This window comes from Paenibacillus sp. 05T425 (genome assembly GCF_056396205.1).
On sequence record NZ_JBFTLA010000007.1, the window covers coordinates 230387 to 288057 of the forward strand.

54 protein-coding genes (2 of these 54 running past the window's edge) are annotated in these 57671 nt (G+C 50.9%); 14 read left to right on the plus strand and 40 right to left on the minus strand.

The window, feature by feature from the left end:
- The 4 genes from ppnP to AC1DF0_RS18285 all read right to left on the minus strand — a co-directional run.
- Nucleotides 1-17, minus strand: the 5' portion of a protein-coding gene (gene ppnP, locus AC1DF0_RS18270) for a pyrimidine/purine nucleoside phosphorylase (protein WP_477574891.1). The gene continues 301 nt to the left of window position 1, outside the view; 17 of the gene's 318 nt are visible here — the first part of the coding sequence; it begins with the start codon at nucleotides 15-17; the stop codon falls past the left edge of the window.
- 51 nt (nucleotides 18-68) lie between these two features.
- Nucleotides 69-2087: a transketolase gene (gene tkt, locus AC1DF0_RS18275; protein ID WP_477574892.1), complete on the minus strand. Its 2019-nt coding sequence runs from the start codon at nucleotides 2085-2087 to the stop codon at nucleotides 69-71.
- A gap of 137 nt (nucleotides 2088-2224) precedes the next feature.
- Nucleotides 2225-3127: a formyltetrahydrofolate deformylase gene (gene purU, locus AC1DF0_RS18280; RefSeq protein ID WP_442048044.1), complete on the minus strand. Its 903-nt coding sequence runs from the start codon at nucleotides 3125-3127 to the stop codon at nucleotides 2225-2227.
- A gap of 38 nt (nucleotides 3128-3165) precedes the next feature.
- Nucleotides 3166-4296, minus strand: coding sequence for a deoxyribonuclease IV (locus AC1DF0_RS18285; RefSeq protein ID WP_442048045.1), 1131 nt, complete (start codon nucleotides 4294-4296; stop codon nucleotides 3166-3168).
- Between the two features lie 101 nt (nucleotides 4297-4397).
- Between AC1DF0_RS18285 and AC1DF0_RS18290 the strand changes: the two genes are divergently transcribed.
- The 3 genes from AC1DF0_RS18290 (at nucleotide 4398) to AC1DF0_RS18300 (ending at nucleotide 6392) form a co-directional block, all read left to right on the plus strand.
- Nucleotides 4398-4835 carry a DUF2621 domain-containing protein gene (locus AC1DF0_RS18290; RefSeq protein ID WP_337102819.1) on the plus strand — a complete coding sequence of 146 codons (438 nt, stop codon included), beginning with the start codon at nucleotides 4398-4400 and terminating at the stop codon, nucleotides 4833-4835.
- Nucleotides 4836-4969: 134 nt separating this feature from the next.
- Nucleotides 4970-5467 (plus strand): hypothetical protein, encoded by a 498-nt coding sequence (locus tag AC1DF0_RS18295; RefSeq protein ID WP_477574893.1) that lies wholly within the window; start codon nucleotides 4970-4972, stop codon nucleotides 5465-5467.
- 13 nt (nucleotides 5468-5480) lie between these two features.
- Complete coding sequence (locus AC1DF0_RS18300; RefSeq protein WP_477574894.1) at nucleotides 5481-6392, plus strand: TIGR01777 family oxidoreductase; 912 nt, start codon at nucleotides 5481-5483, stop codon at nucleotides 6390-6392.
- A 14-nt stretch (nucleotides 6393-6406) separates the two neighbouring features.
- Here AC1DF0_RS18300 and AC1DF0_RS18305 read toward each other — a convergent pair whose 3' ends face one another.
- The 14 genes from AC1DF0_RS18305 to AC1DF0_RS18370 form a co-directional block, all read right to left on the minus strand.
- A complete protein-coding gene (locus tag AC1DF0_RS18305; protein WP_442048048.1) occupies nucleotides 6407-7975 on the minus strand; it encodes a DUF6382 domain-containing protein in 1569 nt (522 codons plus the stop codon).
- 38 nt (nucleotides 7976-8013) lie between these two features.
- Nucleotides 8014-8526, minus strand: coding sequence for an A24 family peptidase (locus tag AC1DF0_RS18310; RefSeq protein ID WP_442048049.1), 513 nt, complete (start codon nucleotides 8524-8526; stop codon nucleotides 8014-8016).
- A gap of 17 nt (nucleotides 8527-8543) precedes the next feature.
- Nucleotides 8544-9518 carry a hypothetical protein gene (locus AC1DF0_RS18315; protein WP_442048050.1) on the minus strand — a complete coding sequence of 325 codons (975 nt, stop codon included), beginning with the start codon at nucleotides 9516-9518 and terminating at the stop codon, nucleotides 8544-8546.
- A complete protein-coding gene (locus AC1DF0_RS18320) occupies nucleotides 9484-11715 on the minus strand; it encodes a TadE/TadG family type IV pilus assembly protein (protein WP_442048051.1) in 2232 nt (743 codons plus the stop codon). Before AC1DF0_RS18320 ends, AC1DF0_RS18315 begins: the two co-directional genes overlap by 35 nt.
- Before the next feature lie 35 nt (nucleotides 11716-11750).
- Nucleotides 11751-12524 (minus strand): TadE/TadG family type IV pilus assembly protein, encoded by a 774-nt coding sequence (locus AC1DF0_RS18325; protein WP_442048052.1) that lies wholly within the window; start codon nucleotides 12522-12524, stop codon nucleotides 11751-11753.
- Nucleotides 12496-12681, minus strand: coding sequence for a Flp1 family type IVb pilin (locus AC1DF0_RS18330; RefSeq protein ID WP_442048053.1), 186 nt, complete (start codon nucleotides 12679-12681; stop codon nucleotides 12496-12498). The genes AC1DF0_RS18325 and AC1DF0_RS18330 overlap by 29 nt, the downstream gene beginning before the upstream one ends.
- A gap of 31 nt (nucleotides 12682-12712) precedes the next feature.
- Nucleotides 12713-13549 carry a type II secretion system F family protein gene (locus AC1DF0_RS18335; RefSeq protein ID WP_477574895.1) on the minus strand — a complete coding sequence of 279 codons (837 nt, stop codon included), beginning with the start codon at nucleotides 13547-13549 and terminating at the stop codon, nucleotides 12713-12715.
- Nucleotides 13550-13615: 66 nt separating this feature from the next.
- On the minus strand, nucleotides 13616-14455 hold the full coding sequence (locus AC1DF0_RS18340) for a type II secretion system F family protein (RefSeq protein ID WP_477574896.1): 840 nt from the start codon (nucleotides 14453-14455) through the stop codon (nucleotides 13616-13618).
- Nucleotides 14456-14457: 2 nt separating this feature from the next.
- Nucleotides 14458-15699, minus strand: a complete 1242-nt coding sequence (locus AC1DF0_RS18345) for a CpaF family protein (RefSeq protein ID WP_477574897.1) — start codon at nucleotides 15697-15699, stop codon at nucleotides 14458-14460.
- Nucleotides 15683-16867 carry a P-loop NTPase family protein gene (locus AC1DF0_RS18350; RefSeq protein WP_477574898.1) on the minus strand — a complete coding sequence of 395 codons (1185 nt, stop codon included), beginning with the start codon at nucleotides 16865-16867 and terminating at the stop codon, nucleotides 15683-15685. The genes AC1DF0_RS18345 and AC1DF0_RS18350 overlap by 17 nt, the downstream gene beginning before the upstream one ends.
- Before the next feature lie 214 nt (nucleotides 16868-17081).
- Nucleotides 17082-17480 (minus strand): nucleoside-diphosphate kinase, encoded by a 399-nt coding sequence (gene ndk, locus AC1DF0_RS18355; RefSeq protein WP_442048058.1) that lies wholly within the window; start codon nucleotides 17478-17480, stop codon nucleotides 17082-17084.
- 32 nt (nucleotides 17481-17512) lie between these two features.
- Nucleotides 17513-18322: a pyruvate, water dikinase regulatory protein gene (locus AC1DF0_RS18360; protein ID WP_442048059.1), complete on the minus strand. Its 810-nt coding sequence runs from the start codon at nucleotides 18320-18322 to the stop codon at nucleotides 17513-17515.
- Complete coding sequence (locus AC1DF0_RS18365) at nucleotides 18319-19002, minus strand: helix-turn-helix transcriptional regulator (protein WP_477574899.1); 684 nt, start codon at nucleotides 19000-19002, stop codon at nucleotides 18319-18321. Before AC1DF0_RS18365 ends, AC1DF0_RS18360 begins: the two co-directional genes overlap by 4 nt.
- A gap of 143 nt (nucleotides 19003-19145) precedes the next feature.
- Nucleotides 19146-20945 (minus strand): M3 family oligoendopeptidase, encoded by a 1800-nt coding sequence (locus tag AC1DF0_RS18370; RefSeq protein WP_477574900.1) that lies wholly within the window; start codon nucleotides 20943-20945, stop codon nucleotides 19146-19148.
- 152 nt (nucleotides 20946-21097) lie between these two features.
- Between AC1DF0_RS18370 and AC1DF0_RS18375 the strand changes: the two genes are divergently transcribed.
- Nucleotides 21098-21265, plus strand: coding sequence for a YycC family protein (locus AC1DF0_RS18375; protein WP_442048062.1), 168 nt, complete (start codon nucleotides 21098-21100; stop codon nucleotides 21263-21265).
- A complete protein-coding gene (locus AC1DF0_RS18380) occupies nucleotides 21265-21504 on the plus strand; it encodes a hypothetical protein (protein ID WP_442048063.1) in 240 nt (79 codons plus the stop codon). Before AC1DF0_RS18375 ends, AC1DF0_RS18380 begins: the two co-directional genes overlap by 1 nt.
- Nucleotides 21505-21570: 66 nt before the next feature.
- On the opposite strand, the gene AC1DF0_RS18385 is transcribed toward AC1DF0_RS18380, so the two are convergent.
- Nucleotides 21571-22299 carry a DUF2225 domain-containing protein gene (locus AC1DF0_RS18385; protein ID WP_442048064.1) on the minus strand — a complete coding sequence of 243 codons (729 nt, stop codon included), beginning with the start codon at nucleotides 22297-22299 and terminating at the stop codon, nucleotides 21571-21573.
- 5 nt (nucleotides 22300-22304) lie between these two features.
- Entirely contained in the window at nucleotides 22305-22694 is a 390-nt protein-coding gene (locus AC1DF0_RS18390) for a globin domain-containing protein (RefSeq protein WP_442048065.1), read from the minus strand.
- A gap of 449 nt (nucleotides 22695-23143) precedes the next feature.
- Here AC1DF0_RS18390 and ylbJ point away from each other — a divergent pair, with 449 nt between their 5' ends.
- Nucleotides 23144-24220 (plus strand): sporulation integral membrane protein YlbJ, encoded by a 1077-nt coding sequence (gene ylbJ, locus AC1DF0_RS18395; RefSeq protein WP_477574901.1) that lies wholly within the window; start codon nucleotides 23144-23146, stop codon nucleotides 24218-24220.
- 95 nt (nucleotides 24221-24315) lie between these two features.
- Nucleotides 24316-25113 (plus strand): NAD kinase, encoded by a 798-nt coding sequence (locus AC1DF0_RS18400; RefSeq protein WP_442048067.1) that lies wholly within the window; start codon nucleotides 24316-24318, stop codon nucleotides 25111-25113.
- 45 nt (nucleotides 25114-25158) lie between these two features.
- Here AC1DF0_RS18400 and AC1DF0_RS18405 read toward each other — a convergent pair whose 3' ends face one another.
- Nucleotides 25159-25884 carry a YutD family protein gene (locus AC1DF0_RS18405; protein ID WP_442048068.1) on the minus strand — a complete coding sequence of 242 codons (726 nt, stop codon included), beginning with the start codon at nucleotides 25882-25884 and terminating at the stop codon, nucleotides 25159-25161.
- A gap of 60 nt (nucleotides 25885-25944) precedes the next feature.
- Nucleotides 25945-26853 (minus strand): lipoyl synthase, encoded by a 909-nt coding sequence (gene lipA / locus AC1DF0_RS18410; RefSeq protein WP_442048069.1) that lies wholly within the window; start codon nucleotides 26851-26853, stop codon nucleotides 25945-25947.
- 109 nt (nucleotides 26854-26962) lie between these two features.
- Between lipA and AC1DF0_RS18415 the strand changes: the two genes are divergently transcribed.
- Complete coding sequence (locus AC1DF0_RS18415) at nucleotides 26963-28045, plus strand: M23 family metallopeptidase (RefSeq protein ID WP_477574961.1); 1083 nt, start codon at nucleotides 26963-26965, stop codon at nucleotides 28043-28045.
- Nucleotides 28046-28113: 68 nt separating this feature from the next.
- Here AC1DF0_RS18415 and yunB read toward each other — a convergent pair whose 3' ends face one another.
- A complete protein-coding gene (yunB, locus tag AC1DF0_RS18420; protein WP_477574902.1) occupies nucleotides 28114-29229 on the minus strand; it encodes a sporulation protein YunB in 1116 nt (371 codons plus the stop codon).
- A gap of 157 nt (nucleotides 29230-29386) precedes the next feature.
- Here yunB and AC1DF0_RS18425 point away from each other — a divergent pair, with 157 nt between their 5' ends.
- The 3 genes from AC1DF0_RS18425 to AC1DF0_RS18435 all read left to right on the plus strand — a co-directional run bounded on the left by AC1DF0_RS18425 (nucleotide 29387) and on the right by AC1DF0_RS18435 (nucleotide 31740).
- Nucleotides 29387-30127, plus strand: coding sequence for an HAD family hydrolase (locus AC1DF0_RS18425; RefSeq protein WP_477574903.1), 741 nt, complete (start codon nucleotides 29387-29389; stop codon nucleotides 30125-30127).
- Between the two features lie 113 nt (nucleotides 30128-30240).
- Complete coding sequence (locus tag AC1DF0_RS18430) at nucleotides 30241-31227, plus strand: phosphotransferase enzyme family protein (RefSeq protein WP_477574904.1); 987 nt, start codon at nucleotides 30241-30243, stop codon at nucleotides 31225-31227.
- Between the two features lie 39 nt (nucleotides 31228-31266).
- Nucleotides 31267-31740, plus strand: coding sequence for a GNAT family N-acetyltransferase (locus AC1DF0_RS18435; RefSeq protein ID WP_442048074.1), 474 nt, complete (start codon nucleotides 31267-31269; stop codon nucleotides 31738-31740).
- Between the two features lie 36 nt (nucleotides 31741-31776).
- Here AC1DF0_RS18435 and AC1DF0_RS18440 read toward each other — a convergent pair whose 3' ends face one another.
- The 4 genes from AC1DF0_RS18440 to AC1DF0_RS18455 all read right to left on the minus strand — a co-directional run bounded on the left by AC1DF0_RS18440 (nucleotide 31777) and on the right by AC1DF0_RS18455 (nucleotide 34488).
- Nucleotides 31777-32511: an alpha/beta fold hydrolase gene (locus tag AC1DF0_RS18440; RefSeq protein ID WP_477574905.1), complete on the minus strand. Its 735-nt coding sequence runs from the start codon at nucleotides 32509-32511 to the stop codon at nucleotides 31777-31779.
- A gap of 16 nt (nucleotides 32512-32527) precedes the next feature.
- On the minus strand, nucleotides 32528-33058 hold the full coding sequence (locus tag AC1DF0_RS18445) for a hypothetical protein (protein ID WP_477574906.1): 531 nt from the start codon (nucleotides 33056-33058) through the stop codon (nucleotides 32528-32530).
- A complete protein-coding gene (locus AC1DF0_RS18450; protein WP_477574907.1) occupies nucleotides 33055-33474 on the minus strand; it encodes a MerR family transcriptional regulator in 420 nt (139 codons plus the stop codon). Before AC1DF0_RS18450 ends, AC1DF0_RS18445 begins: the two co-directional genes overlap by 4 nt.
- Nucleotides 33475-33621: 147 nt before the next feature.
- Complete coding sequence (locus AC1DF0_RS18455) at nucleotides 33622-34488, minus strand: sugar phosphate isomerase/epimerase family protein (RefSeq protein WP_442048078.1); 867 nt, start codon at nucleotides 34486-34488, stop codon at nucleotides 33622-33624.
- 215 nt (nucleotides 34489-34703) lie between these two features.
- Between AC1DF0_RS18455 and AC1DF0_RS18460 the strand changes: the two genes are divergently transcribed.
- A complete protein-coding gene (locus AC1DF0_RS18460; RefSeq protein ID WP_337102784.1) occupies nucleotides 34704-34919 on the plus strand; it encodes a hypothetical protein in 216 nt (71 codons plus the stop codon).
- 49 nt (nucleotides 34920-34968) lie between these two features.
- On the opposite strand, the gene AC1DF0_RS18465 is transcribed toward AC1DF0_RS18460, so the two are convergent.
- From AC1DF0_RS18465 to AC1DF0_RS18485, 5 genes are all read right to left on the minus strand, one after another.
- The gene (locus tag AC1DF0_RS18465) at nucleotides 34969-41622 is read right to left on the minus strand and encodes an S-layer homology domain-containing protein (RefSeq protein ID WP_477574908.1); all 6654 of its coding nucleotides are present in this window, start codon (nucleotides 41620-41622) and stop codon (nucleotides 34969-34971) included.
- Between the two features lie 220 nt (nucleotides 41623-41842).
- Nucleotides 41843-43762 (minus strand): FtsX-like permease family protein, encoded by a 1920-nt coding sequence (locus AC1DF0_RS18470; RefSeq protein ID WP_477574909.1) that lies wholly within the window; start codon nucleotides 43760-43762, stop codon nucleotides 41843-41845.
- Entirely contained in the window at nucleotides 43737-44507 is a 771-nt protein-coding gene (locus tag AC1DF0_RS18475) for an ABC transporter ATP-binding protein (protein WP_477574910.1), read from the minus strand. The genes AC1DF0_RS18470 and AC1DF0_RS18475 overlap by 26 nt, the downstream gene beginning before the upstream one ends.
- A gap of 274 nt (nucleotides 44508-44781) precedes the next feature.
- Nucleotides 44782-45780: a sensor histidine kinase gene (locus AC1DF0_RS18480; protein ID WP_477574911.1), complete on the minus strand. Its 999-nt coding sequence runs from the start codon at nucleotides 45778-45780 to the stop codon at nucleotides 44782-44784.
- Nucleotides 45777-46484, minus strand: a complete 708-nt coding sequence (locus tag AC1DF0_RS18485; protein ID WP_477574912.1) for a response regulator — start codon at nucleotides 46482-46484, stop codon at nucleotides 45777-45779. The genes AC1DF0_RS18480 and AC1DF0_RS18485 overlap by 4 nt, the downstream gene beginning before the upstream one ends.
- A gap of 205 nt (nucleotides 46485-46689) precedes the next feature.
- On the opposite strand from AC1DF0_RS18485, the gene AC1DF0_RS18490 reads away from it, so the two are divergent.
- The gene (locus tag AC1DF0_RS18490) at nucleotides 46690-47658 is read left to right on the plus strand and encodes a hypothetical protein (RefSeq protein ID WP_477574913.1); all 969 of its coding nucleotides are present in this window, start codon (nucleotides 46690-46692) and stop codon (nucleotides 47656-47658) included.
- Nucleotides 47659-47709: 51 nt separating this feature from the next.
- Here AC1DF0_RS18490 and AC1DF0_RS18495 read toward each other — a convergent pair whose 3' ends face one another.
- The 8 genes from AC1DF0_RS18495 to AC1DF0_RS18530 form a co-directional block, all read right to left on the minus strand.
- Nucleotides 47710-49164, minus strand: a complete 1455-nt coding sequence (locus AC1DF0_RS18495) for an ABC transporter substrate-binding protein (protein ID WP_477574914.1) — start codon at nucleotides 49162-49164, stop codon at nucleotides 47710-47712.
- A 118-nt stretch (nucleotides 49165-49282) separates the two neighbouring features.
- Nucleotides 49283-50161, minus strand: a complete 879-nt coding sequence (locus tag AC1DF0_RS18500) for a carbohydrate ABC transporter permease (protein WP_477574915.1) — start codon at nucleotides 50159-50161, stop codon at nucleotides 49283-49285.
- A 2-nt stretch (nucleotides 50162-50163) separates the two neighbouring features.
- A complete protein-coding gene (locus tag AC1DF0_RS18505) occupies nucleotides 50164-51081 on the minus strand; it encodes a carbohydrate ABC transporter permease (protein WP_477574916.1) in 918 nt (305 codons plus the stop codon).
- Nucleotides 51082-51210: 129 nt separating this feature from the next.
- Entirely contained in the window at nucleotides 51211-52551 is a 1341-nt protein-coding gene (locus tag AC1DF0_RS18510; RefSeq protein ID WP_442048088.1) for a response regulator transcription factor, read from the minus strand.
- An 18-nt stretch (nucleotides 52552-52569) separates the two neighbouring features.
- Nucleotides 52570-54384, minus strand: a complete 1815-nt coding sequence (locus AC1DF0_RS18515; RefSeq protein ID WP_477574917.1) for a sensor histidine kinase — start codon at nucleotides 54382-54384, stop codon at nucleotides 52570-52572.
- 210 nt (nucleotides 54385-54594) lie between these two features.
- Nucleotides 54595-55032, minus strand: coding sequence for a GNAT family N-acetyltransferase (locus AC1DF0_RS18520; protein WP_442048109.1), 438 nt, complete (start codon nucleotides 55030-55032; stop codon nucleotides 54595-54597).
- A gap of 322 nt (nucleotides 55033-55354) precedes the next feature.
- The gene (locus tag AC1DF0_RS18525; protein WP_477574962.1) at nucleotides 55355-56515 is read right to left on the minus strand and encodes a Gfo/Idh/MocA family protein; all 1161 of its coding nucleotides are present in this window, start codon (nucleotides 56513-56515) and stop codon (nucleotides 55355-55357) included.
- A 14-nt stretch (nucleotides 56516-56529) separates the two neighbouring features.
- Entirely contained in the window at nucleotides 56530-57285 is a 756-nt protein-coding gene (locus tag AC1DF0_RS18530) for a sugar phosphate isomerase/epimerase family protein (protein ID WP_477574918.1), read from the minus strand.
- 157 nt (nucleotides 57286-57442) lie between these two features.
- On the opposite strand from AC1DF0_RS18530, the gene AC1DF0_RS18535 reads away from it, so the two are divergent.
- Nucleotides 57443-57671: the start of a helix-turn-helix domain-containing protein gene (locus AC1DF0_RS18535; RefSeq protein WP_477574919.1), read on the plus strand. 602 nt of this gene lie beyond the right edge of the window; only the first 229 of its 831 coding nucleotides appear in the window; it begins with the start codon at nucleotides 57443-57445; its stop codon lies off the right edge, out of view.

Below are 57671 nucleotides of genomic sequence, written 5' to 3' on the forward strand. Positions count from 1 at the left end.
TTTTCGAATTGGGACATCGTATTTGTAAGCTCCTTTATCTATCGAATGCTAAAGCGCGGAAGCCGCTATTACAGCAAAGCTTTTACTTTGCTAACGACGTTCTCGACTGTGAAGCCGTACTCTTTGATTACGCGGTCGCCAGGAGCCGATGCGCCGAAACGATCGATCGCAAGGATGTCGCCTTGATCGCCTGTGTAACGCTCCCAACCGAACGGATGAGCCATTTCGATGGCAAGACGCGCTTTAACGTCAGGAAGCAATACCGAGTTTTTGTACTCTTTGGATTGCTTCTCGAACAGATTCCAGCTCGGCATGCTGATAACACGAACTTGAATGCCTTCCTCGGCAAGCGCCTTCTGAGCAGCTACTGCCAGTTGAACCTCGGAACCTGTCGCAAGGATTTGAGCTTGCGGCTTGCCGTTAGCAGCATCGGATACGACATAAGCGCCGCGGCTTACGTTCTCGCGAACGTTGTTAACCGTTCCTTCGAGGATAGGCAAGTTTTGACGAGTCAGTACGAGTGCCACAGGGCCATCCGTGTTTTCCGTTGCATAAGCCCAAGCTGCGGAAGTTTCGTTCGCGTCAGCCGGACGGATAACCGTAAGGTCAGGGATGATACGGATCGAAGCAAGTTGCTCGATCGGCTCATGCGTAGGGCCGTCTTCGCCGACAGCGATACTGTCATGCGTAAGCACGTATACGACAGGAAGCTTCATGATAGCCGCAAGGCGGATAGCCGGACGCAGGTAGTCGGTGAATACGAAGAACGTACCTCCGAATACTTTCAGACCGCTATGAAGCGCAATACCGTTCATGGCTGCAGCCATACCGAATTCACGAACGCCGAAGTAGATGTTGCGGCCGTCGTAGCTGCCTGGCTTGAATTGCGTCAAGCCTTTCAAGTGAGTCATCGTCGAGCTCTCAAGGTCAGCCGAACCGCCAACCAAGTTAGGCACGTTAGCCGCAAGACCGTTCAGCGCGTTGCCGGAAGCGACGCGAGTCGATACTGGCTTGTCTTCAGTCGTGTAGACAGGAAGCGCAGCGTCCCAGCCCTCAGGCAGTTCGCCTGCGATCGCTGTCTCGAATTGAGCAGCAAGCTCAGGGAAAGCTTGTTTGTATGCAGCGAAAGCAGCGTCCCAAGCAGCGTTAGCTTTCTCGCCGTTGGCTTTCACTTCTGCGAAGTGTGCGCGAACTTCGTCAGGCACGTGGAATTGGTGTTCGTCGTTCCAGCCGTAAGCTTGCTTCGTCAGCTTCGTCTCGTCAGCGCCGAGCGGGGAACCGTGAGGACCTGCATGGCCGCCTTTGCCGCCTTTGTTCGGGCTGCCGTAGCCGATAACCGTTTTAACTTCGATCAAAGTCGGCTTGGAAAGATTGGCTTGCGCCTCTGCAACCGCTTTGGACAATGCGCCCAGATCGTTGCCGTCTTCAACGCGAAGAACTTGCCAGCCGTAGCCTTCGAAGCGCTTCTGAACGCTCTCCGAATAGGACAGGTTCAATTCGCCGTCAAGGGAAATATCGTTCGAATCATAGAGAACAACCAATTTGCCAAGACCAAGGTGGCCAGCGAACGATGCTGCTTCATGGGAGATGCCTTCCATCAAGTCGCCGTCGCCGCAAATGGAGTATGTGAAGTGGTTAATTACGTTATGACCTTCTTTATTGTAAGTAGCTGCAAGCTGAGCTTCAGCCATTGCCATACCAACAGCCATTGCGATACCTTGTCCAAGCGGTCCTGTCGTAGCGTCTACGCCAGCTGTGTGGCCATACTCTGGGTGACCTGGAGTCAGCGAGCCCCATTGACGGAAGTTTTGCAGTTCCTCAAGCGGAAGATCGTAGCCGGATAGGTGCAGCAGGCTGTATAGCAGCATCGAGCCGTGTCCAGCGGACAGTACAAAACGATCGCGGTTAACCCAAGTCGGATTGGACGGGTTGTGGTTCATATTTTTGGCAAACAATTGATACCCCATTGGCGCAGCGCCCATCGGCATGCCTGGGTGACCGGATTTCGCTTTCTCAATCGAGTCGATCGCAAGCGTACGGATCGTATCAATCGACAGTTGGTCAATCGATTTTTGTGTAACAGTCATTCCTGTTTCCTCCTAATAGTTGAATCTAATTTGTTATCGTTTCACAACTTACGATGAACGATACGTTCTTAAGCCTATAAACAACTTTGAACATTGTATCACTCTGAATGGCTGTTTTCCATCCTAAATTGATCGGACTAGTTGAATACAACCGTTTTGTTCTGATGGACAATGACACGGTCTTCGATATGCCACTTCACGGCGCGGGCAAGTACGACACGCTCAATCGTGCGGCCGATACGCTTAAGCTCATTCACGTTATCGCGATGACTTACGCGCTCGACGTCCTGCTCGATGATCGGTCCGCCGTCCAGCTCTTCCGTTACATAATGAGCGGTTGCGCCGATCAGCTTAACGCCGCGCGTATAAGCCTGTGCGTACGGCTTGCCGCCGACGAATGCAGGCAGGAACGAGTGGTGAATATTAATAATACGGTTCGGGAATTGTTCGATGAACTTCGGCGAAATAATTTGCATATAGCGGGCAAGCACGATGATGTCCGCCTTATCGGCAACGACTTCCAGCTGCTTCTTCTCCGCTTCCGCCTTCGTATCTGCCGTTACCGGAATATGATGGTACGGAATACCGAAAGATTGGACCAATTCTTGCATGTCCAAGTGATTGCTGATGACCATCGATATCTCGGCGTCCAGATCTCCTGCCTTCCACTGCCATAGCAGCTCCAGTAGGCAATGATCCTCCTTCGACACGAAGATAGCTAGCCGTTTCTTACGGCTGGCGCGGAACGTATGCCATTTCATATCGAAACGATCGGCTACTCTGGCGAAATCCTCGACCAGTATCGGCAGCTCGCGATCCAGATCATTCAGAACGAATTCGAAGCGGATAAAGAACATGCCGCCTTCTGGATCCATCGTGTATTGATCGGATTGAACAATATTAGCTCCGTGTTCATATAGAAAATGCGAAACGGCAGCCACAATGCCCGGACGGTCCGGACAAGAGATCAGCATACGTGCTCGTCCGCTCTTGTCGGCTGCTGATGCCGCACTTTGAGATTGATTGACTTGTGATGACATCTTGGGTTACTTCCTTTGCTCTTTATATTTAGAATCGCTTATACCGTAGCAAGCAGATGCTTGCCGCCGAACCAAGCTGTAATCCGTTGATTGATTTGTTCCTCCGATAACGACGACGAAAGCGGGTTGTCCGCAAGCACGAGATCGTACAGACGCTCCATCGGTTCGCGCGGATCGGCTTTCTTCGCCTTTGCATCGTTCTTCAGCAGTTCCCATGTCGAAAGCACGAACAGTCTTGGATCAATCTCCTGTTTGCCGAAGAAATGATGCAGGCGCTCTACGTCTTCAAAGAACGATTCGCCGAAGCGCGCGCGGGCATCGCCGCGAAGCAGCGCGATCTCGGCCTCATACATCGGACGTTCTGTCTTGTCTTGTTTGCCAATCCATGGCGTCTCAAGAATGAAAGGACGGCCTTGCAACGCTTCATGATGCACGATGCTCTTGATCGCATCATGTCCGAGCCAGCCCGCGCCAATCGGTGCATGACGGTCTTTGCCTGCGCCAACCGGATTTTTGCTGTCATTCACGTGGACGACAGCTACGCGATTCAAACCTACAGTGCGATCGAACTTCTCCAGCACGCCGTCGAGATCGTTGATAAGGTCGTAGCCTGCATCGTGCATATGGCATGTATCCATGCACACCGTTAGACGATCGTTGTATTGCACTTTATCGATAATCGCTGCTAGTTCCTCGAAGCTTCTGCCGATTTCCGTACCTTTGCCGGCCATCGTCTCCAGCGCGATATTAACTTTCGTTTCTTTCGTGCCTTCAAGCACTTGATTGAGGCCGTCCGCGATACGGGCAATGCCGAATTCGGCGTCCTTGTCGGTATACGCACCTGGATGAAGAACAATATTGCGTACTCCGATCATATCGGTACGGCGGATTTCTTCCTGCAGGAAGTTGACTGCCAGCTCGAACGTATCTTCCTTGTAGGAGCCCAAATTAATGATGTACGGAGCATGGACGACGATTTCATTAATACCCGCCGCTTCCATCTCCGCTTTGCCTTCTTCAATATATAACGCATCAATCGGCTTGCGCCTCGTATTCTGCGGCGCTCCGGTGTAGATCATGAATGTGCTTGAACCGTATGATACTGCTTCTTGAGCCGCATTAAGCAGACCCTTGTCCGAAAACGATACATGGGAACCTATTTTTAGCATCCTTTAAACGCCCCTTTTTCGTTGATCCTCCCTATTTTACAAGGAATGTCGAAATAAATCTAGGAATACGGTATAATTCGTTTGTGAGGTGAAGGATGACGATGAAGGGTACTCCCGATTGGTTTATGTATTTTATTGTCTTTTGGGCTGTTGTCATGGTGGGAGCTATGTCGATTGGCGGATTTTTCATGTTTCGAAAATTTCTGAAGGTGCTTCCGATGCGGGACGGCAAGTCCAAGCTCGATTGGCAAAACTATTGGGTCGAGCGCAGCCGCAGCATGTGGAACGACGACTCCAAGTCGCTGCTGGACGAGCTCGTATCCCCTGTTCCCAGCGCCTTTCGCGATATAGCTAAACATTCCATCGCAGCCAAGATCGGCCAAGTGGCGATCGAGCACGGCGCTAATTCCGTTACGCGCGACCACTGCATCGAAGGATACATACGCGCAACGCCAAAACGTGATTACCGCAGCCTTGTTACGTTTCTTGACCGCAAGGGCATCGACTATGCCCCTTATAAACATTTGCTCAATAAATGAGGAAAAGCCGCTTTCGCGGCTTTCTTTATTTGTTCCGAATGACCCTCTCACAAAATTAATGTAACCAATGCCGTTCAACATTCGTTTAAATGGGTACATACCTTTATAAAAAAATTCAGGAGGTGGTTCACTTGATGAACTCATCGAAACGCAACAAACTTACGAAATCAGTGGCCGCAAGCGCTCTATTGTTAGCCGTCATGCTTGCCGCAACCGCATGTGGAGGAGGCAACTCGGCCAAAACAGGAAGCGAAATCCCGGATGCTACCAACACTCCGCCTCAACAGGTTGAAGATTTGCCGGATGGAAACGGCATGATCGATCCTGATGTAGAAGGCTCGGATAATTCCAATAACAATGCAGCGAATAACGGTAATGAGAGTACTTCGGAGGGCGAAACGAATGTGTCCGAGACGAAGTCAGATACAGGCACGTTCACAGGAATCGTAGATACCCATTCCATAGAAATTATAACAGCGTCGGGCGCAGCTGTATTCCAAATAACCGAAGAGCAAAAAGCTGCGATTGACGCCTTGCCGGAAGAAGCGAAAGTGAAATTCGAGTATACGGAGAAAGAAATCGACAGCAACAACAAGCAACTGTGGCTGTCCAGCATTGCATTAGATAACTAAAGGAGCGGTAACGATGCGGGTTGCGATCGCCGGAGGAACTGGATTTATTGGCAAAGCGCTGTCGAAGGCGCTGCTGGCTCGATCGGATGAAGTCGTCATTATTACACGTACTATCAGTGGTAATGAATCTTTTAACGGTTCGCCTCAAGCTTCTCGTTATGTAACTTGGGATCAAATAGCGCAGCAGCCTTCCTTACTGGAAGGCATCGATGCGATCGTTAACTTGTCCGGCGAATCGATCAATCAACGTTGGACGGCAGCAGCCAAGCAGCGTATCCTGCAATCCCGTCTCACTGCAGCGGTCCGCATCGCCGCTCTTTATGATTCGCTTGCGCATAAACCTAAGGTCGTCATCAATGCCTCCGGCATTAGCGCCTATGGGATGTCGCTGGACGGCGAGTTCGACGAGAGTAGCCCTATTCATGTTACCGACTTCTTGTCGGGTGTCGTTAAGGAATGGGAACTCGCAGCGGATTCCATTGCTGCTGAGCGGCTCGTCAAGCTGCGTGTCGGTCTTGTCTTAGACCGCAAGGAAGGGGCTTTCCCGCTTATGACGCTTCCGTACAAGCTGTACGGAGGAGGCCGAATTGGCAGCGGCAAGCAATGGCTGTCATGGATTCATATCGATGACATCGTACGGCTGATGCTGTTCTGCTTGGACAATGACAGCATCAGTGGTGCTGTTAATGCTTCCGCTCCAGAACCGCTTCGCAATGATGAATTCGGACGCGCCATCGGCAAAGCGATGGGACGTCCGCACTGGTTTCCCGTGCCTTCCTTCCTATTGAAGACGGTGCTCGGTGAAATGTCATTGCTTGTGCTCGAAGGCCAGCGTGCTATTCCCCGCAAATCAATGAAGCTCGGATTCACCTTTCAATATCCGACTGCTGAGAGCTGTTTGAATGCTATTTTCGCCCGTAAATAGGCTGCTAAACACCGCTATTCTAGTCGAAATTCATACATAGGCCCGTTCGCACCTGCAAGCTGTATCCTATCGCCGTCGGTTATTTTATATGCTTTATACGGAATCATAGGCTCACCGTTTAATGTACTGCCGTTACTTGAGCCAAGATCCTTAGCCATCCTCTCGCCTTCCGAATACATGAATTCCAAGTGCATACGAGATATACCGCTAGCCGGCTCCTCATACCCTCCTTGATCCCCTGCTCTTCCTATCCTTAGCACAGGCTCCGACCATTCAATTACATTATCCTCCCCTTGCCAACGACGATACAGCTTTGCTGCAAGTTCAACTTTCGTCTCCTTCAGAGACTTTCCAAGGAGCACCGTCGGTTCCATGACGGGTACGGCGATTTTCTCTTGAAGCCCCGTTTTGTTGGCACCCGGCTTCATAGAAAGGTGATTATTTACTTCGGCTGTATCACTGCGATTCACCGGGCTATCGCCCGTGCTTGCAGAGAGTAAATGATTGAATCGGTTATGTTGTGTTTGCGGTTGGGATAAGGCTTCGAATTCGGAAGCCGCGCCGGCTTGATCGTATGAGGACTCTTGATCCAAATTAAAATCCAAATCCTCACTCTCAATCGGATTCAGTATGCGGACATTCCTTCTCCATACAACGATAACGACTGCCACTAATAGAAGCATCATAGCAGCACTTATAAGCATACTTTGGTTTGAAGGCGATGCTAGATAAACAAAACGCCATATACAGGCTGCTGCGAGCAGTATAATAGCAGCGGCTATCCACTTGAACCTATTCACATTCGCTATCTGTTGCTGTGAGAAAAGTTCCTCATCTTCTGTATCCATCCTGATATGGGGTCGATCCGACAATTGTGGCGGCATTAGCCGAACCTTCTCTTGGTGTACAACCTCCTGCGGTGAACGGGTTTCACCTGAAGCATATTCCTGTGCCGCATACTGGGGAGGCCTCACAATTGCTTGGGCAATACGTGGTTGAAGGCCAACTGCCGATGATCCGCCAATTAGCTCAAGCACCGTAGTCCGCAGCTCTGCCAGCGGCCACTTAGTGCTGCTCAATTGGCGTAGTAACCGTTTTAAGCCTTCGCCGTCCAGCACATCCACGTAGGAGGTCCATCGTACGATAAGCGACAATAAATCGCTGCTTGTTGATGCTTCATTATCGGATACTTGAATTGGAACGTAAGCTAGGCGCACATCATGCAGCTGCTCGCCAATAAAGATGAATGATTCGTCCAGCAGACAGCCCTCCGGTCTAAGCATGTAATGGCGGCATTCGCTCAGCGCATCGATTAAACCTAGAACCAGAGAATAATATTGCTGCATCGTAAGCGGTCCTAATTGAAGCCGATGAAGCAGCATTTTATGACCATCCAGCACGTATCGGAAGGTTACCTTCCCATCCAGCTCGAACCAGTCGACAGGCAATAGATACGGAATTTTCTCACCGCGCAGCATATGAAGCTCAATGTCATCGAGACTGCTCCGCATAATTCCGTCTTCGGTGTCAATCAGCATTTCATGACCGCGATTCATAGAGAAATCAATTCTAAACTTTTGCATATCCCGCTTCCTCCTTCCACTCATTGATCTATTCCGTTTCAGCCTACCATCATCCATACGGTTATCGCCGCAGGAGCGACAGCGAGCATGAAAGGAAACTTTTGTCCCGAATCTGCAAATCTCAGCCATTGCCGCCTCTTCTGCTCCTCGCCCGGTACGAGCAAAGCCGTCATTCCGACCGTTAACTTGCTGCTGAACGGACGATATATGACCGCAAACGCGATGCCGATCAATCCCGCATACAGAATCGAATACATGAGCACCTCCAATACATGGCCTACACCTATCCATGCGCCCAGTGCCCCGAACAGCTTAACATCGCCCGCTCCGATGCCTCTGGCCAAATGCAGAAGAAGAAGAGGGACGAAACCGGCTGCCGCGCCGGCAACAGACATTCCCCCACCCTGAATGCCGCCTATAATCAGATGAAACAGAATGCCGCAGCCAAAAAATAGGATCGTTAACCAATTCGGTATGATCTGCTTGCTAATATCCGTAATGAATGCCACAGCAAGAAGGATCGCTGCCGCTATAATTGTCACTGCGTCCACGTCACAACCTCTCCTTCCTAATCCCCATTTGCCTTCTCCACAACAAAATATTGCGACACGCTATGCTCCTGCTGAGCTGCAGCCGTAGCTGTCAGCATCCAGCTGCCTGGCGTCGTATTGCCCGATACATGCCATGTCCACGTCGCATAGCCGCTTTCATCGGCTGCCGTTGCGCCCAAGTGCTTCGCTTTGCTATGCCCGCTCTTGTATATAACGTCCAGCGAAACGGAAGTGCCTGGGTTAGTCTTGACGACAACCGTTGCCTTCCTCCCTGGCCGCACAGGCGAGGGCTCGATAGACACAATTTGCAGCGGTATAATGTCCTCTCCTTCTGCTTCATGACCATAAGCAGCAGCGGCGGCATCGCTTACCCATACTCGTTCGGACGCTTGATCCCGGAGTAGAATCGGCTTGCCGTAGAACGGCAGCTTCAGCGGAAACTCATATTCAACCGACATCGTTAATAGGGGCTCGGTTTCCTTCGATAGATCAGGTAAGGCTAGATGGCTTAGACGTATTCGATTTGGCTCAAGGATCGCCTGGTCGGCAGCCTCGTGCAATATTGGCTCTACAACGGAGCGTCCGAGCTCCGTCGCCGCCATATCCTGCAGCGGCTTCCAATCGCCTCGAAGCGCAGATGAAATCAACTCGCCAGCCGGATTCGGAAGCCATTCGGCGGCCTCTGCCGCAATATCGCCCCAACTGCTCTTCGGCAGCGGGGATGCAGCTTCAAGCGGATTCACGGCAGCTGCCTGCTGAAGAGCCAGATCAATTGGATGAATATGTGCAGCAATATGACGAACAGCTTGCGAAGCAGTCGCATGCAAAGCCATTTGAACAGCGCATAGCCGAATTAAGACGATAAAAACAAGCAATAAGATGAGAATAAGCGGCATGACGAAGGAGGCTTCTACAACAATCGAACCCTGCTCGCTATTAAATCTCGTATTTCCCTTATCAATACGACGAGCCGATTGTTTGTATAGTCTCATAACGATTGCCAACAACCTTTCCTTCCAATAATCCGAACTTCCCCACCATGTGCATGGCACCAGGCAAAAACCACAGCTTCATCGACAGTTTCGCTTCACCAGTAACCGCAGAAGGCGAGGCTGACAGCACAGTGCCTGTATTTTGCTCGATAACGGCGATCATACGGGACAGCATTCCTGCTTGATCCGAACTATGAACAAGCATGAACAGCCGCAAATAATCCATGTACGATACTTCTGTCTTCACATACTTGGATAGCGGAGCCGAGCCGCGTTCCGTGAACGCAATCATATCCTCGATCGTTTTTTCAAGACCATAGATAAGCGCAGCGGATAAAATAAGAAGCGGATGTCCTAGCGACCGGCTTTGGATGAGTCCCTCCATCGTTCGAATCGCCATACGCACAGCGAACAGTTCCCCATACGCGGCAGCTAAGTTTCCTATTGGGTTATGAAAACCGTAGATAACATATTCAGCCTCCTGATTATGGAATGAAATAGCTTGCGAGAGCTCAGCCGTATCGCCGTTCAGAAGCATCGCGCGTAAGTTCTGCGGAGCAAACACCGTGTAGCGATCTACGATATATTCGCCGTAATAGATTGTATCCCGTGATCGCTCAAGCATGCCTGACATGCCTGTGAACAATCCGCCCATGAATTGCTGGGACTGCTCTGCAGCCTCATGCGCTTGGCCAGGTTGATTGTCTACCGTCGATTGCGCCGCCTCTGACTGCTTCTGATTAAACTTCAAATTATCGTCCCGCTTCTCTTGGATCTCCTCGTATAACTTGATATGCTCCTCCAACTGCGGAACGGATCCGAAGCCGTCAAGCATATTTCGAGCTTGCTGCCATAGCGACTGCGCCTTCGATTCCTGCTCCTTCAATCGGTTATTCAGCTCGGCGTCTTGGAGCAACGCTCTTCGTTTTCCGATAATCGTCGCCGGCTGTACGTAGCTCTCCTCATACTCCCCGTAAGACAACCTCATTGCAGCAACAGCCGACATTAAAGTTTGGCTAGAGCTGCTGGCAACAGGCCTTGATATTGCTGCCGATACATTCGATTGGAACCTGCCAGCATCCATGTCGAATGCGGCTGCTGCCGCATTCTGCCCCTCCAGCTCAAGCTTATATTGCTGGAACCAGTTGTCGGGCAATATCATTTGCTTCGCCGACTGCTTAATCTCCTCTATATCGGAGGCGGCACTGTCAGGAAGCCGTTCTCCGCCGGTTCTCTCCGCATGGCTGCCTACCGCGTCATAATCTGACCGATTAGCCGCTGCATCCACTTGCTGTTCCAGCAGCTTCATCTCGTCGTTCAGTTTCCTAGCCGCCTCAAGCTCCTGGAACGCTTTTCCCTTTAATTTCGCATGCTGTTGCTGCACGCTTATGCTCTGCCTTCGAAGACTGCCTGCGAGTGAACTCGCATGCTGCTCGTAAGCGGCTATAGCCTCGGCATACAGCGGTTCCTCATCTTCTTGGAGCGATTCGTCATGCTGCACATTCGCTGCATAAGCTGCGAACCCACCTGCGATGGCAGCCGCTGTATCTCCATTCCCGCCTGATCCACTTGCTTTCACGGGAATCATTCCGCCCATTCCACTGCCGCCCAGCGCCGCAGCCGCTTGCTCTTGCATAGCCAACACAAGGGCAAGCGCCGCTTCACGTTTCTCGTACAATCGCCTCATGCTCTCCAGCAGGTCAACAGCGACGGCAGCCTCCTTCATCTCTCCAGCCATTGGCGCGAACTTCGCCACAAGCTCCAGCGTAAAGTCGATCGGTGCTTTATATTTCATATCCTCCAGCACCTGCCTGGCGAATATATCATGGCTGCCAAGCACGTCAGCAGTCTGAAGATCCGCGGACTCTACTTGTCCGTCAACGACGCTGAATCCGCTGCTAGCCCCGTTCTCTTCCTCCATGTTCACTGATATTACCTGCTCGAATATCGTTTGTCCGCTAGTGCCTCCACGAGCGAACAAACCATAACGCTCATAGAGTCCCGCATCGTAGGCGGATAAGACGGATCTTACGCCAGACCTTACCGTATCCTCTGCGAGCTTATGAATCGCCCCGATACGCGCATAATCAATAAGTACAGCAAAAAATAACAACAGTGAGGAAAGAACGATAACGGCAAATACGGTTACTGCGCCATCCTCTCGAAAAAGCAAATTTCTTAATCGAAGCCTCCTCATCCCGTTTCCCCTCCTTGTTGCCCTTGAGACGGACTTCATGGAGCTGCTCCTACGGCAGCATCTTGATAGGGAGCAAGCGCCTCAGCAGCTTTCGTCTTCGATATCGCCGGACCTCCGCTTCGATTCTGAAACCGGGTCGTATAATAACGCACGAGATCGACATTGCGAATGAACTCGACGGGATCGACCACAATAGCTGCAGCAACGGTCTTCGGTTCTCTGCCTAACCAGCCGTCTTGCCGAACATCGGATGATAAATTGAGCGGCTGCTTCAGCTTTACTAACACTTCGTTTTGCAATATTCCATGGGCGAACGAAAGCTCCCCCTTGTAATTAAGCTCTTCGTTACGCAGCCAAGCTGATGCTTGCATCAGCTTGCGCTCCGGCAAACTGCTAGCCTGTATAGCGCCGGCATCACCTTGACTGTCTGACAATTCCACCAGGGCGCCGCCTCCTCCCTCAACTAAACCGAACAAGCTTTGCAGCATTTGATTGTCTCCGATTCTCCAATACAAGCCGTCGTATTCAGGCTTCAGGAGCATGCCGCTACTTGTATCGCGATGGCTATTATCCCAAGCGAAGGCGGCTCTCTCTGCGGTTGAGGAGGCGGCGTAATAAATGACAACCTTCTGGTAGATATACATACCGAATACGATGAACAACATAATAGCTGCGAGCAGCATCGGCATCACGATGGACGATTCTAGCGTGAAGCTGCCGTTCTCGCTTCGAGCTATGTTTGCCGCGGGCTTGGCTAACAGGGAACGAACCTTGCTTCGCTTAAGAGAAGATTTGATCTGCTTGGTCATCCGCTTTACCCATCAACCGCTCGATTAGCTCAATAATCCAATCTTTGAACAGCAAAGCAATAATGATAACGACTGCAATGATCAATATAATTTCAAGCGTTCCAAGACCCTCCTCTGAATTCCAAAACTTGCGGAACGTATTTTTCATTCTTCTCATCGTACATCTCCCTCTCATTCATCGTTTGTTGTTAAGACATTAATAGAACAGCCGGAGCAGCGACTAAAATCATTAACACGAACAAAATTCCGACCAGCGGAAATACGAGCTTAGAGGATGCCTCCTCGCCACGCGATCTTGCGACCGCCTTTCTTTTCTCCCAAAGCGTGTAGGACAACTCTCGCAAGGCAAGTACGAAGTGCTCTCCTCCGCGCCTATAGTTAAGAAGCAGCACCGTTGTGAATACCGATACCTCTTGCACAGCGCATCTCCTGTTGAACCGCTCCACCGCCGAACTGAAGGAATGTCCATTGCGAAGCGCAGTTACCGCATGTCCCCACTCGATATACAGCGGATGCTTCCCTGCTTCCTTTCCGTCCAGGCATCTTGCCAGAGCGTGCTGTACGGTCTCGCCTGCCCCTACCAGCAGCATCAGCTTGCTTAACATGTCAGGCAGCTCGGCGATAATCTCCTGCTTGCGGCGCTCTACCTTACGTCCCGCATCAACGAATTGGCGAAGCGGCAGTACGACGCCGAATACGATACCCATCAGCATTAGTACGCGCTCACCGGATAAAGAGCTAAGCCAAGCACAAGCCGTTAATGCCGCATATCCGATGGAAACAGCACCTCCTGCGGCTGTCTTCGTTCGCTCGATCGTCCAGTCAGCGCCGTTCAAAATGACCAGCTTCATATGGTAGCTGCCCATCTGTAGCTGCATCGTATCGAACAGACGAAGACGCTCCAACATTCGAACGAATGGTTCTGTAAGGATAAGACTTTGAAAGCTAGGTCCATGCTTCCGTGAAGCTGCGTTGCTTGATTTGAGGTCCAGCCAAACAGAACGCAGTCCGGTTGTACCTACCATATAAAGCCATGCTCCAGTTAAAACAACGGCAATTAGAACATCCACCCGAACCTCAGCCCCATCCTCCTACATTCGAATATCCATCATTTTGTTCATAATCCAGAAGCAGAAGAGCAGCAATCCGAGTGCCGCAGTCAAGAGCAAGTAACCGAGCCCGCTGTACAAAGGAGCCATGTAGTCAGGTGCGGCAAAGCTGAGAAATCCTAAAAAAACGAAAGGCACAGCCATCATAATCTTGCCTTCGAACCGCTTCTGAGCGACCATTACAGCTATCTCCTGTTCTGTCTCCAGCTTCTCGCCGATAATCGCCGATGTGCGCTTCATCACCTCGATCAGATCTCCGCCCGACCTCTTGCATGCAGCAAGCGCATCGGCGAATTGCGTAATCTCGTCAATTCCTGCCCGCTCCGCGAAGCTTCGGAGCGCTTGTTCCAGCGGCTCGGCATGATCCAACCGATTGCTAATAATTTGGAATTCAATCAGCAGCTCGGTACGTGGATCGGGATACAGCAGCCGTAAGTCGTCCAGCGTCGATACAAACGCATTTTCGATCGAGCGTCCGGCAGCGAGCGAAGAGACAAGCGAGAATAACGCCTCCTTAAATTGCAGCTTCAACCTATCTTTCCGTTGCTGCAAGAGCCCTGCTCTCCAATATCTAGGTGCTATAACACCTGCGAAGGAGAACATAGCGGCAATGATGACGGAGTGGTAAAACAGATAAACAGCGCCGAACAGCGCTAGCGCCCCAGCAAGAGCAGCGATAACAAATTGCCCATGGGTCAGCTTATAATGCCGATAATCGGGGAGGGTTGTTTGCCTAGCAGTAGCTGCTTTAGCAGTCGGCGCTTGAACTTGATTCTCCCATCCACACCAATACAGCAAACCGCGTATCGGATGCTCTCTCATGTCTATACAGCCTCCCCGCTTCTCTGCTGCCGACCCGCCATAACGAGCTTGTCCGTATGCAGCAGAGTATTTCCTGTCGGACGCAGCTCACCGATGACTTTGCCCTCTTTCTCCCCGTCCTCTTGGAAACGAAACAGCGAATTCAGCTGCACCTCGCCGCCCTCCATTCCTCGAATCTCGCATATTTCCGTCACCTTCCTCGTTCGATCCCGGAAGCGCGACAGATGAACGACAATATCGATCGCAGACGATATTTGCTGCCTAACGACCTGTACAGGCATATCCGCTGCACTTAATACCATCGTTTCCAGCCTCGCAATCATATCCTTCGCTCCATTCGAGTGCCCGGTTGACATCGATCCGCTGTGGCCTGTATTTAGCGCTTGCAGCATATCCAAAGCTTCACCGCCGCGCACCTCGCCAACGATAATGCGGTTTGGCCTCATCCGGAGCGAAGCGCGAATCAGATCGCGAATCGTTACCTCTCCTTTGCCCTCCGTATTCGCATTGCGCGTTTCGAGCGACACGAGATTGGGCAAGGTCCGAATCTGCAGCTCAGCCGAATCCTCAATCGTTACAATTCGCTCGTCGCTCGGTATGAATTGCGACAACGCATTAAGAAAGGTCGTCTTGCCAGTACCTGTTCCGCCGCTTATGAAAATGTTGTATTGCGATGCAATAAGCTCTTCTAGAAAACTTGCAGCTTTCGCTGACAATGAGCCGTAACAGATCAGCTGGTCCATCGTTAACGGCTGCTCAGGAAACTTCCGGATCGTCATGCATGGTCCTTTGAGCGCGACAGGAGGAAGCACGACATGTACCCGCGAGCCGTCCTTGAGCCTAGCGTCAACGATTGGCGAAGATTCGTTCACGACTCGGTTCACGCTTGCAACTACGGCTTGAATCAAATCCTCGAGCCGCTCCCTGCTCTCGAATGCTACGGGATACAATGTCATCCTCCCATGACGCTCGATAAAAATTTCCGCATGATAGTTAATCATGATCTCCGTCACGGAAGCGTCCTCCATTAACGGCTGCAAAATATCCAGCCCTCGGAAGGAATGGAACAACCTGCGCACAAGCAGTACTTTCTCATTTGCCGTAAGCGGATTTTGCGTGCACCACTCAAATACCGTATCTTCAGCAATTCGCATTAAACTTTCATCAGACAATGTGCCGTTGAAATCGATCTTGGCTCGAACGCTGTTGCGGAGCGACAGCACCACTTCATCCGTTAACCGCATGCTGCTCTCCGCCTCTCAGCATATAATTCATCAGCCTTCCTGCTGCAGCTCTATATGATGGCGATGATAGTAGCTTAGCTGATGTCGCGCTATAGCTATTCCATTCCATCGCATCGGGCAATGAAATTGGCATATACGGTATGCCGTCCCGATTAACAGTCGGCGGCAACGCATTCGACTTCGCGCGATTATGAATCAGTTGGACCTTCTGAGCCATGCGTTGAAACCGCGATCCCCACTTCTGCTCCCCATAGCGGTAGGCCAGCCGCTGTTTCGCAAGGACACCCTCATCATCGCTTACGAGCCACAATATCTGATCGGAATTTTCCAGCAGCTTCATGTGAAGCTCATCCAGACCGTCGTCCAGATCGACAATAATGAGATCATATTGTCCTGACTGCTTAATCAGAGCAAGCAATCCAGCCGCATCTTCCGCGCCAAGCGTTATACGATCCTCCGCGTTCGTGCATGAAGCAAGGTAGTCTCCCTTCAGCAACGAATGGCGCTTGCGATGCTCAAGCAACCATTTGCCCGCTTGCTCCGGTTCGGATTTCAACTTGTACAATAGCTCTGACATGCCAAGCTGAGTACCTGTGTGATTCGCATGCCCGAGCCATGCCCCTAATGAATGCCACCGCTCCAAGTTCAGATAGAACGCGCGGTACTGCTGCGATCCCGCAGCATTTGTCAGATGAAGAGCAAGCGCGGTCTTCCCTGTGCCCCCGGAAGATGAATACACCGTTACGACCTTCGCGCCCTCTTCCGAAGCGAGCCCAGTGCCAACAGTGCCAACAGGAGATGAATGTCCAGCTGTACCTGCCCCCGCGTGCATATCGAACAAGCCTTGAAGCAGTGCAGGCAACGGCTGATATTGCAGCAACTCCTTCTGCTGACCCCCGCTCTCTCCGCGCTTCGAGACGAGTGCAACGGTCGCAATTCGTTCCAGTCTTGCAGCATCGATGCCGACTTTCAGTTCTGAATACAATCCCGGCTGTACGGCAAGCAGGTCCATCGAATACCCTTTCTCGATATGTTCCTTCAGCGCTAGCGCATTTGTGAAGGCGATCAATTGCCATTGCTGGCTAATCGGGCTCTCGCGAACATATTCCGCCAGCCGTTTTACGTATTCCTCCTCCTTCGCCGCTACAGCAAGCTGATATCGTTTCATGGCTGCACACCTCCTCTTCAGATGAGAAAACAAACGCAAAAAAGCACCGTATAAAACGCTATTTCTAGCGTCAAATACGGTGCTTCCGCGGTTGCTCTTATTAACTTTGGTTAAAATTTACCATATCCCCCTGCCACTCGTCAACACTAGCAGTCTATCTTTTTGGAATCTTTGAAGCGCATATTCCGGGATATCTCTTGCTACTGCTTCATCCTTATTGGAAAAATAGCTTGATTTCCCGATCCGCGTTCTCATCCGAATCCGAACCATGAATAATGTTGCTCGCCACATCGATGGCAAAGTCGCCGCGAATCGTCCCTGAAAGGGCATCGGACGGATTCGTCGCGCCGATCAACGATCTTGCGTTTTTGATCGCATCCTTGCCTTCCCATATCATGGCGAACACAGGTCCGGAGATGATGAATTCGACTAGCTCGTCGAAGAAAGGCTTCGCTTTCAGGTGCTCGTAATGCCGCTCGGCAAGTTCCCTGCTTATTTGCATTACCCTCGCGTCAACCAGCTTAAAACCCTTTTCCTCGAATCTGGCAACAACACGTCCGACAAGACCTCTCGCAAACCCATCGGGCTTAACCATTACAAACGTTCTATCCATACAGATCCCTCCATCTCTATCGGTATAGCCATTTATCGGTAAAGCCATTCAATAATGATACCTGCCGTTTCCTCAATTGCACGGTTTGTGACGTCGATAATCGGACAATTGAGCGATTTCATAACATCCTCAGCGTATTTCAGCTCCTCGATAATGCGCTCCTGTGACGCATATTGCGCCGAAGATGGAAGTCCCAGCGTCTTAAGGCGCTCCGTTCTAATCCCTAGCAAATGCTCAGGCTGCATGGTCAGACCAACGATTAAGCGACCGGGCGCAGGCTTTAGTTCCTCAGGCAAGTTAACCTCCGGCATGAGCGGAAGATTCGCAGTCTTAATTCCTTTGTGCGACAAAAAGACGCTAAGCGGTGTCTTGGACGTTCTTGATACGCCGATCAGCACGACCTGCGCCAGTACGAAGCCTCTCGCATCCTTGCCATCGTCGTATTTGACTGCAAATTCGATCGCATCCATTCTATGATGATAAGCATCGTCTATCGAATGAAGCAGGCCTGGCTCACGCTTCGGATAACTTCCGAAGGTATCGACATAAGCTTGCATCATCGGCCCCATCACATCGACGGCGCGCACGCCCTGCTTAAGCGATTCCTCCTTCATCAGTTCCCGCAGCTCCGGCTGAACGAGCGTATAACTGATGAATCCGCCAGTCCCAGCCGCTTCCGTTACGATACGTACGATCTCATCCTCCGACTTCAAATGTCCATAACGCTTAATCTTCACATGCTCTGACGAAAACTGTCGGAGGGTCGCTTTCGCTACCGCTTCAGCCGTCTCGCCAACCGCATCTGAGCATACGTATATAATTTGCTGTGTCAATGGTGTCATAGATTCCGCTCCCCCAGATCCGGAGCCGCCGCAATGTCGGCCAACAGACGTATAATGTTCGACTTCGATACCCATCCTACAATCTCCGGATGAGGCGCTTGCTCGTCGCGAGGCATGATAACTGGCAAGCAATCGACCTGATGAAGCGACATCTTGCGTATCGCATCCAGCACGGAATCATCTTGCATTAACGTTACGATATTCGGGTAACGGGTCATGACCATACTAACGGGAATCGATGCCGCTCCCGCATTGCCAAGCGTAATCTTGAGCAGATCCTTCGGCGTAACAATACCTGCAAAACCTTTGTTCTCATTAACCACGAGCAGCGTGTCGGCATTCTCAGTGAATAACGTGATGACTGCATCATGTACGGATAGCGAATCCGGCACGTTAACCGGTACGCCTTGGATTTCTCTTACCTTCAAGCTGCTTAACTGTTGCAACGCTTCGTTGCTTGACCGGTACGCATTGCCTAAGAAATACCCAACCTTAGGTTTGGCGTCCAAATGTCCCAGCATAACGAGCAGCGACAAATCCGAACGGAGCGTTGGCCTGCTTACACCGAGATATTCGGCTAATTGTTCACCGGTAATCGGTGCATGCTTCTTTACCAGCTCTACTAACTCCAATTGACGCGAAGATAGCTGAATCGGACTCCCTCCTACTATATGACTCATATTAACTATAAATTTCGTTATTATACGCCAATTAATATATCACATTCCTATATGATGTACAATATTGAATCTATGAGTGTATAAAAAGCTGCCTTCTCGTCATAACTACTACGATAAGGGCAGCTTTCTTTTGTTGTAATAAGCTATTTAGATTCTATCGATTTTTCGGTCATATCAATGAATAATTGTACGTCTTCCTCCGTCAAGGCAACCGCCTCACTCCAGAAGTTGCTCTCCTCAAGGTTTACGCCCAAATGAACTGAGGCCAGCTCCTCTACGGTCATTCGGCCCGTATCCCGCAGCAGTGCGACATATTTGTCCGCAAACGCGGGCCCTTCTTGCTGCGCTCTTGCATAGATGCCTGCGCTGAACAAATAGCCAAAGGTGTAAGGGAAGTTGTAGAATGGAACATCCGTTAAGTAAAAATGAAGCTTCGATGCCCAGAAATGAGGGTGCGCCTCGCCCAGCATATCGCTGAAAGCCTCACGCTGAGCATCTTCCATTAGCTTGTTGAGCTGTTCAGAAGAAACAAGTCCTTCTCTCCGCAGCTCATAGAACMGGGTCTCGAACAAGAAGCGTGCATGTATGTTCATAAAAAAGGCAACCGAGCGCTGGATCTTATCCTCCAGCAAGCCAAGCTTCTCATCGGCGTCCGTTGCCGTCTTAAGCGCCTTATCCGACACAATCAGTTCGGCGAATGTCGATGCCGTCTCCGCCACATTCATTGCATACTCTTGCGATAAAGGCGGCAAATCATTCATTACATGCTGATGATACGCATGACCCAGCTCATGGGCTAACGTCGATATATTCGATGCCGAGCCGGAATACGTCATGAAGATACGCGTCTGTCCGCTCTTCGGAAACGAGGTGCAGAAGCCTCCTGGACGCTTACCCGGGCGATCCTCTGCTTCAATCCAGCCATTAGCGAACGCCTCCTGCGAGAAATCAGCCAGCTCCGGGCTAAATCCGCGGAATTGTTCAACGATGAACTCCGCCGCTTCCGCATAGGGAACAATTCGCGCTGAAGCTCCAAGCGGTGCCTCCACGTCATGCCAGTCAAGCTTCTCTACGCCTAGCAGCTTCGCTTTCCGATCCAAATAGCGAACGAGCGACTGTTTCCCGTCCTGTATCGCCGCCCACATCGCCTTTAGCGTTGCCTCGCTCATCCGATTCATCTGAAGCGGCTCTTGCAGCACAGACGCCCAACCGCGCTTATCATAAAGCTTCAAGCGGAAGCCGGAGATGCGGTTCAGCACCTCGGCGCTTAAATCTGCTTGCTCCGACCACACGCGCTCCCATTCTGTGAAAGCTGCCTGACGAACAGATCGTTCGCCTTCGGACAGCCGATTATGCATCTGACCAGCAGAAAGCGTCCGGCTCTCCCCGTCTGCTCCAACATCATTAAACTTGGCTCTCGACACGATTAAGTTGTAATAATCGCCCCAGCCATGATAACCATCGACGGACAGATCTCCTGCCAGCGCCTCCAATTCAGGCGCCATCTTCTGCTTCGCCAGCTCTCGGCGCTCATGCAGGTTGAATGCGATCTCTGCCAGCTTCTCATGTTCGAGCAACACTGCCCACTCGCTGTCCCCGTAAGCTCTTAGCATATTGTCATATCGAGTAAACACGCCGATCAATTTGGCAGACAGCGTCTTCACCTTGTCGTTAAGCGAATTAGCCGCTGTATCTCGGATATTGGCAGCCATCAAGCATGCCACGAAAGAATCCGTCTCTCTTAGACGCAGAAGAACGGATTGTACAATCTCGGTCAGCTGTGCCAGCTTATCGGCATCCAATAACGCATTGCCAGCTAGTTCGGCATCCAGCCTCTCCATATCTTCCTCCATCCCTTTAAGCTCTTGCATAAAGGCTGTTGATCCGGAGCCCCCCTCATAGATCGAATCAAGCTCCCAAGTAAGCGGATATTGCTTTGCCACGCCCATCATCCTCTCATCGTTATTTGCGCAAATGTCTCTGACGGTGTATAACTTATATTAATATTACCACATCCCTATTAAGAAGAAACCGCATCGCGGTCCTGTGAAGGCCCTGCGGAATGCTGAATGAATATTGAATGGAGGAATCATACATGTCTAAACCTTTGCAAATATCAGCCGAAACGGCTGTTAAGTTATCCAAACAGCTTGGCGTGCCGATCGAGCATCTCATGCATATGCCCAAACATATTTTGCTCCAAAAGCTCGCCGAGCTTGCGAAGCAGGAAGGTCCGTCAACGGACGAGAGCGGCAACAGCTAATGGTCCCTTTCGAGAGAACATGGCCGTATGACATCATCATGGGTGATATTTATGTCACCAATTGCCCATTCTGCAATGAAGAAAATGTACTGCTTCCGCTTCGTCCTGAAGAGATTACATTAATCCAAGACGGCAAAAAGCGACTGCTCGTATTTCCATGCTGCCACAATCAAATCACGGTTGTTGACGTTGATCGTGATTACTTGCTCGCTAATCGCGCTCTCCCCGGACGCAAATAAACAAATAAAGGCCGCCCCCGACAATTCACCTAAAGTGATTGCGCCGGGATCGGCCTTTATTATTTATTATGCGAATGAAGCTATGCCGTCACCGCTCACTTGCTCAGTGGAATCGGTAATCTCGCCTTCGCCACTCAGCATCGATTCCTCGCGTATCAATTGCCATTGCTCACGGCTTGCCCGAATCATTGCCGAATCTACAATTTTCTTATCGTTGACTACGCGCGAGAACCATCGTACAGCATCATTCCGCTCACCTATTCTACGGTGCAGCTCCCCGATTATGTACATCAGCCTCGCATTGTTAAGCGAAGCGCCCTCTTCCTCATACACACGGATATAGGATTGCAGCGCGAAACGCAAAAAGCGTTGTTCCTCCGTTTTGTTGGACGCGTATCGATAAAGCCAGGCGATATGGTGCAAGATTCCGGCAATAACACGTTCCTTCTCACCGACAGCCTGAGCGCTAATTAGCGCTAGCTTATAGGAAGCCATCGCTTCCTTCTCGGTACGCTCGCCGCCATAATTGACAGGTACCCACCGGCTTCCAGCCGCCTCCATATACTTCCGCTTCTGAACATCATTAAGCCTGTCCAAACCATTCTCCGTCGTAGCGAAGCCGCAGGTCGGGCATACGCGAACAACATAAAAATCAGGGTTAACGCCAGCTTTGTAGTAACCGCAAAAATCAGTGTCTGTAGCGATTGCTTTCTTGAAACTCGGGCGCACTCTTGATGTCTCAAATGGTGTTTCACAGCAAATACACTGTAGCTTAGATTGATAGAGCGGTTCCATTGAACTCACGTCTCCTCTTCGAGTGTGTTAACAAAGTGATGCGCCGGGCCGGACAGCCTGTCAATGACGATCGCTTGCAACTGCTCCTCTACTCCAATCTCCGCAAGCGCTCTGCGCATGCAATCGAGCCAAGCTTCCGCACGCTCAGGCGTAATCGGAAAAGGCAAATGCCTAGCTCGCATCATCGGATGTCCATATTCGTCGGAGTAAAGCGAGGGGCCTCCAAAAAATTGCGTCAAAAACATATATTGCTTGTCCATCACCGGATGTATATCAGCCGGAAACAGCGGTCCGAGCAGAGGGTGGGCTTTCACCTTTGGGTAGAAAGCCTCAACCATTTCTCTAATCTTTCCTGCTCCGCCGATCAATTCATAAAGGCTTATATTCCTATTCATCGTCATTTTCAGCTCCATATTGTAGGTCTTTTGAATTATATTTTAAAGAAAAATCATTTCCTAATGCTTAGTATAACATTTATAGATGACCGTATAGAAAAAAAGCCCGCATTGTAATATGCGGACTCATGATTATAGAACGAAACATACCTTAATAGTCTTCTTCACCAGGTGAGGATAGCGACTCTCGGATGACATAGACGAACGCGCAGACTAAGATGCCAGCGATATAACTCATGCTCATCACTCCAAGCTTTTAAAGGTAGCTCTATTGTAGCATATTTCAGCATCAAAATGTAAACGTTTTCTTTATGGATAAAAAAATTATTTTCCCTCCCTCTAAGTGATGGATGTCCACCCTTCGGCATATACGTGTAGGAGGATCAATCGACTCGTCCATGTCGTCTTTCCTATGCTTGTTCTCACCGTATACAAAGGAGGCGGCTAGCGTGCTGCGCACTTTCATTCATCCTTTATCGTTAACGGCGTTCGCTGCATTAAGCGTCGCCCTGCTAATGACCCTATTTCCTGCTGAGACACTGACATCCTCGCTGCGCGGACTGTCGATTTGGTGGGAGGTGCTGTTCCCAGCGCTCTTCCCTTTCTTCGTCATCTCAGAACTGCTGCTCGGCTTCGGCATTGTCCATTTCTTCGGCAAGCTGCTTGATCCGCTTATGCGACCGCTGTTCAGACTGCCTGGAAACGGCGCATTCGTCGTCGCAATGGGTTATATATCGGGTTATCCGGTAGGAGCGAGATTAACCGCGCAGCTATGGGAACAGCGCCTTATTAATCGCTCCGAAGGCGAACGGCTCGTTGCCTTCACGACAACGTCCGATCCCGTCTTCCTGATTGGCGCGGTAGCCGTCGGCTTCTTCCACAATGTCGCTTTGGCGCCGCTGCTTGCAGCTGCGCATTACGGCAGCGGACTGCTTATCGGACTTACGATGCGTTTCCATGACCGTCATGCTCCAATGACATCGGATAGGCGCCCGGCCGTCAGAGCAGATGGCAGCAACCGGCGCCCATCGCGGATGTATACCGCCCTGAAAGCTATGCATGAGGCTAGACTGCTCGACGGACGGGGGCTTGGACAATTGCTGCAGGATGCAGTAGGCTCTGCTTTACGGCTTATGATTGTCGTAGGCGGTCTCGTCGTCTTCTTCTCTGTCGTCATGGAGATGCTGACACGGGCAGGACTTGTCGGAGCACTGGCTGAGGCCTTTCGATTTCTATTAACGGCAGCAGGCCTGCCGGCACCGCTAGCGGATGCGGGTGTATTCGGCATATTCGAGGTGACGCTAGGATCGCGCGCAGCCGGAACAGCGAACACGCTGCTCCTTCATCAAGCTGCAATAGCTGCATGGGTGCTGTCATGGGGCGGCTTATCCGTTCATGCGCAGGTTGCCAGTCTGCTTAGCAAAACCGATCTGCGTTACCGACCGTTCCTGCTGGCCAGGCTGCTGCACAGCTTCCTAGCCATGGCACTTGTCTACTTGCTATGGAATGTGCTTGGACCAGCATAAAAAAGTGACCATTTTCCAGCCCACTCACGCATTGAATTCAATCGACATTTCCTTTATCATCTTAAGTATGCAACAGATCGGAAGGAGATTTACCTTTGAAATACGCGGTTATTGATCGAGGCGATTCTTTATCGCAATCATTGGCTCAAAAATTTCATCAGCTTGCAGCGGAGAAACATTTTGTTCGCAGCGACGACAGACCCGAGATCGTCATCTCGATAGGAGGCGACGGCACGCTTCTGCATGCCTTCCACAAATATGTCGATCGTATCGCCGATGTCGCTTTTATTGGCGTTCATACCGGACATTTGGGCTTCTATGCGGATTGGCAAGCAGACGAGATTGAAGAGCTTGTCGCCATGATGGCGGCGGAACAACCGCGAATTGTTCGCTATCCGCTTGCGGAGATTCAACTCGAAACGCCGACCGAAACAAGTTATTATTTATCGTTGAACGAATTCACGCTCAAAGGCGTCGATGGAACGCTCGTCGCACAAATTAACATTAACGACGAGATGTTCGAGATGTTCCGCGGCGACGGTATCGTTATCTCTACACCTTCGGGCAGTACCGCTTACAATAAGAGCGTCGGCGGCGCAATCGTTCACCCATCAATCGAATCGCTGCAAATCGCAGAGATTGCATCCATTAACAATCGCGTGTATCGAACGCTCGGCTCATCGGTCATGCTCCCGCAGCATCATCACTGCGATATCATATCGAAGAAGGAGCAGAAGCTCCAGCTGACGATCGATCATGTAAGCATCACGCGCAGCGATATTATCTCGATCCGTTGTTCCGTTGCGAGCCGCAAAGTCAGCTTCGCCCGTTATCGTCCATTCACGTTCTGGAATCGGGTACGCGAAGCATTCTTAGACTCCGGCGAGCGTTAATAGACATTAAACAGATCACAAAAGAAAAGACGCCGAGACACTCCTTTAGGAGCGTCCGGCGTCTTTATTTGGCCGTTGGTTCGAAGGCGCTTCTGCGGATGCCGCCGCTTCGCCTGCGGCAGTACCGGAACGAGAATGCTTCTTGTTCCGATCATTGCCGCCGCGGTAAGGCTTGCGAGGCTGGTGCTCGCCCTTCTCTCCGCGTGGATGTCCACTACCGCCACCGCTGCGATGACCGTTGTCGCGTTGGCTATTCTCACGTTGATTATGCTCACGGGGGCTGTTGTCGTGGCGATGAGCGCCCCGGTTAGAACGCTCTTGTCGTTCATGACGTTCTTGTGCCGGTGCTGCCGCTTCCTTGCCTGCTGCCGTTTCGTCCAATGTTCCCGTTTCCGAGCGGCCCGCGCTCTCCGGCATCCGATACGTTCTCGCGTCGACCCTTGGCTTCAGTTCCTCCGCATCGAAGTCGTAATCTCCCGGCTCCTTCTTGCTCGACTCCTTCTTCTCCAGAATGAAGTACGCGCAGCCGAAGTTGCAATATTCGTTAATATAATCCGGCATACCGGAGTAGAGGCTGTCCTTCGTAGCCTTAGAGTGGGAATCGCGGAAGAAGCCTTTCAGCCTTAGCTGACTATAGCCCCAATCGCCCACGATAAAGTCATACCGCTCCAACACCTCGCTGTATCGATCACGAAAGGCTTCTGGATTCCATCCGTTTCTATTCTCATGAACAAGCTCATATGATTTGCCGCCGATATGAATCAAAGCCATCTTCTCCACCTCTTCTGCGCATCCCTTACATTCCGCCGGAGCAAGAGACACTTCCTCACACTATTCCTTCCCAGAGCCTGCTACTGCCATTTTATCCGCAGCAATAGCCGAGTCCGTCTGTTCGTGCGCATGATAAGAGCTTCTTACGAGCGGTCCGGATTCTACGTGACGGAAACCGCGTTTTTGCCCTTCTTCCTTCAACTTCGCGAACTCGTCCGGATGGACGTAACGAACGATTTGCAAGTGATTAGGCGTCGGCTGCAAATATTGACCCAACGTCAAAATATTGACATCGACTGCGCGCAAATCATCCATCGCCTGCAAAATCTCTTCGTATTCCTCGCCTACGCCAAGCATAATGCTCGACTTCGTCGGTATCTTCGGCTTCATTTCCTTCGCTCTCTTAAGCAGCTCGAGCGAGCGTCTATACTTCGCTTTCGCACGGACACGGTTAGATAAGCGCTCCACCGTCTCGATGTTATGGTTCAGGATATCCGGATTCGCATCCATTACGGTCTGCAGAGCATCCCAGTTGCCCATAAAATCGGGAATAAGCACTTCAACGCGGCAGAATGGCATCCGCTTGCGAATTGCGCGAATCGTAGCCGCGAATATCGAAGCGCCGCCGTCGGCAAGATCATCGCGGGCAACCGAAGTCACGACGCAATGCTGAAGTCCCATCTGCTCGGCAGCTTCCGCTACGCGGTCCGGCTCTTGCAGATCAAGCTCTGTCGGCAGGCCGGTCTTAACCGCACAGAAGCGGCAAGCACGCGTGCAAATATCGCCTAGAATCATGAACGTAGCCGTTCGATTCGCCCAGCATTCATAAATATTCGGACAACGGGCTTCTTCGCATACACTATGCAGCGTCTTGCCGCGCATCATTTCTTTAATCTCGGCAAAGTTGCCGTCTGTCGCCAATTTTATACGAAGCCAATCAGGCTTTTGTAATTTCTCACGTTGTTTCATACGGCATTACCTGCTTTCACTTTCGTTGTATAAGGCCACAATCACTTCGCTTATTATATCACGTTTCGGATAAAAACCAATGATTTGCAAAACATATCGTTATTCCGTCATGCTTTTGGAAAGGGTGAGACGTTTGAAAAGGACTTTTCTGCTGAAAGTAGCATTATCGGCCGCATCGCTGCTCCTTGCCGTTCCCGGTATATCCGCTCAGGCCTCGCCTAGCAAGCAGCAGCGAACCGAGCAAGCCGCCAGGCCGACATCTTCTGCAACCGAAGCGGATTTGATCGCAGCAAGAAAAAGCTTATACCATCAACTAAGCACCGTTACGCAAATTCCATGGTTTTGGCTCGCAGCCATTGACCAATATGAACGCTCCATGTCGAAGGTGAAGCCAAAAGCACGGCCAATGCTCGGCAGCACGGTAGGGATATTTATCGATCAGGAGCAATGGGCCGGGCCGCTAAATCCCGATATGGACGACAGCTCTCCCGTATCGATCCAATGGTTCAACGGCATCGGACGCGACGGAGACGGCAATGGTATTGTCGAGCGCAATAGCGATATCGACCTTCTCTACTCGCTTGTCAGCAAGGTTGCGGCCTTCGGCACAACGGAGGAGGACTTCTCTATCGGGTTATGGGAATATTACCAGAACGGCCGAGCAGTCAAGCGCATTCAACAGTTTGCCCGCATTTACGAGCATTTCGGCAAGCTCGATCTGTTCGAGCATGCCTTCCCGCTGCCGATAGGCACCAATTACAGTTATAAGGACACCTGGGGTACGGGACGCAGCTGGGGCGGCAGGCGAACCMATGAAGGGACGGATATTTTCGCTAATCACGGGGTCCCCGTTAGAAGCACCTGCTATGGCGTAGTCGAGATTAAAGGCTGGAATCCGTATGGCGGTTGGCGAATCGGCATTCGGGACTTAAGCAATTTCTATCACTACTACGCCCATCTGTCTGGTTATGACAAGACAGTCGAGGCCGGCACGATCGTTCAGCCGGGTCAAGTGATCGGCTGGGTCGGCAGCTCCGGCTATGGCAAGCCCGGTACGCAAGGCAAGTTCCCGCCGCATCTGCATTACGGCGTATACAGCGATCGCGGGCTTATCGAATGGTCTTTCGACCCGTATCCGATGCTCCGCCGCTGGGAAGCTTCCGAGAGGCAGCGCTTAAGATCCAAACGATAGTGTTCTACACAAGGAGAGGCCGCCCCAACAGCCTATTGGCTTTTGGGGCGGCCTCATTATTAGCGGCTTCACTCCGAGCCGGTATTGCCAGCATTGCCAGCGTTATTGCTATGCTCCCCTGATGCGTTTCCTGCTGAGCCTTCATTGCCCTCCGCCCCGCTGCCGCTCGCATTATTGCCGCTGTCATCCCTATTCTCGCCGTTCTCGCCTTGTGTCGTAACGCCGGAGCCCGGAGACAACGGAACCGATATATTCGGCGCCTGCCCCGCCGATTCGCCAACAGGCTTGCCCGTATTGTCGTAGTAATACATCGGCACATCTCCAACGACGAGCAGGTATGATATCGGAATCTCCGTCTCTACCAGTTCGGGCTCCGTATCGAATGGAATGATAATCGTAACCTCCGCCGTAATGCGAATGTACACCTCGACCAATACCATGTTGATCGCGACATCCTTCTCGCGCGTGCTCAGCTCCACCTTCGCCGCTCCGACCGGCTCGAACTTGACCGGTACTCGCGGCCCGAACGACGATATAATCGCGCTGTTCAGCGCATGTCCGATTGGAATATGCTCTAGAATATCCTTCATATCCTTAAGCGTGTTCTCCACGGTGGACACGGTCTGCGAAGTGATCTTCATATGCTCGGCATAATTGAGAATGAAGCCGGATATTTTGCCGTTGCTGTTCATCTTCCAGTCGATCAGCTTCTCTGATTCCGACTGGTTCGCCACCTGATCGGTAATCGCCTTGTTGATTGCCTGTGTTGCAACCTGCTTAACCCGAATCTTAGCGATATTCATGAGCGGCGGCCTTAAGTTCCGTTCGATATATACAAACGATTGAATCGATAACAACGTCATCACAATAAGGGCAATGAGCCAAAAATTGCGCCGGCGCATACGCGGCCTAGCCGGACGGCTGCCCCATGCGCCTGGAGGCGGGCCGCCGCTGTTCCTGCTCCTCGCACCGAATCCGAGTGAAATAGAAGATGTGCGTTTGCCCCATTTTCCCCGGCTAGCCCCTGTTCTCGACCCCCACTTCGCTCCTGAAGAGCTCGCCTGCTGCGTGCTGGGCCTGCTGCTGCCCCAGCTTACCGTTTTCACTCGTCTAATTGGCCTCCCCGTCCACATGCCCCCGCCGAATGAACGAAACCGCCAGCCTCTCCTTCCCCATTTTGCCAAGTGCAAGGCCTCCTCCCGCTTCACCCTGTCCGCCTTCTATATCCATTCATATGCGTGGCTCGGCCAAAAAAGAAGGCAGCTTGCCCGTTGCGGCTGGGCTGTTCTACCTTATAATGGAATCAGACAGACTCGCGGATTAACGATAGGAGTGTTATAGATGATTATGCGGCCTGAAGCGATTTTGATGGATATGGATGATACGATTATTGCCTTCGAGCATGGAGTAGACGTTGACGCCTGCTGGTTCCAAGCTTGCGGTATCCATCTGAAGAGCAATGACAAGGGCAATATACCGGCATTAGTAAGTGCGATTAAAACGGAGGCCAAATGGTATTGGAGCGACCCTCAGAGGCACCGAGAAGGCAGAATGGATCTCACCGCTGCAAGAACGCGTATCATCGATGGCGCTCTGCAAAAGTTGTCCTTCATCAGCAGCTACAGTTCATCGGTCTCACGAGCAATCGCTCGGGATTACGGACTAGTTCGAAACGAAGCGATCTACTTGTACGAGGATGCCATTGAAACGATTCGGCATATTAGAACATTAGGAATTAAGCTGGCGCTATTAACGAACGGTACGTCAACGGAGCAACGGCACAAGATCGAGCGCTTCAACCTTGAACCGCTGTTTGATCATATTTTTATTGAGCAGGAAGTAGGCATTGGCAAGCCTGATCCCCGCGCTTACGAAAATGTCTTGAAGCGGCTAGGCGTAGAAGTGCCCCACACGGCTTGGATGGTAGGCGACAACTACGAATGGGAGATTACCGCTCCTCAGAAAATAGGCATTCGCGGCGTTTGGATTAACCATAACCGCCCATTGCTCGATTCTAACCCAGATACAGCTCCCTACCAATCCATTGCAACGCTCAGCGAATTGCGCAAGCTGCTCCTATAACGCTGTATCTGTATGAAAAGATKATTATAATCATCTTTTATATCCCGTTTGTTTTCCGGCCCGGCTAGAATGAGAACATACCGAAAGAAACGTACGAGGAGGAAGACAAAGATATGATCACCGTTCCAGCCATTCATACCGTTTTTCAAAAAGAAGCCTTGTTCGCTGCCATTGCCGAGCAGTACGATATCGGCATTCCGCTCACGAGCCGATTTGTCTCGAACGGCTTGAACGATACCTACGACGTCGTTACGGACGAAGGCCGTTACGTGCTTCGCATCTATAAGAAACAATGGCGGAGCGAAGCCGAGATTCGTTATGAGCTCGATCTGCTGCTTTATTTGCAAGGTGAAGGCATCCCTTTATCTAGCCCCCTTGCTCGGAAAGATGGCGAGCTCGTTACCTATATTGCCTCTTCAGAAGGTACGCGCTACGCGGTACTGTTCACTTACGCTGAAGGCATCGCGATAGCGAATGCTCAGACGAGCGTACACTACGGCCGGGCGGCAGCTCAGCTTCATCGTGCAGCGGACGGCTTCGTTCCGTCCCATGAACGCTTCCAGCTAGACAGCGCCCATCTGCTCAATGAACCGCTGGAACATCTGTTGCCCAAGCTTCAACACCGCCCTGACGATGTCCGATTCGTCCAAGAAGCGGCAGTCCGGTTGAAGGATAGGATGAACCGGCTGACGTTAAACGACAACGACTGGGGAGCATGCCATGGCGACCTGCATGGTTGGAATGTGTTCCATGACGAGAAATTCGACGGCAGCCTGACGCACTTTGACTTCGATTGCTGCGGGGCAGGCTGGCGCGCTTACGACCTGTCTGTGTACTTATGGAATCTCGTGCATGGCAGACATGATCCTGAGAAATTCGGTGATGAGTGCTGGGACGCATTTCTGAGCGCCTATGTCGCGGAACGTCCGCTGAGTCAGGCCGATCTTGACGCTATTCCGTTATTCGTGGCGGTTAGGCAGCTATGGCTGCTTGGGCTGCATACCGGCAATAGCGCGGTGTGKGGCGCGTGGCAGGATGACGGTTATTTTGACGGGAAGCTCAAGTTTCTGAAACTGTGGATGGAAGCATACGATTTATAATAAGGTTATAACCAATGTGAAGCGAGGAGGGTGTGCGTTATGCTCATACAACCGCTGGCGCATGCCGAAGCTGAACAAATATGTAATTGGAGATACGATGGCGAGTACTCATTCTATGATATAGCCGATAGCCCGGGCGTTATTACGGAGTTGACGGACGGCAGCTATTATTCGGTTAAGTCGGCTGACGAAGGCGAGTTGATTGGCTTCTTCTGCCTCGGACTACATGCGCAAGTTCCCGGCGGACAGATAGCCGGACTGTATGGCGGGGACGGCATCATCGATATTGGAATTGGGCTGCGGCCCGATCTCGTCGGCCAAGGCCGAGGCTCAGCTTTCCTCGCGGCTATCACCGAATACACGGTGGAGACGTTTCGGCCTCGGAGGCTGCGCCTCAGCGTTGCGACATTCAACCGCAGAGCAATCGCTTTGTATACGAAGGCTGGATACCGGAGGCTAGCTGCGTTTGATAGCTACGGAACGGAATTTTGGCTCATGCATTATACCATTTAGAAATCTATTCAACAAGATTGCTCTCTTCTAAGGGCATCATGCGAGATTATTCAAAAATAAAGCGATATCGGCATAAAACCGGCCACTAGTCGTTTCCTTCAAATCATGTCCAGATCCGGGATACTCCCTAACCGTTAAATTCTCAGCCATTCTGAGGTAACGGTCCAGCTCGCCGTCAGGGATCATAGAGTCTTCCTTTAAGCCCCTCGCTACTAAAACGGGAATGTTCACCCGATCATCGAGGTTGCGGTGCATCGATTCTATCTGAATTCGTTGTACGGCCTTGACCCGAATATGCTCGGTACGGCCGAAAGGAATTAAATACTCATGGATATAGGCACTAGGCCACTCAGGCGGCATCATCCGATGCTCTGGCGGATAATCCCCAATAAGCAGTGAACTCACTTGTGCCTGATGCTTGAGCGCATAACCAAGAGCGTACGACACCCCGCGGGAGTAGCCTAGCAAATGAAAGCTTTCCAACTGCGCCTGCTTTACGACTGCCTCTATATCGCTTATATGCTCATCCAAGTCATAGCCAGTGTCTGGCGTATCGCTTTTCCCTCTCCCTCGGAAGGATAACGCGATGCACCGTCTCGGAGAAACCGATAAGATCGTTTCCAACATTTCCAAATACTCTTCCGCCGTTTCCGACAGTCCGGGACAAACGACCAGCGGCAAGCGTACATCATCAACGGCAGGTCTAATATCATAATAATGAAGGCTAACACCTTGGTTATTGGCAAAAAAAGATGGGTACGTATGCTTCATTACGGCAATCTCCTCCTTATCGGCCCTCGATTCGATACTTTTTCTCCAGATCAGAATAAGGCCCTGGCGCAATTGGAATCCGCTTCGTAATCGCTGACTCGTCCGCTAGACCATCACTTTCCGTGTCATCATTCACAGAAATCCCCAGTTCAAGCACTTTGGCAACTATCTCTTCATCGATGTGCACGTCATCCATTTGTTCCTCCAGGACGACCTCCATTGTATACTCGTAACCGAAGCGCTGCTCCAATCCTTTCTTATCCGTGTATATTAATGTAACTACAATAAGTTTGATTCCGCAGCTTAACGGCTGATCCGTAAAGATGGCTATAATGAATTCATCTGCCCGATCGGGACGGTAAATGACAATTTCACCCTTTTCATTCTCATAGAAGCGAGATAAGTTGCTTTTACGGCTTATCCCTTGCGGCAGCTCAATCACGATACTAGCAGTAGCAGCATCTCGAATCGGGCCGAACCGCACGAGCAGATGGTTCATCCCATCCGCATGCTCAATCTTGGACTTCGCCGAACGTATCGTGATCACCCCTGTTCTCCCCTTTCGACCAATCCTGTCACAGCTTCAATGATTTTGCCCCTGAGCTCGGGCGACGTACGGGAGCTGATCGACAAAATTACGTCCTCGCTGATGACATAAGTCTCGTGCCTCATCATCTGGTCAGCCTGATAGAGCGGCAGCTTCTCTCCGATGCGAATGACTTCCTCAATCGACAGCTGTTTCAACTGCTCCTGAATACTGGCTAGCGTCTCCCCGCTCTTCGCGAGCGTCAATAACGCACGAAAATAATGCAAATGATTGTCAGTGTAAACACGCTTATTTCCGACTGTCTCCAAAGGCGGAATAACGCCAATCTGCGTATAATACCGAACCGTTCGCAAATTCATCCCAGCGTCCTCATGCTGCAAAACTTCCGTTAGTTGCTTCGCTGTATATTGCTCCATGCTCCCTCCCCTTCCGTTACACTAAAGTGTATTAGTTACAGTATACTGTAACAATATAGGATTGTAAAATATAAACTATCCTTTGTCAGATCTGATAAAAAACAAAAAAAGCAGACCCACTTGCACGGTCTGCTTTCTGATTATCCCTTATAGCAACGAGCGGATATAAGCGAGGTTGTCGCGGAGCAGCGTCTCGGAATCGGCGGAGCCGCTGAAGTCCTCGAAGCTGAGCCAGCTGTCGTAACCGACTGCCCGCAGCGCGGCAATGACTTGCGGCCAGTGTACCGCGCCAGCTGTAACAGCCGACCACGATGCTTGCCAAATTCGGCCATGCTCGCCGCTTCCGATCGTCGGCAGCGCTGCATCTGTGCGTTGCCACACCGCGTTCTTGACATGGACGTGACCTAAATATTCTCCGAGCACTTCGAGTCCCATTTGGTAGTTCTCGAAGCCTTCATGCACCATGTTGCCCGGATCATATATAACTCCAATATGGTTCGCGTCGAACCCGTCAACCAACCGGCGGGCCAGCGATGCGCTAGGCGCAATATTGCCATGATGAACTTCAATGAGACCTTTGACGCCGTAAGTTCGGCTTAGCGATTCCGCTTCTTGCAAGTAAGTGCGAGCCTCGGCATACAGCTCTTGATAAGTGCGTTTGCCATCATAATTCGGAACGCCGATGCGAATGGAAGGTGCGCCAAGCAACTTCGCTGCACGCATCGCGTTTTCAGTAGCCGCCAGGTCGCCGCTGCCAATGTAAGCTGCCACATTCGGCACGACCAAGCCAGCCGCCTCAGTCAATTGCTTAAGCTCTAACAGCTCGGCTTCTGACGTATCCGTCTCGACTGTGGACAAGTTGTTGCCCCAGAACGAAGGCGCTTCCTCGCGTCTAGCCGGATCCGTCTTCGTGTAACGCCATTCTACGCCGTCATAGCCGTTAGCTCGAAGCAGCTCAAGCGTACGTTGTTGCGAGCAATCTGGAAGCATTACCGTAAATACTGAAAATTTCATACGTCACCCCGATATCATCATTATCGAACACTATTTCGTAACAATCGATCATTGCTGTCCCCATCTTATCATAACGATCATCCCTTCTCTTCGCTTAGCTTTGCCTTTATGGCTCACCTATTTGACTGTGGTTGCTATCGCTTGTAGACTAGACAAGTCATATATCGCAGACAATCACGCACGATAGATATCTATTACTGGAGGAGTTCATACTTATGTCCGTCAATCGACGACTCTTTACCGATAGCGACTTCGAGGAAGTCATCCAGAAGCAGCTCAAAATTCGTGTTTTCCAAGACAATCATATTATTGAAGGCAGCACGGTCGTTGTCCGCTTCGACGATTCAACCGTCGTTACCCAATCGAGCGTCAGTGATATTACGTATCATAAACGAAACGCTTGCGAGTTTTTTGAGCTCAGAAGACGTTAAATATAGGCAAGAAGGGCTGCCCTCGGAGGCAGCCCTTCTTGTTTGGATACTACTTCATCAATTGCACGACTTGGAGCAATCGCTTAATAATAACAGCCGCTTCTGCGCGGGTTGCCGGATCAAGCGGAGCGAATATACCCGCTTTTCCTTTGCCTACTATAATCCCGACTGCCGCTGCGCGCTTCACGCTATCAAGCGCCCAGGCATGGATTGCACTTTCGTCACGGAAGCTTGCTGCGCCCGAAGGATCAGCGGCTTGCTTCACCTGAAGCCCAGCGTTAGCCGCGAAAGTCAGCGCATTGGCCGCCATAACGGCCATCTGCTCGCGGGTAATGTTATCGAGCGGCCGGAAACGGCCATCGGCATTTCCTTTTACAAGACCGTAGCTTGCCGCCGTTACAACCGCTTCCTCGTACCATGCTCCCTTCGCTACGTCGGAGAATGTTATTCCCGTTCCATTCCCTGCGCCGTGCAAGCCTAGCGCTCTTACCAGCATCGTAGCGAACTCTGCGCGCGTCACGCTGCGCTGCGGAGCAAAGCTCGAAGCCGTAATTCCGCTTAAAATTTGCCGCGCTGCAAGCTGTTCAATGTCGCTCTGCGCCCAATGTCCCTTCGTATCGTCGAAGGATTTCGCATTACTCGTAAGCACGTAAATGCTGTTGCTCATGCTCATAATATCGGCATGCGTCATACCTTCAGCCGATTCGATCATAGCTGGCACGTAATGGAATTTTCCTGTGCCAGGATCATAGACGAGCGCAACCGCATCCTTCGTATCGATGTCGCCTTTCGCGGTCAGCGTACGCTTCACGTAACGACCTCCGAAGCTGCGAATTTCTGTCTTCGTATTGCCGTTCGTTACGATAATCGTGAATTCGATCGGTTCGCCTATAAGCTCGAGACCCTGCTCTTCGGCTCTCTTCTCAAGCTCAGTCTTGATTGCTAGCTCCACCGGCTTGATGTTGAGAGTCCAGACTACTTTGCTAAGTTCCTCCGGAGTCAATGTACCAAGCTGACTCCTTACGAACGACAACGGCAATTCATATGACGCTCCGTCAAGTTCGATAACGATGACCGCATCAGCATTTTTTTTGCCAGCTTCAAGCAGTGCAGCGCCAGAGAACGAAACGCCGTTATTCGGTTTGGCAGAATCAATCGTGAATACGATGCGATCCTCGTTCGCGGAAGCCGCTTCACTCAGCTTCGCATCGTTCTGCTTCGTATCAACTGTTTCTGTCACAGGAGGGTCTGGAATGATGCTGCCTCCCCCTGAACCGCCTTGACCTTCATCATCTCTTGCCTCAACTTCGATCGTAAAGATGCGAAGATCACCACCTAACAAGACACTGAGCTTCGTCACCCCTTCAGAGCGTGCGCGTATTACATGATCCGATTCAATCGAAGCAATACTCGCAGTCTCAATAGCGAAAGCCGCATCATCCGTCACGTCTACGCCCTCTGCACCCAGCACTTGCAGTTCCTTCCTCTCTCCCGCTGTCATACGAAGCGGTCCTGTATCGCCATTCTCAAGCTTAATGGAGAATGGCTTTTGCAGATTGGCAAAACCGCCGTTCAGCTCTTCAAAAGCAAAGTTCGGATTGGCATCGGCAATCATCCGAATGCGTTCGCCGCGAACGATCACGTTATCAACGTCGATCGTGCCCGACAGATTGCCTGTTACGTCAATGCCGTTCGTACCCATGCCATCGAGGACGACATTTTGCAGCGTGAGATTATCGACGCCAAAGCCTCCGCCATGGACGATTAGTCCTGCATAAGTGCTGTCCAGCGCGACATTGTCGCGAACGATAACATGACCGTTCAAGTCCTTCTCGCCCGCGAACAGCCAGATCGCGCCAAGATTGATGTTATAAGCCGAATCGGCGCTGCCTGTGCGGATGAGCGTATTTCGTTCAACAACAGTCGTTCCCGTGAACGGAACCGGATTGAAACGCGTCGATACGGCAATGCCCGCACCGTTCGTGATCGTATCCGTACCGATATTATCCTGAAGCTTATTGTCTTGCCCGCCAAAAATAACGAAGTTGTCCGCTAGCCATGGCAGCGCCACCGTATTGAAGCGCGCCGTATTGTTGACGCTCGCGAGTCCTTCTGCCGACCACATCGCAAGGCCGTCATCGCCTGGATAACGAATATCCGATTGCTCCATCAAGCTGTTGCTCGTTCCGACGGAGAAGTTGATGCCATCCGCCATCAGATTGCGCAAGCGAAGGTTAACCATATGCAGCTCGTCGGTAATTTCCGTACCGCCCCTAACTCTAGACAACCATAAACCCGTTTTGGAATGCTCTACCCACACGTTTTGGATGACTGAGCCTGCACCATAACCGCCATAGAACGCATGCGTAAGCGCTTCGTCGTCGCGAATATTAAGATCGCCGTCAATCAACAGATCGTACACCTGTACGTCGCTGCCCTTACCGATGAACTTCGCTCCGATGAGCGTCGTGTACCACATGCCAGCACCGCGAATCGTAATTTGCGACAGATCAATATTATCTTCGCCAAGATGGAATACGCCGGCCGGGAACCATACTCCCTTGCCCTGCTGCTTCGCGGCAGCCATCGTTTCTTCGAACGCAGCCATGTCGCTATCGCCGTCGCCGGCAACTGCGCCGAAGTCAGTCACCGACAAGAAGCCGTCGGGCTTAGTCAGCGCGTCCTCGACTTGCTCCATGTCAGCAAGGTCAATGACATAGTAATCCGCTTCATTGCCCGCATCCTTCTGCAATCTAATCGTGGCTCCTGCAGGCACGTCGCCGATCAACGCATGAATTTCATCGAAGAAACGGTGCGCATTGCCCTGATTAGGATCATTCGACCAAGGGTAGCTGCCGTATTCCCAGCCATGCTTGGAGCTCAGCAACAGCTGCTGCTTGAACTCGCCGTTCACATACAGCGCAAGCGTCTCGTTAAGCCCTGCTCCATCCTCGCTGTCAGGAATGACGTAGCGAAGCACGATTGAGTTCGCAGACTTCGCAAGCGTGAATTCGACATACTCGCCTTCCGCATCCAGCTTGACCGCCGATCTTCCCGATGCTTCGGAGGCCATCTCCTTATAGAGACGCGATGGCTCAAGCACTTCTCCGTTCGTAACCGCGTGCTCCGCTTCATAAGAAACATAAGGTACTGTTGCACCGCGATAGTTAATGCCTACACTATTGCGTACGGTGAGGCTGTCGAGCTTCACGCGGCCGGTATCGGCGGCATTCTTCTGAAGCGTGATCGTGTTAATGCCAGCACGCAGCCCCAGTTCAAGCACTAGCTCCGTCCATTCTGTCGCCTTTCCGAATGCCGCTTGCGATACGGGCAAGCCGTTGACGTAAACGCTAAGCGTCCGCTCAGCCGACGAAGCGCTCATATAGCGGAGAGCTACATCATAGCTGCCTGTCTCCGGCGCGTTTACGGTGAAACTAATTTTAGAGCCATTCGTTGTAAATCCGTCCATATACCCGTCGCCTGTGAAGCCTTTGGACGTATCGGAGGCTGCTGATCCTCCGCCAAAGAATGCCTGCTCTGCTTCATAGCGAACGTCTGAACGTACCGGTGCAAGCGTCCACATCGCATCATCCATATCGGATGGCGAGCCGTGTTTCACTCCACTGTCCGTATGCTGCAACAATCCGCCACGGTCAGAAGCGTTGCCGATTAGCTTGTAGCCAAGCCGATCCTCGGTGTACCACTGCGCCGCATCATTCCCCTTCGCATCCGTATCGAGACTGACATTTCCTTCGTCATCGACCGCGAGCAACTGCCCCGATTCTTTGTTGCGAATCAGCTTGCGGCCATTGAAATCCTGCTGCAGCCACTGCGCTCCAGCATCGCCCTCAATCGGTGTTCCCGTTAACAACGCACCGTCTTCCACATACATATACTGCGATGTTGCTTTTGATTGAATGGTGACGTAATTCGTATCGTTAAAGATAGGCGTTGCTGTATCGTAGACTTTGCCTTCGCTCATATCCGGCGTATCAAACTCTTCCGGAGCGTATTCGAAGCCCCACTTCACCGAGCCGTAGCCGATCGGGAACAAGCCGCGTTCCGCGTAACCTGCATTGTTCTGGACATTAATCAGCTCGTCATTGTAATAGCCGTTCAAGCTGCGGATCACATATTCCAACGTACCAGGAACCGCCTCAATGGCCCACTCCGATTCCAGATCGCCTTCATCGGCTTCTTTGCTTTCAATGAATGTCATATCCTTTTTCATGGACATGTAATGGCCGGTTACACGATTGCGCAGACGCTGTACGCCATCAATATCCTCGATATACCAGTGTCCGTACCCGTTACTCTCGTCAACATCGCCATAGAGCACGATACCTCCGCTATTTTCGTACAAAAATTTGCCGTTCGCCATGCTTACGATTCGAATCGGACCATCGTACAGCGGCTCGGGCTCCATCACTACCGGTTCGAGCACATACTGCGCGCTGTCCTCTGCGGCAACCAGCTTGCTCACCTTCGTATAGCCTTCACCGTCGGCGTACAGATAATGACCGGCCCAGCCGCTTCTCAGAACGATAGTTTCGTCGGACGAGCCTGGCTCCATCATCCACTTTGCACTTCCCCAGCATAAGCAAATGCCGTCTTGCGCAACGATTTGTTGCGGCGGCGCATCAAGCTCGACATCCGCACCCACATGCTCCATCGAAACATAATGGTTAGTGGATACGTTTTTCAGCCTGACCGAGTTCGGACTGTCCCCCGTCTTCTCCAAATACCACACCGATGCCGATTGTTCTTCCGTGAGATCTCCGTACTTGACTTTGCCAAGATCGTCTCCAGCATCGGTTACCTCGTATAAATACTGATTCGTCAGCTTATTCTTAATCCGTACGTTACTCGGACCAGATTCTCCTACAGGCTCGAACTGCCAACGCGGACTTCCCCATGCCGGATTGATAACCCCGTATTCCACATATTTCGTTAAGTTCTGCAAGCTCATATATTTCTGTTGTCCGACTACATCATTAGAATCTCGGACACTGTGAATGAGCTTCGTCCCGCCTAAGTCCTCAATAACCCACACTGCGCTCGTCCACGAATCTTCTACCTCAGATACGGAAATACGGCCGTTCGCCATATTTTCAATGTTGATATAGTGGCCAGTTGCTCTGTTCTGGATCCGCTTGCGTCCTTGGAAACGCTCGATCAGCCACTGTCCCTTCTCATCGTCTTCGGCGACATTGCCATATTTCAGTTGGCCGTTCTCATCTTCGTAGAAGTAGAATGGCTGCCATTCATTTTTTATTCGTACATATTGCGGCGTGCCATCTCCTGAAAATGCAGGATCCTCGAACAGCCACTGCGCCGGACCGTCGTTCGGATCGATTGCTCCTGCTTGGGCTGCACCTGCCGCATCTGCAATATTCAAGTACTCTCCTGCCGCGGTCTTGCTTTCGATCGTTTTGTAATCGTCGTACAAGGTTGAGCTGGCAATCGACCATTGATCATCTACTGTACTAACCGTTAAAGCGAGTGCCTGTAGCGAATCCTCCGGACTGTCGTTGCCTGCTCTTGAAATATACCGGCCTGTTGCCAGATTGCGAAGCCGCTGCTTGCCATCATAATCTTCTATCACCCACTGGTAGTAAACCTTATTTCCKACATCTGTCGTTAAGGCGCCATAGCTTACGGTACCTTCGTCATCATACAAATAAGTCGTACTGATAGGGTCGATCGTGAATCCCGCAATCCGATACGGCAGCGCATCCGGCGCCAGCTCGATTCGCCATTGCGCGTTATCCAGTCCGGGATTCGACCAATCATTCGAACGCACATGCGTATCATCGGGGAATTGGGTATTCAGTACGTACGTGAGCGCGCCAGATGGCGTATTCAGCGCTTCTATATTTTTGAACGTAATATAGCCGGCGTTAGATGCGTCTTCCATCAACCACTCCGACCTCGTGTCTGTGCCGGTTGCCAATGCTTTGATGGGCTCCCATAACACGCCTTGCGTAATATAGTGACCGGTTGCACGGTTCTTGAGGCGCTTCGTATTCGGCGTATCTCCTGCTTCCATGACCCAATGGGAGGAAGGATCGTTTGCCTTTTTATCGCCAAAGTCTACAAATCCATCCACGGCTTCGAATAAATATTGCCCTGCTTTGTGCTTATTCGCCAGCCTGACCGGAACGGCTTCTTCCACCGGCTCGAGCGCCCATTGAGGGCTCTCGAATGTGATATTAATATCGTTGCTCACCTCCGCGAAACCAAGCTGATCCTCTTGGTGAATGACAAGATTGGCGCTCGAAGGTACGGTTGCACTCTTGATGACGACAAACCCCGGGCGATTCGATTCATGAATCGTCCATTGGTCCGCATTCGTGCTTGTCGTTATCTCACGGGCGGTTAGCGCATCGCGACGCTGCGTCACGTCCGCGATCGTTATGTAATGGCCGGTTGCGCGGTTGCGAATTCTTTTGTTGCCGTTGTAGTCCTCAATCTTCCATTGTGCGGACTCGTCTTCATAGCTTGGAAAACCGTAGCGAACAACGCCTGATGAATCCTCGTAAAGGTAGTTGCTCTTCCACTTGTTCTTGAGCCTAACATAGGAGTCGCTAACCGCATCCCCGCTTTCTCCTGCCAATTGCTCGTCAGCCGCGTATACCGGCATCGCCGTTAATACCAGCAGCAGCGATAGCAGCAAAGCGAGATATGACCGTGCTCGTTTCATTGCAAAACCTCCCTATTGTATATGAAATAATCTCTCTATAAGCATAGGTTGGAATCGCTTACATAACGATGTGTATTATTAAACGAAGTAGGTGTATTTTTACTAAATGTTGGTTTAATATCCATCTAATCGTGTCATACGCAAAAAAACTCTCCATCACTCGCTGTTGAGCGAGCCGGAGAGCTGGAGACTTTTTGATTGAACCAATTAACGCTTACGCTTATGCCAGCTTCTGATACATATGATGCAAATATCGCCAGCGGATCATGAAGAAATAGACCAGCTGAATAAGGAAGAACGAGATGTAGATTTTGGTCGCGTTGCCTAGCATCGCATATTGAACGACGCCCTCCATGTTGATGAACGCCACTGCGCTATGGATAAGTCCCAGCAAGAAAGGCAGGAAGAACATAAGCACGAGCTGGCGTGTCACTAACCGCTTAAGCTCTTTGCGGCTAAGTCCTAACTTGCTTATCATCTGATACTGACGCTCATCCCGCTCCAGATCGGCATAAAGCCGGAAGTAGATGAAGCTGGCCGCGAATGTGAAGAAGACAACGCCGACGAGCACGCTGATAATGAACAGAATCGCATTCAACTGCTTGTCGTGATACCAGTCCATAACGAGCAAGTTATAATAGTATTCGCCGTTCTCGCTATGTGCCGGGATAAGCTCCTCCAAGCCTCGGCTTATACTTAGCGTATCCGACCAGTCTGGCACGACATAATAATAGACCGTCTCGCTGATGTTATTTTCTTGCTCGAACTGCGACTTTGGAATCGTATTGAACAGCTCGTCGGACACGATTAAGGTATCGCCGTATTCCGTTGAGATCAGTTCATTGAATCTGTTCTTAATGATCATATCAGATCTCGACCACTCTCTCACCGCCGTTAGCAGCCCTGCGTCGTCATAGCTTCGATTGCTGCGCGATGCAATTCCCGATGCGATGCTGACTTCCGTATTCGACAAGCTCTCCGGCTCATAACCAAGCAGCGTGGCAAGCTTGTTGAAGTCGCTAAGACGAATGACCATTCCGCCCGCGTCCGTATACCTGTGCATGACAGCAGCCTTCTCATAAGCGAATCCACCGCTCGATAACTTCTCGTCAAATGTCTTGATATGCTCCTGCTCCATCTTGTTATGGTTCAATGACCGGTACGTGATCGCGTATGGATTCATTTTCTCCGAGCGGACAGGATCGCCTACAGCTAGACAAACGCCGATGCCAGAGAACGCGACAGCCATGACCGTAGCGACCATAAAGAACATAATCGCGTTGTCCTTCATGCGGTACGTCAAATCCGATAAAGTTAGAAGATTAATCCGGCGAAAAAAGAACTTTTCCCGCTTCTTCATAGCCCGTATCGCATATACGCTGAGCTGCGTGAACATGAAATACGTACCGAGAATAACACTGCTGACTGCGGAGATAAGCAGCGTGAAGTAATACGCTTTGCCGAACACGAAATAGAACACCATGCCATAACCGCCCAAGATTAGGACGAGCGCCAGCAGAGAAAGCCACAGCGACGGCTTCGGTTCAGGCTTCGGCTTCTCGCCTTCCTTGATGAGATCCAGCACTTGATTGCGCTTGCCGATCCGCAGCGTCAGAAGCGAGACGAACAAGAAGAGCAGCGCGAACGCTCCCGCCGTCGTCCATATCGCTTCAATAGGGACATAGAAATTGAGCGTCTCCTCAAGCATCAGCATACGTGAGCTAATAAGTAAAATGAGCTTCGTGAAGAGCAATCCAATGACAATGCCGCATATAACGGAAGCCAGGCCGATAATCATATTTTCGATAAAAGTCAGCTTCTTGCGCTGTCTCTCCGACATGCCGAGTATGAGCAGGATGCCGAACTCGCGTTTCCGCACCTTGAGAAAGGCGCTTGTCGAATAGAGCAGGAACAGAAACGAGAATATAAAGATCAAATACTGCGATATTTTCAGTCCCATCCCGCCAAGGTAAGAAGCCGTCTCGCTGCTGGATGCAAGCTGCCCCTGAAAGTCAGGGTGATAGAGCAGCACCGCGTAGATGAAAAACACCATAACGGAGAAGGCGCTGCTCATGAAATGAGCGGCATACGTTCTTTTTTTGCGAAAAACGTTATTAAACGCGAATTGTCGAAAATTCATTCTCGTTCCCCCCAAGCAAAGCGAGCACGTTGATGATTTTTTGGTAGAAGGCCGGACGGTTGTCGCCGCAATGAATCTCGGTGTAGAACTGTCCATCCTTGATGAACATAACTCTATCGCAGTAGCTTGCGGCCATCGCGTCATGGGTCACGAGCATCGTCGTCGCGTTCTCCTCCTTGTTCAGTTGCGCCATCAGCTCCATTACATCCCGCGCCGACTTGKAATCGAGATTACCGGTCGGTTCGTCAGCCAGCAGCAGCTTCGGAGTGTGAATGAGCGCCCGCGCAATTGCCGTACGCTGTGCTTGACCGCCCGATATTTCATAAGTGCGTTTATCGAGGATACCGCTAATGCCCAGCTTCTCAGCCATATAGGCAACTCGCTTGTTCATCTCTTTCAGGTCTACACCGTCGAGTGTTAGCGGCAATACGATATTTTCCTTCACCGTTAGCGTGTCGAGCAGATTGAACGCTTGGAATACAAATCCAAGCTCCCGCCGGCGAAACTKGGAGAGCTTCTCGGAGGACAGCTCATAAGGATCTTGTCCGTTAATACGAACCTCGCCGGAGGTCGGACGGTCGATCGTGGACACCATATTCAGCAGCGTCGTTTTACCGCTGCCCGATGGGCCCATGATGCCGACGAACTCCCCCTTCTCAATCGTCAGATCAACGTTCGTCAATGCTTTATAAGCAACCTTGCCCGGATATATTTTATTTAAGCTTCGTACATGCAGCAGTTCCACTGGATGATCTCTCCTCACATTTTGTTGATAGGTTTAGTTTAGCCCAAAAAAGCCGCCGCTCCTATGAGCGCAGCTTTCATTTACCTAACAACTTTGTAAGATTGGCGAATGGGCCATTGGATATGCGCCGGGTGACGAGCCGTAAGTGCGCATATGTTCTTACAGCACATGAGTAACTCTGCCAAGCAGGCTGTAGGATCATATATGCGCTTACAGACTCGGATCGGTGTGAAAAGCCGGTCGACGGGGAGCTGTACGCGGTGCGCATATGCTTTTACAGACCTCCCACCCGGGCGGCATACGGGAATGTGATGCGTACGGTCGTTCCTTGGCCAACCTTTGATTTCAACTTGATATCGTGGTTCATCTTGTCCAGCACCAGCTTCACGATATAAAGGCCCATGCCTGTTGATTCCTTGAACCTACGGCCATTTTCTCCAGTGAAGAACGGCTGGAAGACGCGTGACAGATCAGATGCGGGAATGCCCGCTCCCTGATCGATAACCTCCAATATAACCGACCGATCGTCTGTCGTTGCCGACACGGTCACCTTCTGCTTCGTGCCCGCCGAGTAATTAATCGCGTTGGCAATCAACTGCTGCAGGATGAACCGCAGCCATTTGCCGTCGGATTCCACGCGAAGGGATTCATCAATCTGAATCTCGGGATAAACGAAGCTGCGGATGAATAGCCGTTTATTTTCCAAAATGACATCGTTCACGAGCTCCCTAAGCGATAACGTCTCCACCTGAAAGTCCTGCTCGAACGTCTCCAGCCTCGCCATATACAGTACCATCTCAAGTCCCTTGCGAATACGATCCGTTTCCTCGGACATGCTGACATCCCGCGGCTCGTCGCTATCCTGCAGCAGCAGCTCCAGCACCGAGAGCGGCGTCTTCATCTGATGTACCCATTGATTCATGAACGTAATCTGATTTTGCCACTTGCGCTCATCCTCTAAAATCTGCTTCTGATAATGACGGTATTGCGTATGCAGCAGCTCTCCAAGAGCCGCTTGCAGCGGGGCGGATTCCAACGTTTGAATCGATTCCTCGATTCGAACCTGCTTGCTCGACAGCACCTCATAGAACCGCCGATGACTTGCATACCGGTAAACCAAATACACAGCTAAGAAGAAAAAACCAAGCAAATACGCATACAGCGCAACCTTCCAATTCCGATAACCTTCCAAATAAAAGACCACGGTCACCGCCGCCATCTGTAGCAGAACGACACCAACCAAAGGCCATTGCTCACGGAGGAACAGCTTCATAGCTGTCTCCCCTCGCTCCAAGTGTCGCTTAACCGATAGCCTGTGCCGCGAACCGTTTCCAGCGAGCCCTCAATGCCAAGCTCAGCCAGCTTCTTGCGCACTCGCGTAATGTTAACACTGAGCGCGTTATCATCCACATACGTATAATCATCCCATAGCTTCTCCAAAATGATCTCTCTGCTGACCAGTCGCTCGAACCTGCTTAGCAGCGTCTCTACAAGCACCGTCTCCTTCTTCGTCAATGCAGCGGTCTTGTCCCCCAGTCTGAGCTCCATTCGCTCCGGGTAAAGCGTCAATCCTGCCCGTTCAACGAGCCGTTCAGCCGAAGATGCTGCATAATCGCCGTAGACTCGCCGCAGCTGGCTGCGTATCTTGGCCATGACGACCTCATAATGAAAAGGCTTCGTCATATAGTCGTCGCCGCCGTTCTCGATTGCCCGTACTTGATCCATCTCGCCGCTTCGGGCGGAGATGAAGATGATCGGGCAAGTCGATACAGTACGAATCTGCCTGCACCAATAGAAGCCGTCGAAGCTAGGCAAATTAATGTCCATCAACACCACATGCGGCTTGATCTGCTGGAACTGATCCAGTATATGTTGGAAGCCGCTGGCGATAACGGCTTCATTGCCGTACTTCTCGATATGTGCGCGCAGCAGCTCGGCTATCTTCGCGTCATCCTCTATGATCATGATCGTGTACATGCTCCGCCTCCACTAGACCTTTGATATACAACAATTATACACCGATGACACTCACGGATAAAATTGAATATCCATAACCCTTTGCAGCGGCAGGGCTAGTGTCTCGCAAGGCGTGCTAGAAGACAAAAGATAGTGTATATCCTAGAACCTCTCAAGCTCGAGAAGGATACATATATAGGAGTACGAACCACTAGGAGGAACGCATATGACGAAAGTCTATATCAAACGTCCATCCGTCTCCATTCAAGGCAGATACGTCATTGATCCGAGGCAGATGACCCCGGTCCATCACCATCATCATCACCACCATCATCATGAAAACCACGCAGCTATTGCGCCTGTTCACAAGCCGGTGAAACACAAAAAAATAAAAATCGTTAAAGTGCCTAAAAAACGTTACTACAGTCCTCCAGGCGCGCCCCTGCTATTACTGGAGGGTCAATGCGTGCCTGTAAGACACTGTTGCGATCATGAAAAACAACATGATGAGCATAAGCACAAACATGAACACAAGCATGAACACAAACATGAACACAAGCATAAGCACGATGAAAAACCTAATCCGCATCATGACAAAAAACTGAAAAAAGCTAAAAAAGTTAAACTCGTGAAACGGGCTAAAGCTATAAAAAAATGGAAGAAGATACATGTTGTTAAGAAGGTACATGTTATTAAAAAAGAACATGTTGTTAAGAAGATAGTTGTCGTCAAGCCTATCAAATGCGTTAAAAAACCAAAAGCTCTAAGAGGCCTAAGAGGCTACAATGGAGCGCAAGGCTTACGCGGACTTACAGGACCGATCGGTGCTACTGGAGCTACCGGCGCTGAAGGGATTATAGGGCCAATCGGACCTCAAGGCGTTCCAGGCATCCAAGGGCCAGTCGGACCAACAGGCGACCCAGGACCTGAAGGACCACAGGGCATCCAAGGCATTCAAGGTCCTCCTGGGCCAGCATTCATTGGCGACTTTTCCGAACTGACAGCCTTATTGGAAGCGTATTTGCTGGAAGGCACTACGGTCACTGTCATGACTGCCGGACAACCGACAGGCTTCACTGGCACGGTATCGAGTATTCAAGATACCCTAGTCACTTTTATCACTGGTTCGTCTACGCTCATGACCATTCCGCTGAATCAAATTACGAACATCGAAATCGACGAGCCAGCGGATTAAGCACAAGCAAGAAGCCCGACCCTCCATACGGAGAATCGGGCTTCTGCCTTCCTATTCGACTTTGATTGGATCGTAGAATTTCTCTTGTACCAGCTTAGCAGAGTTGTCGAGCAGCTTCTGCAGGTCTGCGCCTTTTTTGGAGAATACTTCTTGCAATACGTTCGTTACTTCGCCGTAGTAATCTTGCGTATTGTATTGTGCTTCTGCTTTACCGTCAAGCAAGCTGTCGGATTCAGCAGCGTATTTGTATACATTGTCGTATTTGTCGAAGATCGCTTTTGCCTTTTGACCGTATTCGGAATCGCTGCCGAAGTAGTTCAATTGCGGCGGAATGAAGAATTTGCCTTCTTCTTGACGTTTCTTAATATCGTTTTCAAGCGACTCCAGACCTTTGTCTGTGAAGTAATCGAACGTTACATAACGGAATGCGATTTCTTGCTCGTCTTTCGAAGCATTCGGGTTAATAACAAGGTAGTCGCCGCCAAGAACGCCTGTATGCTTGCCGTTCGCATCTGCTTTCGGCATTGGGAATGTCAATACGTCCGCCGGCTGCATGCCGCCTTGGTTAAGCGCTTGCTCCAGTACGCCTTCAGCACCTGCAATTACCATTGCCGTACGGCCTTGTGCGAATGCGCCTACTGCATCGCCCCAGCCAAGTGCCCAGTCTTGCGGAATTGCGTTAGCTTCCCATCTCAGCTTGTTGTAGAACTCAAGAGCTTTGACGCCAGCAGCCGAGTTGAAGGCTGCCGTTACTTTGCCGTCGCCAACCGTTTGGATCTCGCCGCCTGCTTCGAACAAGAAATTCGTCCAGTTCCAGCCAGCTTCCGTGCCTCTGCCCATTGGTGCGATACCGGCAATACCTTTGCCAGGGTCGGCAACCGCTTTAGCCGTGTTGTACATATCGTCCCAAGTCCAGTCATAGCCAGGTACTGCTACGCCTTTGTCGTCAAGCATCTTCTTGTTGACAACCGTCGTCGTCACATAACCTTTTTGGGAGATGCCGTATACTTTGCCGTCGATGTTGAATTGCGATTGAAGGATCGGGTTGATTTGATCTTTGTATTCGTAGTTATCCCACAGCTCCGTAATATCGGCAGCCCAGCCGCGTTCAACAAGGAACTTCGCTTCTGTTGCCCAAGTGTTGAATACGGTCGGCGCTTCGTTCGAAGCCATTTTTACGCCGATTTCCGTCGGGTTGTAGTGCCAGTCGCTTTTTACGATTTCAACGTTCGGGTATTCTTTGATGAAACGCGCGATTTTATCGTCTTCCGCTTTGCGGTTCTCGACTTGGTCAGGCAATGGATAATAAATGCTGATCGTTACTTTTTTGTCCTTGATATCTTCCTTAGGCGGTTCCGTCTCTTCCGAGCCTTGGTTGCTCGGTTTATCCGTTGCCGCTGGCGGTGTTGTTTCCTCCGTCTTATTGTTTCCGTTGCCGCTGCACGCTGCGACGATCGACATCAGCAGGACGAGACAAACCATGACTACGACATTTTTCTTTAGCATCGTTATACCCCTTCTCATTCGGATTTGTTTTTACATTCTCATCATAACGAAGGCGTTTTCATGCGACGAGGTGTATTTTTATGTCGATCATGTGCAGGTTTACGATTCGTAGAACCTGCTATCCTTTCACGCCGCCGAGCTGTAATCCGCGCATAATGTACTTTTKGAACATCAGGAAAACAACGATTGGAGGCAGCATGACCATCGTTAGAATCGCGAACCGAATGTTCAGGTCAAGCCTGCGAGCCTGAATAACATACTTATAGATTGCCGTTGCAAGCGGATACGTATCATCGCTTTGCATGACGAGCGAAGGCCAGAACCACTCGTTCCATGCGCTCGAGAATACGAAGATCGCCAGCGTCGAGAAGATCGGAACCGATAGTGGGAGCGCGATCCGCGTGAACGAGCCCCACTCCGATGCGCCATCGATCCGCGCAGCTTCGAACATTTCATGATGGATGTCATCGAAGAAGTTTTTCAGCAACAATAAGAAAAATGCGCTTGCGCCCGCAGGCAGCCAGAATGCCCAATAGGAGTTAAGCAGCCCGAGATCCCGCAAATTAAGGAAGTTCGGAATGATGTACGTGCTAGGTGGGATGAACAGCGTAATCATGAAGAAGAAGTAAATCCCCTTCTGATACGGAACGTTCAGCTTCGACAAGCTGAATGCCGCAAGACCAAGCACAACGACCGTCACGATCATGTTGCCGACGAAGATCGCAACCGTGTTGCCTAGAAACTGCGTTAGATCGATATAGTTCCAGCCAGTCTTATAGTTGTCAAAATGCCATTCCACCGGCAGGAAGCGCGGCGGGAAGGAGTTAACCTCCGTATTCGCCTTAAGTCCGTTGAACAACGTTGACAGAATCGGATAGACCATGGAAGCGACCATGATCAGTATAAGGAGGACGATTAATGCCAAACCTGCTATATTGGATTTTTTCTTATAGTCGTAATCGGATAAGATACCGCGCTCTATCGTCTTGGCCTTCATGGTTAGTTCCCTCCCTTGTTGTTCAGCCTGAATTGAAGCAGTGCCAGACCGCCAAGCACAAGGAACATCAGAACGCCAAGCGCAGAAGCTACACCGTAATCCAATCGTGTGGTGGCATACTTAATAATGAGCAGAGCATACGTTAGCGTTGCTTTGTTCGGTCCGCCGTCCAGCAAGGCAAGCTGCGACTGGAACCCTTGCGATGTGCTGATCAGTTGCATCAACAGCAGCAGCATCAACAGCCCTCTTATGGAAGGAAGCGTAATATGCCATATTCTACGGAATATGCCCGCGCCATCGATCTCCGCAGCTTCATACCAATCCTTCGGAATGCTGAGCATGGCTGCCAAATAGATAAGCATGGCAGACCCGAATTGCTGCCACGATTCCATGAAGACGATCGAGATCATCGACCATGATTTATCGGATAGGAAAGCGATTTGATTGGTGCCAAGTCCAGTCAATGCACCGTTAATCGGTCCGACCGGATCGTAGAACCAGCGCCATAGCCCGTACAATACAACCGCCGGGAGCACGTTAGGCAAATAAGCGGCGATACGTACAATCCCTTGGAAGCGGCGCATCTCGGATATAATAATGGCAAATACGATCGGAACCCAGAAGCCCATAACAAGACCGAGGAACATGTAATACAGCGAGTTTTTGATCGCAATCCATACGTCGGCGTCCTTGAACACCGTTTTATAGTTATCGAATCCTACAAACTCATTCCCTTTGACGAAGTCGATGTGGTAAAAGCTATAAAATAACCCTTTCGATATCGGCACCCACAAAAACAGTAAAAAAATGATGGCGGCAGGCACTAAAAACAAATAACCCGGAATATGTTTTTTCCACCTGCCCGGCTTGCGCAAGGCATTGACGCCCGGCGATTCGCTCATTGCGACTTGTTGTTTCATCAGCGTTCCCTCTTTTCTTTTCTATCGCTCTATACCATTTTAGAAGGATAGACGCTCGCTGATAATGTGCATATCTAAGGCAATGATGTTCATTTTTACTCGTTGTGCGCGGAGCGATATCGAGTCGTTCTAATCGCTTGACTGCTTCTTCATCTCGCTCGGACTCATGCCAAAGTACTTTTTGAATATTTTGCTGAAATGCTCCGGCGACTCGTACCCGACCCGCTCCGATATTTCATACCTGCGAAGATCGGTTTGCAGCATGAGCCGGCGGCTTTCTTCCATCCGCAGCTTGATGACATACTCCCATAGGTTATATCCCGTATCCTTCTTGAACAGATAGCTCAAGTAGTTCGGACTGACGTGATTTTTCTGAGCGACCTCGTGCAGGGTTAGACCCTTTTGGTTAAAAAATTGATCGATGTACGCCTTCGACTTCTCGACGATCAAGCTGTTCTGCGCGCTTAGATCCTCCTCTGTCGGATCTTGCGTATACGTGCTCCAGTTGAAATCGCCGTAGTAGAACACATAATGATCGCGATGCTCGCGATTCCACAGAATCGCCTTGCGCGCCTGTTCGTCCAAGATACTTAAGAACTCGATGCCTCGCAATATTTGGCTAATCCCAATGACGCAATGCAGGCTCAAATATTTGTGGATATTATAATGAAGGCTGCGCCCGATCATATCGAGCTGATTGATCTTATTGACGGAGGACTCGCTGAACTCGCTCTCGTCCCATTGAATGAGAATGCTGATCTCCTGATTGGGCGAATAGAACGCCAAGTAGTTCCATTCCTTCTCGAGCAGTTCTCCTGCAATGTTGAGCGCCGCATACTGCAAAAGCTGTGCGTCGCTCGCAGGGATCGCGCGTTCCTTTGCCGACGTGAAGTTAAGCTTCAGCTTAATGACCGCAAAGTACGGCCCTTCGACTCGAGTTCCGAACCGCTCATAGAGCAGCTTTGCCGCCTCTGCGGCATTGCTCTGCGGAGGGGCAAGCAGCCGATTATACAGCTCGGTCCGCTGCGGAAGCGGCTCATCCATACGGAAGTGCTCCTGCATTTTCGAGAGGAATTGATCCTCCGCGGCTGCCGGTTTATCCATCTTGAGCAGCACATTCCGAACCGAATCAAGAAACTGCTCATTGTTAAGCGGCTTAATCATATAATCCTTCGCGCCAAGGCGAATGGCCATCTGTGCGTATTGGAACGTCTCGTATGCGGATATAATAATCGTCTGTACCCAAGGTTTAATGAGCTTCGCTTGATGCATTAGCTCGATACCGTTCATAGAACCCATCTGAATATCGGTTACGAGCAAGTCTATTTCTTCAATGCGCAAATAATCGAGCGCCTCATAGCCGCTGTGGGCAATATACACATTAGCTAGACTGATACCCGAAGTAGATAGCAGGTTGCTCAGCCCATCACAAATCAACGGCTCGTCGTCTACGATCAATATATTGTACATCCCTGCTGCCTCCCTATCCTATACCTCGTGAATCTGTTGTTCCTCTGTAATCATAGGCAATACGATCATCGCCGCCGTGCCGCCCTTCTCTCTTTCTTTATAGCTTAGCCCGTATTGGTAGCCGAAATGCAGCTGTATGCGTTGCTGAATGTTTCGTATGCCATAGCCCGACGTATGATCCGGCTTATCCTCGTTAAGGATGCGCTCAAGCGCCGCATAGTCGACCGTCTTATGACCGTTGTCCTCTACCTTGATCGTTACTCGCTCTCCCTCGATCATCGCCGAAATCCGAATTTCGCCATCCTCGCCCATGTTCTTGACGGCATGGATCATCGCATTCTCGATCAGCGGCTGCAGCGTAATCTTCGGAATTAACACCTGGCGCGCGGCGTCCGGAATAATCCAGTTCACTTCGAATTCATATTTATATCGCTTCTGCTGCAAGCTCACATACGCCGATGCATGCTCCAGCTCTTCCTCCAGCGTGATCAGCTCCCGGCCGCGGCTGAGGCTGATCTTCATCAGCTTGGATAGCTCCTTGATCATATCCGCGGATTCCGTCTTGCCCTCGAGCGAGCTTTTCCAATAAATGCTTTCCAGCGTATTGTAGAGCAAATGCGGATTAATCTGCTGGTACAGCAGCTGCAATTGCGACTCCTTCTGCTTCAGGTCCATATGGTACTTATAATGAATAAGCACGTTAAGCCTTCTGGCCATATCGTAAAGCGCGCCAACGAGTACGCCGACCTCGTCGTTTCGTCCTTTGAACGGCGTCTCCGGCACAAGCTTGCCCGGCTCATAGGTGCGCACGAACTGGGCCAGCCGCTGCAACGGCGTCATTAACGAACGCCAAAAATAAATCATAACGATACAGCCAAGAAGCAAGTAAACAACCGATATCAATTGGATAACGCGTTTCAGCTCGTTCTGCTGTTTAAGCAGCGACTCCACCGGAATCTGATAAATAAGCTTCGTCTGCGTGCCTCGGTCATAGTTGATCACGTAGATCGAATCTTCCGTAATGAGGTCAAGATTGCCTTGCGAATTGACGCCATCGGGAATCGAAGCATCAGCTGGAAGGGACAGAATCGTATCAATCAGATGAGGTTCGGTTGCGCTCATGACGCGATCGTTCCAATCGGTAAAATAAATATGGCCATCCGGCAGCGATACGGATCGCAGCGATTCCCCGATCTTTTTATCCATTTGCGTCGCGACAAGAATGCCTATGGTATCGTTTGCAATATTCACGCTGTTGACGGCTCGAATATACGCATACGTCTTCACCCTAGACAAGCCGATATTCGTGTCGATCATCGTCATATAGCCGCCGCTGTTCCGTTTCACCGCATCGTCGAACCATTCGGGCTTGGTCTTATCATTGAAGAAATATACGCCGGTCTGATTAAACTGCTGCTTCGGAGCGAAGAAATAATAATCGTTCGGATCGTACACGTACAACGAATAATAAACCGCTTCCCCTCCGTTTAATGGAATCGAGTTGTTGGAAAGCAGCTTGTCGACGCTGTCGAACTTTCTTACCCGTTCGATGACGGCATCGTGCTCGCTCGGAATAAGCTTTTGCACAACGGGGTTTTGGATCATCGTCGTCGTTATTTTGCTTACGGTATCGATGTCACGGTTAATAAGCGTGTAATTCTGCTTAATGAGCTCAACGTACGCATTCGTCACATGATTTTTGAGCAGATGCTCCGTCTTCATGTTGCCGTACCAATGGAGCAGATAGATCGGGCTTACCATTACGAGGAACAATAGGATAAGCTGCTGCTTGACGTTAAGCTTTGTCATAGGATTGATAAGGCCCGTTCTCATGCTGGCACCTCCGACTAATAATTGTACTATAGCAAAAAAAGCTTTCCATAAGTGTGGCTATTTCTATGCTCTTCATGAGCGTTATTACGATATGGCCTGCTTTATTATTCGTCTTTCCCCAGCCAAAAACCTGTAGATGGCCACATCTGCGCAAAAAAAGAGACCGAGTGCCAAGGCGGTCAGCCTTGCACCCAAGTCTCTTCCTCGCAATTACAGTTCCTTCACCATTAGCACATGGGGAATGCCTTCCTCCATGAATACATCGGATGCTGTGCGGTAACCAAGCTTCAAGTAGAAGCCTTCCGCCTCCGTCTGCCCGTGCAGCTTCGCCTTGGATGCGCCATCCCGCTTCGCCAACTGCTCCAGCTTGTCCATTATGACCTTGCCAACGCCGTACTTCCGATAGGCGGCCCGAACGCATATGCGTTGAAGCTTCGCTGTCTTCGTCTCCTCATCGACCCGGACACGCCCAGTGCCTACCGGCTTCTCGTCGTAATAAACGAGCGCATGGCTTGTCTTTCCGTCCAATACATCGTATTCGTCGATCTCCACTTCCGCGGCTACGCCCTGCTCTTTCACAAACACATCCATGCGTATGTCAAAAGCAAGCTTCAGCTGCTCTTGATTCGTTATCTCGACCGCTTGCATCATTGTTTGTTCCATCCTTCCGCTCGCTCTGAGGCTGCCTGATTTATGGTTCATTATTTATTAAACCATGATATCAGCCACTGTCTCAAGTAAGCCTCCCAAGTCGAGCACACTCCACGCATTAACGGCATTTCGTCGAACTAATTTTGTTTGCCATGCCGACATACCGCATATAGTGACAATTTATCGAACTAAATTGTCGGTTTGCTCACCTTGCGCCAAAAACGCCCCATTAGTTTCCCGAAATCAAACTAATGAGGCGTTTCCCCACCAAAAGAGCGATTTAGTTTCCTAAAACGACACTATCACGCACCCGGACTAGCTAGCTTCCGAAGCTGCCGCTCGTATCGAACAGCTGCGCCTCCACCGTCTTGAACTTGGAAGCCGCTGCCCGCTTGTTAAGTTCCGCCAAGTAAGCCTCCTCGTCGATCGGGAGCTCGACCGTCTGCTCCAGCCAGCTGGACAGGTGCATCGCGTTCGACAGAGTCAGGCTGTGAATGCCTTCCTCGCCGCCCGCAACAAGCGGCGAGCCGTGCAATACCGCCTTCGCGAAAGCGGACAGAACGCCCATATGCTGGCTGTTGTCCCCATGCGTCTCGACGACGGACACTTCGACGCTCGGACGCGCGAAGCCTTCTTTCGTCTCGAAGCAGAATTCCCGCTCGCTCTGGCTGAGCTTATGAAGCGTCAACTTATCGTTCTCGCAGATCAGTTTGCCCCGCTCGAGCGTAATCTCGAACCGATTCGTTCCCGGCAGATCGGCGGTCGTCGTAATGAATACGCCTGTCGCTCCGTTCGGGAATTCCAAGTATGCCGTCACATCGTCCTCGACCTCGATGTTATGCCACTTGCCGTTATGGCAGAACGCCCGTACCTTGCTTGGCATGCCGCAGATCCATTGGAGCAGGTCGATATTATGCGGACATTGGTTGATAAGTACGCCTCCGCCCTCGCCCGCCCATGTCGCGCGCCAGCTGCCGGAATCATAATATGCCTGCGACCGGTACCAGTCCGTTATGATCCAGTTGACCCGCTTGATCGCGCCTAGCTCGCCGCTATGCACAAGCTCATGCATTTTGCGGTATACCGGGTTCGTTCGTTGATTGAACATCATGCCGAATACGACATCGCTCTCCTGCGCCTTCTCGTTCATTTCACGGACCTGCTTCGTATATACGCCAGCCGGTTTTTCAACCATAACATGGAGTCCATGCTCGAAAGCCTGGATAGCGAGCGTTGGGTGATCGTAATGCGGCGTAGCGACGATAACGGCATCGCACAAGCCGCTGTTCATCAGAGCCTCCGGCCCGTCAAACATCGCTACCGTATCCGGCAAATACGCTCTGGCTGCTTCAAGACGCTTCTCGTCCTTGTCCGCCACGGCGGTCAATACGATTTCCTGCACTGCGCCTCCCGTCAGTTTCTTCGCATGATCCGTCCCCATATTGCCCATTCCGATAATACCTAATCGCATGCTGCTCATCACCTATTCTCCTCCTATCGATAGCCTAGCGCGGCTAGATTATTGTAGCTSGTCTGCAAGCATTCGAACGGACTTCCTTGGCAGGTGTCCTGCTCCACGAGCAAATATTTCGCATTCGTCTTCTCAAGCGCTTTCATAATTGCCGGGAAGTTCATATTGCCTTCCATAACCGGCGCCATTAATTGTTCCATGCCTCTTACTGCCATATCCTTCAGATGCACGCAGTGAAGGCGATCCTGCAACCGTTCGATCCACTCGCATACGTCAGCGCCTGCTGCCTGCACCCAATACGTGTCGAGCGTAATGCCCATTTCCTCCGGGGACAGGTCTTCGATCAGCCTTTCGATCATGCGTCGGCCGTCGATCTTCTCGAATTCGAAATTATGATTATGATACATGAACAGTTTGCCTGCTTGTGCGATTGTGCCGGCGGCTTTGCGCACGTCTTTGGCGAAATAATCGTACCAGTCCATCGTACGGTATTTCTCCGGCATGCCTCCGATGCCGATGTAATCGCAGCCAAGAATGTCATGCTCTTCGATGACTTTGTCGGTTTCGTTCACGATCCGGTCGAAGCCCGTATGCGTGAGCGCAATCTTCAGCGACAGTTCATCGCAAATCGCCCTAAGTGTCTGCGGTTCAATCTTCCCCATAGCGGATACTTGAATCGATTTGTACCCCATATCTGCAATCTTCTTAAGCGATCGTCTTATATCTTCCTCCGTCTGGATGAACGATCTAACCGTATACAGATGCGCGCCCAAAATCATAAGTCCCGTCTCCTCCTTGACCTTATCTCCAATTGTTCCTACACCATTAATTATAGATAACAGGTCTGGAATCGCCATTGTGAATATCGATAATAACATTGCAAATATAGCGATTATCTCCTACACTTGAGGGGAATATCGATCAGGGGGTAAGAGTATGCAGCACGTGAATATTCATACGGATTCGATCATTCTCCACCATACGGTTGGACATGGCAATACGGAACAGTACGCCCTGCATTGCCATAACTTCTATGAAGTGTTCTACTTCGTCGCCGGCGACGTGAGCTATCTCGTGGATGGCAAACGCTACGACCCCGAGCCGCACAGCATCCTGCTCATTGCCCCCCATGTGTTTCATGGCGTCAAGATCGAAAGCGATGCGC

What these genes read in the sequence shown, in the direction of transcription:
- AC1DF0_RS18320 (WP_442048051.1), bottom strand. Translation starts at nt 11,715, where the DNA reads ATGAGGAGGCTTCGATTAAGAAATTTGCTTTTTCGAGAGGATGGCGCA.
- AC1DF0_RS18360 (WP_442048059.1), bottom strand. Translation starts at nt 18,322, where the DNA reads ATGACACCATTGACACAGCAAATTATATACGTATGCTCAGATGCGGTT.
- AC1DF0_RS18470 (WP_477574909.1), bottom strand. Translation starts at nt 43,762, where the DNA reads ATGAATTTTCGACAATTCGCGTTTAATAACGTTTTTCGCAAAAAAAGA.
- AC1DF0_RS18405 (WP_442048068.1), bottom strand. Translation starts at nt 25,884, where the DNA reads ATGGCTTTGATTCATATCGGCGGCAAATCATATGAGCTTGTTCATGAG.
- AC1DF0_RS18440 (WP_477574905.1), bottom strand. Translation starts at nt 32,511, where the DNA reads ATGAAGCATACGTACCCATCTTTTTTTGCCAATAACCAAGGTGTTAGC.
- AC1DF0_RS18290 (WP_337102819.1), top strand. Translation starts at nt 4,398, where the DNA reads ATGAAGGGTACTCCCGATTGGTTTATGTATTTTATTGTCTTTTGGGCT.
- AC1DF0_RS18525 (WP_477574962.1), bottom strand. Translation starts at nt 56,515, where the DNA reads ATGAGCAGCATGCGATTAGGTATTATCGGAATGGGCAATATGGGGACG.
- AC1DF0_RS18335 (WP_477574895.1), bottom strand. Translation starts at nt 13,549, where the DNA reads ATGGTAGGTACAACCGGACTGCGTTCTGTTTGGCTGGACCTCAAATCA.
- purU (WP_442048044.1), bottom strand. Translation starts at nt 3,127, where the DNA reads ATGTCATCACAAGTCAATCAATCTCAAAGTGCGGCATCAGCAGCCGAC.
- AC1DF0_RS18510 (WP_442048088.1), bottom strand. Translation starts at nt 52,551, where the DNA reads ATGTACAATATATTGATCGTAGACGACGAGCCGTTGATTTGTGATGGG.
- ndk (WP_442048058.1), bottom strand. Translation starts at nt 17,480, where the DNA reads ATGGATAGAACGTTTGTAATGGTTAAGCCCGATGGGTTTGCGAGAGGT.
- AC1DF0_RS18455 (WP_442048078.1), bottom strand. Translation starts at nt 34,488, where the DNA reads ATGAAATTTTCAGTATTTACGGTAATGCTTCCAGATTGCTCGCAACAA.
- AC1DF0_RS18490 (WP_477574913.1), top strand. Translation starts at nt 46,690, where the DNA reads ATGACGAAAGTCTATATCAAACGTCCATCCGTCTCCATTCAAGGCAGA.
- tkt (WP_477574892.1), bottom strand. Translation starts at nt 2,087, where the DNA reads ATGACTGTTACACAAAAATCGATTGACCAACTGTCGATTGATACGATC.
- AC1DF0_RS18315 (WP_442048050.1), bottom strand. Translation starts at nt 9,518, where the DNA reads ATGAGACTATACAAACAATCGGCTCGTCGTATTGATAAGGGAAATACG.
- AC1DF0_RS18330 (WP_442048053.1), bottom strand. Translation starts at nt 12,681, where the DNA reads ATGAGAAGAATGAAAAATACGTTCCGCAAGTTTTGGAATTCAGAGGAG.
- AC1DF0_RS18345 (WP_477574897.1), bottom strand. Translation starts at nt 15,699, where the DNA reads ATGCGGTTAACGGATGAAGTGGTGCTGTCGCTCCGCAACAGCGTTCGA.
- AC1DF0_RS18285 (WP_442048045.1), bottom strand. Translation starts at nt 4,296, where the DNA reads ATGCTAAAAATAGGTTCCCATGTATCGTTTTCGGACAAGGGTCTGCTT.
- AC1DF0_RS18435 (WP_442048074.1), top strand. Translation starts at nt 31,267, where the DNA reads ATGCTCATACAACCGCTGGCGCATGCCGAAGCTGAACAAATATGTAAT.
- AC1DF0_RS18325 (WP_442048052.1), bottom strand. Translation starts at nt 12,524, where the DNA reads ATGACCAAGCAGATCAAATCTTCTCTTAAGCGAAGCAAGGTTCGTTCC.
- AC1DF0_RS18515 (WP_477574917.1), bottom strand. Translation starts at nt 54,384, where the DNA reads ATGAGAACGGGCCTTATCAATCCTATGACAAAGCTTAACGTCAAGCAG.
- AC1DF0_RS18340 (WP_477574896.1), bottom strand. Translation starts at nt 14,455, where the DNA reads ATGAGAGAGCATCCGATACGCGGTTTGCTGTATTGGTGTGGATGGGAG.
- AC1DF0_RS18300 (WP_477574894.1), top strand. Translation starts at nt 5,481, where the DNA reads ATGCGGGTTGCGATCGCCGGAGGAACTGGATTTATTGGCAAAGCGCTG.
- AC1DF0_RS18365 (WP_477574899.1), bottom strand. Translation starts at nt 19,002, where the DNA reads ATGAGTCATATAGTAGGAGGGAGTCCGATTCAGCTATCTTCGCGTCAA.
- AC1DF0_RS18390 (WP_442048065.1), bottom strand. Translation starts at nt 22,694, where the DNA reads ATGAATAGGAATATAAGCCTTTATGAATTGATCGGCGGAGCAGGAAAG.
- AC1DF0_RS18450 (WP_477574907.1), bottom strand. Translation starts at nt 33,474, where the DNA reads ATGGAGCAATATACAGCGAAGCAACTAACGGAAGTTTTGCAGCATGAG.
- AC1DF0_RS18505 (WP_477574916.1), bottom strand. Translation starts at nt 51,081, where the DNA reads ATGAAACAACAAGTCGCAATGAGCGAATCGCCGGGCGTCAATGCCTTG.
- AC1DF0_RS18520 (WP_442048109.1), bottom strand. Translation starts at nt 55,032, where the DNA reads ATGCAAGCGGTCGAGATAACGAATCAAGAGCAGCTGAAGCTTGCTTTT.
- AC1DF0_RS18425 (WP_477574903.1), top strand. Translation starts at nt 29,387, where the DNA reads ATGATTATGCGGCCTGAAGCGATTTTGATGGATATGGATGATACGATT.
- AC1DF0_RS18380 (WP_442048063.1), top strand. Translation starts at nt 21,265, where the DNA reads ATGGTCCCTTTCGAGAGAACATGGCCGTATGACATCATCATGGGTGAT.
- AC1DF0_RS18385 (WP_442048064.1), bottom strand. Translation starts at nt 22,299, where the DNA reads ATGGAACCGCTCTATCAATCTAAGCTACAGTGTATTTGCTGTGAAACA.
- AC1DF0_RS18305 (WP_442048048.1), bottom strand. Translation starts at nt 7,975, where the DNA reads ATGCAAAAGTTTAGAATTGATTTCTCTATGAATCGCGGTCATGAAATG.
- AC1DF0_RS18485 (WP_477574912.1), bottom strand. Translation starts at nt 46,484, where the DNA reads ATGTACACGATCATGATCATAGAGGATGACGCGAAGATAGCCGAGCTG.
- AC1DF0_RS18295 (WP_477574893.1), top strand. Translation starts at nt 4,970, where the DNA reads ATGAACTCATCGAAACGCAACAAACTTACGAAATCAGTGGCCGCAAGC.
- AC1DF0_RS18375 (WP_442048062.1), top strand. Translation starts at nt 21,098, where the DNA reads ATGTCTAAACCTTTGCAAATATCAGCCGAAACGGCTGTTAAGTTATCC.
- AC1DF0_RS18460 (WP_337102784.1), top strand. Translation starts at nt 34,704, where the DNA reads ATGTCCGTCAATCGACGACTCTTTACCGATAGCGACTTCGAGGAAGTC.
- AC1DF0_RS18480 (WP_477574911.1), bottom strand. Translation starts at nt 45,780, where the DNA reads ATGAAGCTGTTCCTCCGTGAGCAATGGCCTTTGGTTGGTGTCGTTCTG.
- AC1DF0_RS18350 (WP_477574898.1), bottom strand. Translation starts at nt 16,867, where the DNA reads ATGAAACGATATCAGCTTGCTGTAGCGGCGAAGGAGGAGGAATACGTA.
- AC1DF0_RS18495 (WP_477574914.1), bottom strand. Translation starts at nt 49,164, where the DNA reads ATGCTAAAGAAAAATGTCGTAGTCATGGTTTGTCTCGTCCTGCTGATG.
- lipA (WP_442048069.1), bottom strand. Translation starts at nt 26,853, where the DNA reads ATGAAACAACGTGAGAAATTACAAAAGCCTGATTGGCTTCGTATAAAA.